The following is a 56,746-nucleotide window of genomic DNA, read 5'->3' on the forward strand; positions in this document are numbered from 1 at the left end:
AAGGCGTCCGTACCGGCGGGATCCCCTCGTACGGAATCCCCGCGTCCGGGACGTCCGGTCCGCGAAGCCCTCAGCCCTGCCGCAGTCCCAACTCCGGCGCCTGCTCCTGGCCGGCCGGGGTCCCGGGCAGCGGCCCGGCCGCGGCGGGGCGCTGTTCGCGGCGCAGCGCGCGCAGGCCGCGGACGCCGAGGATCCCGATCGCGGTGCCGAGGACGGTGGAGACCACCGCGAGGGTGAGGTGGATCCAGAAGTAGGCCGTCGGCGACGCGTGGTCGCCGTCGTGGAAGGCCAGACCGCTGGTGTCCTTCCACAAATTCTTGACAAAGGTGGTCCAGACGATCCAGGACCAGACCCCGAAGGCGGCGAGGAACCAGGAGACCGGGCGACTGAGCTTCATACGTCCCAGTATGTGCCGTCCGTCTCGGGCGGCTCCAGGCGGGGGAGGGGTGGCAGTCCGGGGGCGGGGAGGTGCGCGGGCACCTCGGCCCTGTACGTTCGGGCGGGTGCTGACGTCTCTCACCGGACCCGACCGCCCCGCGCCGCCGCGCCCCGCCCGGCGCCGCCGCACGCTGGGAGCCTTCGCGAGCCTCGCCGCCGCCGCACTGCTGGGCGGCACCGTCTGCGCGGGGACGGCGGGCGCCGAGCCCGCCCGCGCGCCCAGGGCCCCGCAGCCGCCGGCGCAGATGTCGACGGTCGGCGGGGACCGCCTGGGGGTGCCCGGCACCCAGGTCGACCTGGCGGGCGGCGCCCCGCCGCTGCCCGCCAAGCTCACCGCCCGCTCGTGGCTGGTCGCGGACGCGGAGACCGGCGACGTCCTCGCGGCCCACAACGCGCACTGGCAGCTGCCCCCGGCCAGCACCCTGAAGATGCTCTTCGCGGACACGGTGCTGCCGAGGTTCCCGAAGACGCAGACCCATGTCGTCGCCGCGAGCGACCTCAAGGGCATGGGCGAGGGCAGCAGCCTGGTCGGGATACAGGAGAACCACCCCTACACGGTCAAGGACCTGTGGCTCGGCGTCTTCCTGCGCTCCGGCAACGACGCCGTGCACGTCCTGGCGGCGATGAACGGCGGCGTGCCCAAGACCGTCGCCGACATGAACGCCATGGCCAAGGAGCTCCAGGCGGGCGACACCCACGTCGTCACGCCGGACGGCTACGACGAGCCGGGCCAGCACAGCAGCGCGTACGACCTGACGCTCTTCGCCCGCCAGGGCCTGCTCAACGCGGACTTCCGCGCGTACTGCTCGACGGTCGTCGCGCAGTTCCCCGGCGACTGGACGAAGGACAAGAAGACCGGCAAGAAGGTCCGCGGGTCCTTCCAGATCCAGAACACCGACCGCCTGCTGAGCGGTGACTACGACCTGAAGCGCTACCCCGGCATCGCCGGGGTGAAGAACGGCAACACCACGAACGCGGGCGCCACCTACACCGGCGTCGCCCAGCGGAACGGCCGGACGCTGCTGGTCACCGTCATGAATCCGGCGCCGGGCCACAACAACGTCTACCGCGAGGCCGGTTCGCTGCTGGACTGGGGCTTCAAGGCGGCCGCCACGGCGAAGCCGGTCGGCACGCTGGTGCCGCCGCTGAGCCAGGTCAGGGCGTCGCAGCAGGCCGCCTCGGCCAGCGCGGCCGCGAAGGCGCCGGGCCGGCACGTGGACGCCTCGGCGAGCGCGGCCTCGTCGTCCGGCGGCGTCTGGACGGCGGCGGGCATCGCGCTCGGCACCGTGGTGGTGCTGGGCGCCGTCGTGGCCGTCATCCGCCGCAGGCGCCCGTTGCCGGGGGCCGCGGGCGGGCCGTCCGGCTCCGGCGGCGGACGGCGCCGCGGCCACCGCAGACGCTGAGGCCGCGGGGCCGGGCCGGCGGTGCGGCCGTCAGCCCAGCTCGCGGGTCATGAACGTGCTGTACGGGTCGGGCCGGTAGTCGCCGAAGGGCGGGCACTCGGTGAAGCCGAACTTGGCGTAGAGCCTGCGCGCGGGCAGGAACGGCTCGTCGCTGCCCGTCTCCAGGCTGAGCCGGGTGAACCCCATGGCGGCGGCCTCGTCGAGGATGTGCGTGAGCAGCAGCGAGGCGACGCCGCCGCGCTGCCGTGCCGGACGGGTGCGCATCGACTTCAGCTCGGCGTGCCGGGCGTCGAGCGCCTTGAGGGCGCCGCAGCCGACGACGGGGCCGCCGCCGTTCTCGCCGTCCCGTACCGACCAGAAGGTCACGCCGGGCGCGCGCAGGGCGTCGAGGTCGAGGGCGTGGGTGCTCTCGGGCGGCGAGAGGGAGCGCATGTGCGCGAGGTGCTCGTGGAGGAATGCGGCGATCTCGGGGCCCGAGAGGTCGTCTGTGGCGATGTGCATGCGGTGCGGGTCCTTCGTGTGTCGCGTCGTACGGGCCGGCCCGGACGGCGGGCGGATGGACGAATTCTCCCTCGCGCACGTCACGCGCGGATTTCGGACCCCTCCCGCGGCCGCTACGCCTTCCAGCGGGTCGCCCCGCCGGCCTCCTCCGGGAGCGGCGTGTGCGGGCCAAGCGGCTCCGGCGCGTGGCGCGGGGTGACGGTCCAGGCGGCGCAGTACAGCAGCAGCTTGGCCATGAAGTTGAACCACAGCAGCAGCGCGATGGGGGTGCCGAAGGCCCCGTAGATGTTGCGCCCGGCGACGCGCTGGAGATAGCCGCTCAGGGCCACTTTGAGGAGTTCCAGACCGGCCGCGCCGATCGTCGCGGCCACGACCACCGCCTGGCGGGGCGGGTCGACGCCCGGGGTGAGGGTGAGCAGGTAGACCAGGATGAGGAAGTCGGCGACCACCGCCAGCAGGTAGCCGACGACGGCGAGCGCGACCCGTCCGGCACTGTGCTCGGACAGCCCGACGCGGTCGGCGGTCCAGTTGACCGCGGCCGTGGCGAAGCCGGAGGCGCCGAGCGAGACGAGCACCGCGACGCCCAGGCCCAGGAGGATCGCGGCGTCGGTGAGCTTGCCCTTGACCGGGTTCGGGCGCTCGTCGTCCTTGCGCCACACCGCGCGCAGGCAGTCCCGCAGCGAGCTGACCCAGCCGATGCCGGTGAAGAGCAGCGCGCCGGAGGCGATGAGGCCGACGGTGCCCGCGTTGGCGACCAGGCCGTGGATGTCGATCTGGTCGGCGATGCCGGGGATCTGGTTGACGAGCTTGTCCTCCAGCCGGTTGAGCTGATCCTGCGACAGCAGCGCGGCGCCCACCGCGGCCGCCACGGTGATCAGCGGGAAGAGCGCCAGGAAGCTGGTGAACGTCATCGCGGCGGCCAACCGCGTCCAGTGCACGTCCTGGAGGTGGTCGAAGGCGCGGTAGGCGTGGGTGCGCATCGCGCGCGTGACGAGCGGTTTGACGCGCCGCTCGTACCACGGTCCCAGCCGCGGTCCGAGCCACGGGATGCGGGTCAGCCAGTCCATGTCGGTCGGCTACCCTCGTCGGCCCGCCGCACGCCGCGACTGCGCCGGCCGGCGGTACGGAAGACCAGCGTGCGTGTGCCCCAGAAGCGCAGGGCGGTCGCCAGCACCATGCCGACCACCCCGCCGGACACGACGTCGGCCCGCGCGCCGGTGAGGCCCAGTGCGTAGTGCGACACGGCCAGGCAGAGCAGCTGCACGCCCGCGCCCGCCGCGTTGACGGCGAAGAAGACGCCGTAGCGGCGCACCCGCGGGGTGGCCAGGGCGCGGCGCCGGTACGTGCCCAGGGCGTTGCCGTTGTACGCCACGCCGCACCCGGCGAGGAAGGACAGCGCCTTGGCGGAGAGCGGGCCGAGCCCGGCGTGGCCGCGCAGCCAGATGAAGACGGCGAGGTCGGCGGCGTAGGCGGCGCCCCCGGCGAGGGCGAAGCCGGTGACCTCCGGGAGCATGGCGCGCAGCCCCGGCGGGAGGAGGCCGCGCGCCCGCCCGGCGGTGCGGCGGCGCGCGCCGCGCGGCAGCGTGCGCCGCAGTGCCCGCCGCGTGGCGATACGCGGCGGGCGGCGCAACGTACGCCGGGCCGGCGCGCCGCGTCCGCTCATCTGTTGACCGCGGCGAGCACGTACAGCGCGCCCCACGCCAGTCCGATCGTCACCAGGGCGCGGTCGCGCAGCAGCACGTCCTCGGGCGCACCGGCGGACCCGGCGTCGGCGAAGACCGCGTAGCGCAGCACGGAGAGGATGAACGGCACCATGGACAGCTGGCGCCACGGCAGCAGCCCCGAGGGCCGGGCCCCGGTCTCCATCGCCCACAGGCAGTAGGCCAGCATCCCGACGCCCGCCGCCAGCTGCCACACGAAGCGCAGGTAGCCCGAGGTGTACGCGCCGAGCAGCGCGCGCGAGGCGGCCACGTCGCCGTCCCGGCCCGACATCAGCACCAGCTCCGAATACCGCTTGGCGGCGACGACGAAGAGGGCGCAGAAGCCGGACGTGATCAGGAACCAGCGCGACAGCCCGATACCGAGGGCGACACCGCCCGCCATGGCGCGCATCAGGAAGCCGGTGGTGACGACCACCAGGTCCACCACCAGGACGTGCTTGAGCCGCAGGCAGTACGCCAGCTGCATCAGCACGTAGCCCGCGAGCAGCCCGGCGGTGTCGGCGTTGCAGGTGAGGGCGGCGGTCACCGGGGCGGCCACGGCGAGCGTGCCGCCCGCGGCGTAGGCCACGCCGGCCGGCACCTGCCCGCTGGCCACCGGGCGGCGCCGCTTGACGGGGTGGGCCCGGTCGGCCTCGGCGTCCCGGGCGTCGTTGATCAGGTAGACGGCGGACGCGCACGCGGTGAAGAGCACCAGGACGACGCCGAGCTGCACGCACTCGCGCGCCGACAGCAGCCGCCCGGCGGCGAAGGGCGCGGCCAGGACCAGCCCGTTCTTGACCCACTGCCGGGGCCGGGCGGTCCGCACCAGCCCGGCCGGCAGCCCGCCCGGCACGCGCCCCGCGCCGAGCGGCGCGATCCCCGCGCCCCCCGTCGTCTCCTCGACGAGCACGGCGGACGGCTCACCCACGCCGCCCACCCCCTCGCAGGCCGAGCCCGCCGAGCGCATCCGGCAGGGCCTCCGCGCCCCGGGCGACCCACGACCGGCCCGCCCGCGCGGCGACCGCGCCCAGCAGCGCGCCGGCCGCGACGTCGCTCGGGTGGTGCACCCCCGCGACGAGCCGCGAGACGCATATGGCGCCCGCGAGCACGGGCACGGTCGCCGCGCCCGGCAGCAGCGCCCCGAAGGCGGCGGCCGCGGCGGCCGCACTCGTGGCGTGCGAGCTGGGGAACGAGTGCCGCCCGGCGGTGCGCACCAGCGGCGCCTCCCCGTACAGCGGCCGGGGCCGCCGCACGGCCCGCTTGACGCCCATGCTCGCGAGGTGCGCCCCCGCGACCACGGCGGTGGCCCGCACCCACGCGGCACGCCGCTCCGGGTCGGCGGCCGCGCCCGCCGCGCCCGCGGCGAGCCAGACGGCGCCGTGCTCCCCGGCGAGCCCGAGGACGCGTACGGCGGCGGCGACCACCGGGGCACGCCCGGCGGCCCGCAGCGTCACCAGCGCCCGCCGGTCGGCCCGCCCGGCGCTCCGGAGCAGCCGCCGTACGGCGCCGGGCCGCGCGTCCCGCCCGGCGGACGGGACCAGTACCAGGTGCGGACGCGCGGCCGCGGTCCGCGCCGGAGCCGCACCGGGCCCCGACGGGGGGTGCGCCGCGGGCGGCTGCGTACGCGGCGCCGCCGGGGGCGGTGCGTCCGCCCGCGCGGGTGGACGCACTCCCGCACGGGGGACGGGCTGCGTCTCCCCGGCGCGGTCGTCCGCGTCCGGCCCGGGCGGGGATATCGAGGTGCTGCCGCGGGGCGCGGCGGAGCCGGATGGGCGCATTCGGCGGTCTCTCCCTCCGCAGGGGTGAGCCGGGCGCGTGCCTGCCGTCCCGGCCCGGTCCCGCAGGAGCTCCGCGGGGCCGTCCGCGCGCGGCGGGCCTGCGGGGCCCGGCGTGCGCGCCGTCCGCCCGCGGTGTGCGACCCGTCGCCGCGCGGTGCGTCCAGCCCCGAGTGATTACCGTGCGGGCCCGCCGCTCACGCCGGACCACTCGCCCTTTACGGTGAGAAGCCTGTGCATAACCCCCTTTTGGTATCTTCCGGGAGATACCGTCAGCGATATGCCCGTACCCTTCGCCGCCGAGGCCGTCCCCGTCACCGGCTGGGGCCGCACCGCACCGACCTCCGCACAGGTGCTGCGCCCCGGGTCGTACGAGGAGGCGGTGCGGGCCGTGCGCGAGTGCGGCGGGCGCGGCGCGATCGCCCGCGGGCTGGGGAGGGCGTACGGGGACGCTGCGCAGAACGCGGGCGGCACCGTCCTGGACATGACGGGCCTGGACCGCATCCACGAGATCGACGCGGTCGGCGGCCTCGTGACGTGCGACGCGGGCGTGTCACTGCACCGCCTGATGCAGGTGCTGCTGCCGCTCGGCTGGTTCGTGCCCGTCACCCCCGGGACGAGGTACGTGACGGTCGGCGGCGCGATCGGCGCGGACATCCACGGCAAGAACCACCACCTGTCCGGCTCCTTCACCCGCCATGTCCGGGCGTTCGAGCTGCTGACCGGCGACGGCGAGACACGGGTCGTCACCCCGGAGGGCGAACCCGACCTCTTCTGGGCGACGGCGGGCGGCATGGGGCTGACGGGCGTGGTCCTCGCCGCGACGATCGAGCTGCTGCCGGTCGGGACGGCGTTCATGACCGTGGACACCGAGCGCGCCACCGACCTCGACGACCTGATGGCCCGGCTGGCCGCCGACGACCACCGCTACCGCTACTCCGTCGCCTGGGTCGACCTGCTCGCGCGCGGCGCCAGGACCGGCCGCGCCGTCCTGACCCGCGGCGACCACGCCCCGCTCGACGCCCTCCCGCCCCGGCTGCGCGCCGATCCGCTCGCCTTCCGCCCCGCCACCCGGCTGCCCGCGGCACCCCGGTTCACCCCCGGCGGGCTGCTCGGCCGCCGCAGCGTCGGCCTCTTCAACGCGTTCTGGTACCGCAGGGCGCCCCGGGAGCAGCGCGGCCGGATCCAGAGGCTCTCCGCCTTCTTCCACCCGCTGGACGGCCTGCCCGAGTGGAACCGCGTCTACGGCCCCGGCGGCTTCGTGCAGTACCAGTTCGTCGTCGGCTACGGGGAGGAGGACGCGCTGCGCCGTGTCGTGCGGCGGATCGCCTCGCGCCGCTGCCCGTCCTTCCTGGCCGTCCTCAAGCGCTTCGGCGAGGCCGACCCCGGCTGGCTGTCCTTCCCCGTGCCCGGCTGGACGCTCGCCCTCGACATCCCGGCCGGTCTGCCGGGCCTGGCCGCCTTCCTCGACGAGCTGGACGACGAGGTCGCCGCGGCGGGCGGCCGGGTCTACCTCGCCAAGGACGCCCGGCTGCGCCCCGACGTCCTGGCGCGCATGTACCCGCGGCTCGACGACTTCCGCGAGCTGCGCGCCCGCGTCGACCCGCACCGTGCCATCACCTCCGACCTCGCACGCCGCCTGGGCGTCTGAGGTCCCGACGACCGCCGTGAGGGAGAAGTCATGAAGGACGCCTTCGGTGCCCCGCAGTCCCTGCTGGTGCTGGGCGGCACCTCGGAGATCGGCCTGGCGACCGCGCGCCGCCTGATCGCCCGCCGCACCCGCACGGTCTTCCTCGCCGGGCGCCCGTCCGGGCAGCTGGAGGCCGCGGCGCAGTCGCTGCGCGCCCTCGGCGCCGACGTCACGACGGTGGAGTTCGAGGCGCTCGACCCGGCCTCGCACGAGGTGGTGCTCGGCAAGGTCTTCGCCGAGGGCGACATCGACATGGTGCTGCTCGCCTTCGGCGTGCTCGGCGACCAGGCGCGCGACGAGCAGGAGCCGCTCGCCGCCGTCCACGTCGCGCAGGTCAACTACACCGGCGCGGTCTCCGCCGCCCTCGTGAGCGCGGCCGCCCTCCAGGCGCAGGGCCACGGCTCGCTCGTCGTGCTCTCCTCCGTCGCGGGCGAGCGCGCCCGCCGCGTCAACTTCATCTACGGCAGCAGCAAGGCGGGCCTGGACGCCTTCTGCCAGGGCCTGGCCGACGCCATGCACGGCTCGGGGGTGCACGTGATGGCCGTCCGCCCCGGCTACGTCCACACCCGGATGACCGCGGGCCTGCCCCCCGCCCCGCTGGCCACCACCCCGGACGCGGTGGCCGCCGCGATCGAGACCGGGCTGCGCCGCCGCAGCACGACGATCTGGGTGCCGGGCGCCCTGCGCGCGGTCATGACGGCCGTACGCCACCTCCCGCGGCCGCTCTTCCGCCGGCTGCCCGGCTGAGAACCTCCGCGGGAATTACCGGGGGCAATTGCTTTGTCGTTTGCCCGTATTCGGGTGACTCCTGACTTCGGGGGGCCTCTGCGCGACATTCTTGCACCGGCCGGAACCGGCCAGGGAACGGCTGAAATTCGCCGTGCAGTCAGGCCGTCCGCACCGCAAAGATAGGTGCTGTTTGTGTTCCGGCCATTCCGTGATTTCGGTGCGGGACAGCCTTGACGTATTCGCCGTTCCCGAACTCACCGGGGGTCGGCGGACGGGTGGTATCGTGCTCGCCGTCGTGCGCACCGAGTTGTGGATGGGATGCACGCGCGCAAAGGTTCACGTATCAGCGCTTACCAGGTTGGGCCACCACTGTGCAGTCGCGGTCATGATTCGGCGCCCGTTATTCCCGCGCCCGCCGGCCCGTTCTCCGTCCGGCCGGCCGCGCAATCCCCGGGCCCACCGCGGATTCGCCCACAACGGCGTGAACAGCTCCCATCGGCCTGATCGGTCCGCGCGGAATTCCCGCGCGACCGCGCCCTGCCCGTTCACCTGACCACGCCGTACAAGGACCCCCCATGATCGAGCCCCTGGTGACCACTGCCACGCTGCTGGGCGGCGGTTTCGCCGCCTCGGCGGCCGGCCTCGTCGCGCAGACGCGCGCAAAAAGGGCCGTCAGAGCCCGTGCGGGACAGCTGGAGGAGCGCCTGCGGGCGTCCGAGCAGGCCGTCACCGTGAAGACCGGCGAACTGGAGGAGCGCGCCCGCGCCGCCGAGCAGGCCGCGGGCAGGCGGGCCGGTGAGCTGGAGGAGCGCCTGCGGGAGGCCGAGCGGCACGCGGCCGCGCTGTCGGCGGAGATCGAGCACCTGGCCAAGGTCCGGCTGCCCGCGCTGGTCGACACCGAGGCCCGCGGGCACCGCGGCGTCACCGTTCCCGGCCTGCTCGACGCGTCCCTCGCGGGCATGCCCGTCGACGACCACCACCGCACCGTCCTCGCCCTGTGCTCCGAGGCGGTGGGGCTGACCCGCGAGTCCATAGGCCTGGCGGCCCGCTCCTCGGTGCGCGACCTCGTCGACGAGGCGCAGACGTACCTGGTGCGCTGCCAGATGGCGGTCATCGACGAGATGAACAAGGTCCCCGAGGCGACCGCCTTCCAGCAGGGGCTCATGAACATCGACCACCCGCTCACCCGCTCCGTGCACACCCTCCAGCGGCTGCGCATCCTCGCCGGCTCCTGGCCCGGACTCCAGCGCGCGGACTGCACGTTCGCCGAGATCGTGGAGTCCGCCCGCGGCCGCATCGACGCCTACCAGCGCGTCCACTACACCCACGAGCCGATCAGCGGCGGGGTGTGGGTGGAGGGCCGGGTCGTCGAGCCCGTCACCATCGCGCTCACCGAGCTGCTGTCCAACGCCACCTCCTACTCCGACGGCAAGGTGCTCGTCGAGGTGCAGCAGACCCAGACCGGCTGGGTCGTCGTCGTCGACGACAGCGGCCTGAACATGAGCCCGCAGCAGCGCGGCGAGGCCGAACGGCTGCTGTCGCAGCGCAGCGTGCTGGACGTCACGACCGTCCCCGACACCCTCAGCCTCGGCTTTCCCGTGATCGGCCGGCTCATGGCCGCGTACGGCTTCCGGGTGGACGTCAGCTCCACCTCGCCGTACGGCGGTGTCCGCGCCGTGCTGAACGTGCCCCGCGAACTCCTCGGCACCGGGCCCACGGAGGAGGAGCAGCAGGCCGAGCGCCGCGAGGCGCGGGCCGCGATGGGCGTGCCCGTACTCGACGAGACCCCGGCGACCGGGAGCCGCCCGGAGAGCGGGGCCGGCCTGCCGCAGCGGCGCCGGCGCCGGCCGCGGGCCGCGGCCCCCGCCGCCGACCGCTCCGGCGGGCCGGCCCCGCACCAGGACCCCGAGGCGTTCGGCGAGGGCTTCGCCGGCCTGGCGGCGGCCATCCGCGACGGCGGGGACCAGCACACCGAAGGAGAGCGCAGCGATGACTGAGCAGCAGCCCACCGCCGACACCCGCGACATGAGCTGGGCGCTGGAGCACCTGAAGAAGGAGAAGGGCGTCCTGCACGTGGTGCTGTTCTCCGCGGACGGCCTGGTCCTCGCGGCCACGTCGGGCATCGAGCGGGAGGTGGCCGAGCGCACCGCGGCCAACGCGTGCGCGGCCTTCGCCCTCGGCCGGAGCATCAGCGAGTTCGCCGAGCTGGAGGGCACCTCGCCGCACCGCATCATCATCGACCTGCCCGACCACTGCATCCTGGTCTTCAGCGCCGGCCACGGCACCGCCCTCGCGGTCGCCGTCGACGCCGAGATGACCAGCCCCGAGGTGGCCGTGGCCTCCGCCGCGACCATCAAGGCGATCAACGGGCTGCGCGACGCCCTCTCGGCACGCGAGCGCCGGCGCACGGCGGCCGCCGCCCACGGGGCGGTCACCTCATGACCCCGCGGGGCCGCCGCCGCACCGGGATGGTGCGGCCGTACACACCGGCGGACGGTCACGCGGCCCCCACCCGCCGGAGCCTGGACCTGGCGACGATCCTGATCGCCGACCGCGAGATGCCCCTGCACGGCCTGGGCCCCCACGCCTACCGCGTGATGCAGCACTGCCTGCCGGGCGCGCTGTCGGTGGCCGAGGTGAGCGCCGACCTGCAGTTACCCGGGGCCGTCACGAAGGTGATCGCCGCGCACCTGGTCGACAGCGGCCACCTCATCGCACGCAACCCGGCGCCCGCGGCCCAGAAGCACGACCGGGCACTGCTGGAGAGGATGCTCAATGCACTCCAAGAGCTCTGACGGCCACTACCTCGACGCCGGGGTGACGCCGGTCAAGCTGGTCGTCATGGGTCCCTTCGCGGTCGGCAAGACGACCTTCGTCGGCGCGGTTTCGGAGATCAGGCCGGCCTCGACGGAGGAGAGGCTCACCCGGGCCGGTGAGCTGGTCGACGACCTGCGCGGCCTGGAGGACAAGGACACCACCACCGTCGCCCACGACTTCGGCCGCCTCACCCTCACCGACGACATCGTGCTCTACATGTTCGGCACCCCCGGGCAGCCGCGGTTCGCCTCGATGATCGAGGACCTGATGTACGGGGCGCTCGGCGGCGTCGTCCTGGTCGACACCCGGCGGGTCGCCGAGTCCTGGGACGCCATGGAGCGCCTGGAGGAGGCCGGGCTCTCCTACGTCATCGCCGTCAACGAGTTCCCGAACGCGCCGCGCTACACCGAGGCCGAGCTGCGTACCGCACTCGACCTGGACCCCTGGACGCCGCTGGTGACGTGCGACGTCCGCGGGCGCGACTCCGCCAAGTCCGTGCTCGTCGCGCTCGTCTCCCACCTGCTGTCCCGTTCCAGTCTGGAGCCCGCCTCATGACCAGCGCCCCCGAACTGCCGCTGTCCGCGCGGGGATGCCCGGTGCTGCACGGCGAGTCGTTCGCCACCCGCTCGCCCGAGGTCTACGAGCAGCTGCGCGCGCAGGGCCCGGCCGGGTGGGCGGAGATCGCCCCCGGGGTGCACGCCCTCGTCGTCACCGCCCGCCGCGCGGCCGTCGACATGCTCAACGACCCGGCCGTCTACGCCAAGGACTCGCGGCTGTGGGCCGACCTGAACGCCGGGAAGATCCCGCAGGACAGCCCCGTCCTGCCGCTCATGGCCTGGCGGGCCTCCGTGCTGTACGCCGACGCCGAGGACCACACCCGGCTGCGCCGGGCGCTGGACGACTGCATCGCCCGCATCAGCCCGCACCGGCTGCGCGAGGTCACCCGGCGCAGCGCGCTGACCCTGATCGCGCGCGTCGCGGAGAAGGGCGAGGCCGACATGATGGCCGACTTCGCCGACACCCTGCCGCTGATGGTCTTCGCCGACCTGCTGGGCTGCACCTCCGAGATGGCCGCCCGCATGGTGCGCCTCGCCCAGAAGATGATCAGCGCGGGACCGGAGGCCGCGCAGGGCGCCGTCGACTACGCCGGCCTGCTCTACGAGCTGATCCTGCTGCGCCGCCGGCAGCCCGGTGACGACCTCACGTCCTGGCTGCTCGGCCACGACGCCGGACTCAGCGACGAGGAGACCCTCAACCAGCTCTACACGACCGTCGGCGCCGGCGTCATCCCCACCGCGGCGTGGATGGGCTGGGCGCTGCACCTGCTGCTGCGCGACGACACCTACGCCGGCACCCTCGCCGCCGGCACCGTGACGGTGCGCCGCGCGCTGGAGAAGGCGCTGTGGGTGCGCAGCCCGATGGCGAACTTCTCCGTCCACTTCGCCCGCAGGGACACCGTCCTGCACGGCGTCACGGTGCCCGGCGGCGTCCCCGTCCTCGTCAGCCACGCCGCCGCGAACACCGACCCCGAGCTGCCCGCGGACCTCGGCTACGAGAACCGGTCCCACCTGGCGTGGTCCGCCGGACCCCACCGCTGCCCGGCCATCAGCCAGGCCACCGTGATCGCCCAGACCGGCATCGAGACCGCGCTCGACCAGCTGTGGGACATGCACCTGACCGTGGCGGACGACGAGATCGCGCTGCGCCACGGCCCCTTCCACCAGTGCCCGGTCGCGATGCCCGTGACGTTCCGTCCGAAGTCCGCGGCGGCCGTCCGGGCAGCCGCACACGAGGGAGGTACAGCGTGACCACCAGCAGCACCGGTGCCGAAGTGACGCTCGAAGCGGCCGGCGGGAGCCGCCTCTACGCGCAGGCGGACGAGCTCCGCGCCGCCGGACCCGCCGTCCGCGTGGCGCTCCCCGACGGCGTGACGGCCTGGTCCGTCACCCGCGGCGACGTCATACGCAAGCTCCTCAGCGGCGACCGGGTCTCCAAGGACGCCCGCAGGAACTGGCCCGGCTACGTGCCCGGCGTCATCCCGTGGCTGTACTCCTGGGTCGACGTCAAGAGCATGTTCACCTCCGACGACCCCGACCACCAGCGGCTCAAGCAGCTCGTCAGCCGCGCCTTCACCCCGCGGCGCATCGAGGCGATGCGGCCGGTGCTCCAGGACATCGTCACCGACCTGCTGGACGGTCTGGAGGAGCGTGAGCGCAGTGCCCCCGGCACCGTCCACGACCTGCGCGCGGACTTCGCCTACCAGGTGCCGACCCGGCTCATCTGCGACCTGTTCGGCGTCCCCGCCGGCCAGCGCCCCGCCATGCTGGACGTCATCGACCGCGTCCTGACGATGAGCGGGGCCACCCAGGAGGAAGGCGCGGCCATCAACCGGGACATGGGCGCCGCCATGTACCGGCTGCTGGAGACCAAGCGGCGCGAGCCGGGCGACGACATGACGAGCCTGCTGCTGAGCGCCCACGAGGAGGACGGCGACCGGCTCGACGAGAACGAGCTGATCTCCACCCTCATCCTGATGATCGGCGCGGGCAGTGAGACCGCCGTCGCGATGATCAGCCACGCGGTACGGATGATGATCGCCCATCCCGACCAGCTCGCGGCCGTACGCCGCGACCCCGCCCGCTGGCCGGACGTCGTCGAGGAGACGCTGCGGCTGCACCCGCCGATCATGCACATGCCCCTGCGGTACGCGACCGCCGACATCGACCTCGGCGAGGGCGTCGTCATCCGCGCCGGCGAGGCGATCATCATCGGCTTCGGCGCCCACGGCCGCGACCCGGGCGTGCACGAGTCCCCGGAGACCTTCGACATCGACCGCGAGGACAAGAGCCACCTCACCTTCGGCTACGGCATGCACTACTGCATGGGTGCCCCGCTGGCCAAGCTGGAGGGCGAGGTCGCCCTCCCCGCCTTCTTCGAGCGCTTCCCGCAGGCGTCGATCGAGGCCGGCTCCTCCGAACTGGTGCCGCAGCCGTCGTTCATCGGCAACGACATGGCGCGCGTCCCGATCCGCCTGGGCGTCCCGGCCACCCCGGAGAGCTGACCCCGCGGATCCCGCACCGGGCCCTCCCGATTCCCGCGGACGGCCCGGTGTGACATTTCTTGATGTGACGTCAATCTCATTTCCCCGACAGGCCGGTGAGTTTTGCGGACGCAATTCTTCACGGAACCTTGACAACGGGTGCGGAAACCGGATGCATTCCGCCTGCGTGTATAGTGACGCGTCGTCGCTGACGACACGCACGAACGGATCGGGTACGAGCGCCTGTTGAGCGCCACCGATTCCCGAAATCGCATTTCCGTAACCGGGGGCACTGCCTTGAGTATCCGTATCACCACCACTCTCACCGTCGCCGCGGCGGTCATAGCCGGCAGCGCGCTGCTGACCGCGTGCAACGACGACTCGGGCGACTCGTCCGACACGTCCTCCAGCCCGTCCGCGACCGTCTCCGCCACGATCGACGCGCCCACCACGGAGGCCCCCTCCGCGACCGCCTCCGCCACCGGCGCGGGCGGCGACACCGCGGCCCAGGGCAAGCCCGTCGCCGTCAACAAGTCCTTCACGGACGACGTGATGGGCGAGAAGGCCACGGTCGTCAGCTACATCGCGGGCTTCCAGCCCTCGGCCGCGTCGAAGAGCAAGTTCTCCGCGCTCGCGGACGAGAACGTCGTCCTGGTCAACGTCAAGGTGACCGCCAGTTCGAAGTACTACGACACCTTCGGCGCCGACTCGTTCTACCTGACGAACCAGTCCAACGGCATCGACCAGGCGAGCACCACCATCCTCGACGACGACATCAAGGCCGCGGGTTACGCTCCGCTGGAGGACGCGGAAACCGGCAAGACGACCACCGGCTGGATCGTCTTCACCCCGAAGAAGACCGAGACGGCCCTCGTGCTGCGTTACAAGCGCCTCGCGGCGAAGGCGTCCGACGGCACGAAGATCACGGCGAAGAACTTCGACATCCCGCTGAAGTAAAAGCGGGAGTCGGCGCGGAGGAGCCCGTCCCCGGCGGCTACCCGCCCTCGGGCCCCGAGCGGAGGAAGACCGCGCCGAGGCCGCAGTAGTCGTCGGGATCCAGCTCGGTGCACAGCACGGGAACGCCCGCGGCGCGGAAGGGGGCCAGTTCGGTGGAGGCGTCCCAGACGTTCGCCGGGTCGGTGGAGACGTCCAGGGTGAAGGTGAAGCCGGTGCCGTGGGGGCCGGGGTCGTAGCTCCAGCGGCCGGCCGCGTCGACGGTGCCGTCCGGGCGCGGGACGCCGGTGGGGAAGACGTCGTACGGTACGTGCGTCGCCCGGAAGCGGCCGTCCGTGCCGAGGTGGAGGCGGCCGCCGGACGTGGTGTGCCAGTCGCCCGCCACGGACGCGGCGGTCGCGGCCCCGTCCTCGTACACCTGCGCGTCGCCCCACGCCCGGATGCCCCACCTGCCGCACGCGAGCAGGACGGCCACGCCCACCGGGACGGCGAGGAGCCGCAGCGCGCGGGGGAGCGACCGGCGGGTCACGGCGTAGAGGGCGAGCAGCGGGGCCTGCAGGGGCCACAGGAGGGCGAGCAGCAGGGCGGCGTCGGCCGCCGCCATGCGTCGCACCGTGGACCTGGCCGGGCGGGCGGAGGGGACGAACGCGAGCAGCAGGGTGGTGACGGCCGCGGCGAGGCCCCACCCCAGCGACACCACGAAGTACGCCGCCCAGCCGTCCTGACCGGGCAGGCCCGAGGAGGACGGGTGCTGCAGGCCTGCCGCGGAGAGCACCGCGCAGACCAGCCCGCCGAGCGCGCCGACGGCCACGAGGAGGGCACCGCCGTGTCCGGGGCGGTCCCGCGGGGGAGGAGGAGGGGGCATCGCCGGGCCTTCCGGGCTGGGGCGGCGGTGCCCGGCCGGAGGTCAGGTGCGCCGCGGGGGGGATTTCGGGGTGGGGCGGGTCACCGCGGTGCGGCCGATCGTGGGGAGGACGAAGTCCTGGATGAGGGACTTGGCGTCGCGGACCATCGGGCGGAAGACGCGGTAGCGGGACAGGGTGATCACGCGGGCCACGAAGGGGGTCGAGCGGCGGACGAACTCGCGGGTGCGCTCGGTGTCGGGGGTGCGGTCGAAGACCCAGTAGAGGACGACGACCATGAGGTGGAGCCACAGCAGGTCGGGGAGCAGGTCGGCGAGTTCCGGGTCGAGTTTGGGGGCCAGTTCGGAGCCGGTGAGGACGTCGCGGAAGAGGTCGACCGCGGTCGCCCGCGCGGGGTGGGACTCGTTCGAGAAGGGGCTCAGCGAGCTGTCCGGGTCCGCCGCCGTACGGAAGAACTGCGCGGCGAACTCGTGGTAGTCCGCGGCGCAGTCGAGCCAGGACTCCAGCGCGATCCGCAGCCGTACGTCGAACTCCCGCTCCCCGGCCATGCGCACGGCCGCGTCGGCCGCGTGCTCGTACGTCATCCGGTCGTAGAAGCCCTGGATCAGGAACTCCTTCGACTCGAAGTAGTAGTACGCGTTCCCGACCGATACGCCCGCCTCCTGGGCGATGGCCCGCATGGTGGTCTTCTCGTAGCCGCGTTCCCGGAAGAGCCGCATCGCGGTCTCCAGGATCAGCGCCCGCGTCTGCTCGCTCTTGCCGGTCTTGGGGCGCGCCCGGCCGCCGGGCAGCTCCCCCGCGGGCCGGGGGCCCGCTTCGGGGGCCGGGGCCGGGGGGCGTCCGTCGCGGCTGTGCTTGTGCTCCATCACGGTGAGCCTAGCCCGGCGGGGGGCACCCTTCCGCGCACCCGGGGGCGTCGCCGCGGACGGGTCCGGCGAACGGGCCCGGGCCGCGTGCCGTCCAGCCGCCGTGCCCGTCGTAGACCCACACCGTGCGGTCCCGGGCAGGGCCCCGTCCGGCGAGCGGGGCGCCGCGGGGCGGGGTGGCGGCCCGCGTCCGCGCGGGGGTCGCGTGGGACGCGGGGCCGGAGTGCCCGCCCCGGGCGCCCTCGCGGTACTTCGCCGCGCCCAGCACCGCCGCCCGCGCCAGCCTGCGGCCCGCGGGTGTGCTCATCCGGTGGGCGAGGGCGCGGTGCTCGGCCAGCGCCCACAGCACGACGACCCAGGCGGACTGGCCCACGTACACCTGGCCCGCGTCGCCGACGACGGTGATCTCGCGGCGGGTGGCCCCGTCGTGGTCCAGGGCCGGGAAGAGGCGGCGGGCCTCGGCGGAGCCGACGGGCACGAGCCGTACGGGGACGAGCCGGCGCTGGCGGGCGATCCAGCCGGCGACGAAGCGGCACAGGCCGCAGTCCGGGTCGGTCAGGACGGTCAGCGCGCGCAGCGGGGTCCGGTCGCGGCGCGGGGCCGTGCCTGCCGCGCCCCCCTCCGGCGCGGCAGGCACGGCGTCCGGTCCCGTCGTCGGGCGCATGTCACGCCCCCGCGGGCCTGGTCGCCGTGTAGCCGTCCGGGTCGACGGGCGGGTACTGCTCGCGCTCCATGAGCCCGCGGCGGCGGATCTTGTTGAGGACGTAGACGTTGCCGAGGTGCATCACGCCGAGCACCAGCAGGACGACGCCGAGCTTGACCGACAGCGCCTCGAAGATCTGCCGGGCGTCGTCGACGGTGTCGGCCGACTTGAGGTAGAGGGCGACGAAGCCCAGGTTGACGAGGTAGAAGCCGACCACCAGCAGGTGGTTGACGGCGTCGGCGAGCTGCTCGTTGCCGTGCAGGACGTCGGCGAGGAAGACGCGTCCGTTCGTGCTCAGTGTCCTGGCCACCCAGACGGTCAGCGCGACGCTGACCACCAGGTAGACCGCGTAGGCGACCACGGTCAGGTCCATGACGATCCCACCCCTCCATCATTCTTGAACGTGTTCAAAAGCTTGTGTCCCTGACGCTAGACCTGTTTTTGAACACGTTCAAGCTAGCGGGCGGGTCCGGCTCTGTGACCCGCGCCACGCAGCGAAAAGCCCGGCCCGGCTCCGAGGTGCGGAGCCGGGCCGGGCGGGGGAGGCGGGAAGGAGGCGTCAGTCCGTCGAGGACGCCAGCGCGAGGTCCGGCTCCTGGCCGGGCCGGGGCGCCTGGTCCATGACGGCCTCGTCCGCGGGCTCGACGGCCATGTGCGGCAGCCGCTTGTCCAGCCACGCGGGCAGCCACCAGTTGGCCGTCCCGAAGATGTGCATCAGCGACGGCACCAGCACCGACCGCAGGATGAACGCGTCCAGCGCGACCGCGCCCGCGAGCCCGACGCCGAACATGCCGAGCACGCGCACCCCGCTGAGGGCGAAGGCGCCGAAGACGCAGACCATGATGACGGCCGCGGAGGTGATCACCCGGCTGGTCTCCGCCAGCCCGACGCGGACGGCGCGGGCGCTGTCACGGGTGTGGACCCACTCCTCGTGCATGCGGCTGACCAGGAAGACCTGGTAGTCCATCGAGAGGCCGAAGAGCAGCGCCAGCATGATCACCGGCAGGAAGGCGTCGATCGGCCCCTGCCGGGTCGCACCCAGCAGGCTGCCGCCCCACGCCCACTGGAAGGTCGCGACCAGGACGCCGAAGGACGCGGCCGCCGCGACCATGTTCATCACCGCCGCGGTGAGCGGGACGACGATGCTGCGGAAGGCGAGCAGCAGCAGCACGAAGCCCAGGGCGATGATCACCCCGATGAAGATCGGCATCTTGCCGCCGAGGACGCTGGAGAAGTCCTTGAAGATCGCGGTCGGACCGCCGACGTACGCCCGCATCGTCGAGCCGCGCTCGGCGGCCGGCACGACGTCGTGGCGCAGGTGGTTGATGAGCGTGTCGGTCGCCTTGTCCTGCGGCGAGGTCGTCGGCACCGCCTGGACGAGGGCCACCTTGCTGTTCGGCTCCATCGGCAGGGCGGCCGCGTAGGCGATGCCCTTGGTGTGGCCGAGCGTCGTGACGAGGTTGTCCAGCGCCTGCTTGTCGTGCTGGCCGCCGGGCACCTCCGCGAGGATGGTGAGCGGGCCGTTGAAGCCGGGGCCGAAGCCGTCGGCCAGCATGTCGTACGCCTTGCGCGTCGTGGTCGACGTCGGGTTGTTGCCCTGGTCGGACGAGCCGAGCCGGAGCGCCAGCGTCGGGATCGCCAGCGTCGCCATGACGACGACCGCGGCCGCCGCCAGCGAGCGCGGGTGCCGCTGCACGAAGGACGACCAGCGGGCCGACGCGCCCACCGACTCGCCGGTGTTCGGGCCGTCGGCGGCGAAGCGCCGCCGCTGCCTGCGGCTGAGCACCTTCATCCCGAACAGGCCGAGCAGCGCGGGCAGCAGCGTGACCGCGCCGATCACCGAGACGACCACGGTCATCGCCGACGAGATCGCCACCGCGTAGAGGAAGCTCAGGCCCACGGTGAACATGCCCAGCAGGGCGATGCACACCGTGCCGCCCGCGAAGAGCACCGCGCGCCCGGAGGTGTTGATCGCCTTGACCGCGGCGTCCTCCGGTGTGAGGCCGCTCAGGATGCCTTTTCGGTGCCGGGTGACGATGAAGAGCGCGTAGTCGATGCCGACGCCGAGGCCCACCAGCATCGCCAGCTGGCCGGAGAAGTCCGGCACGTTCTCGACGTGTGTGAGCAGGGTGATGAGCGACGACGAGATGCCGATGGCGAACAGCGCCGTCACGATCGGTGTCAGCATGCCCAGCAGCGAGCCGAAGGCCAGGAAGAGCACGACCGCTGCGGCCGCGATGCCCACGAACTCGCTCACGCCCGCGGGCGGCTGCTCGATCAGGCCGATGATGTCGCCGCCCACCTCGACCCGCAGCCCGTCGGCCCGCGCGGAGTGCGCGGTGTCGACCAGGTCGTGGACCTGCGCCTCGTCCAGCGCGGAGCCCAGGACGTCGTACGTGACGCGGGCGTAGGCCGTCTTGCCGTCCTTGCTGATCTGCGTCGCCCCGGCCGGGTCGTACGGGCTGACGACCTGTCCGACGTCCTTCTGGTGCCGGATCTTCTCCAGCATCGGGACGATCCGGTCCTTGACCGCCGGATCCTTCACCGTGCCGGAGTCGGTGTGCCAGGCCACCGTGTCGCTCTCGCCCGACTGGCTGTGCACGGCCTGGTCGAGAAGTTCCAGCACCTTGTTGGACTCGGTGTGCGGGAGCGAGAAGACATTCGAGTACGCATTGCCCGCGATCCTGCCCGCGGTGCCGATACCGAGCAGCGCCGCCACCCACAGCAGGATCACCACCCACTTGTGCCGGAAGCACCATCGCGCCAGAGTGGCCACGATCCATCCCCCATCATCTTCGTCGTCGTCTTCGTCATCGTCGTCATGCGGTCGGCTCTGATCACTCGCCCCCCACCAGAGTCAGTGGTGCCGCGCGCACGTACCAAGCCGAAGCGGCTTCTCTCAAGGAACTCCAAGGTTCGCGCCCCCCGGAGGACACCCGGTGTGCGGATACTTGACGCATGGAGACAGCTGTCGGTACGGCTCCCACCGTGCTCGTCGTCGAGGACGAGCCGGGCATCGCGGACATCCTGCGCATCACGCTGACCTACAACGGCTTCACGGTGCACTGCGCGGCCACCCGCAGGGAGGCCCTCGCGGCCGTCCGCGCCCACCGCCCCGACCTCGTGCTGCTCGACGTCATGCTGCCCGACGGCAACGGCTGGGAGCTGTGCCGCGCCCTGCGCGCCGAGCACCCGGCCGGGCGGGACGGCGCGGGCGACGACCTCGCCGTCATCTTCGTCACCGCGCGGGACGCGCCGCGCGACGTCGTCGCCGGTCTCGCGCTGGGCGGCGACGACTACATCACCAAGCCCTTCGGCGTCGACGAGGTCGTGGCACGCGTGCACGCGGTGCTGCGCCGCACCCGCCGTACCGCGGGCGTCGCCGACCGGGTGCTGCGGCACGGCGACCTGGAGATGGACGAGGCGACGTACTCGGTGCGCCGCTCCGGGCGGCCCGTCGAGCTGACGCCCACCGAGTACAACCTGCTGCGCCACCTGCTGCGCAACTCCGGGCGGATCGTGTCCAAGGAGCAGCTGCTCCAGCACGTGTGGCAGTACGACACCGTGGTGCCGTCCACGGTCGTCGAGACGTACATCTCCTACCTGCGCCGCAAGCTCGACCGGCTCGGGCCGCCGCTGATCGAGACCCGGCGCGGTGTCGGCTACGGGCTGCGGGCGGTCGAGGGCACGTGACGGCGTGACGGGTACGGACGTGGCGGGTGCGGGCGTGACGGCGTGATGGGTACGGACGTGACGAGGGCGGGCGTGACGACATGAGCAAGCGGCTGCTGCCGTGGGCCTTCGCGTGGGCCGCGGCGGAGTCGACCCGCAAGTCGCGTGAGGCGACCGGGGCGAAACGCGGGGGACTGTGCGGCAGCGGACGGCTGCTGCCGGGGCCCAAGACGCTGCGTGCCCGCCTCACCCTCGCCAACGTCACCTTCGTCGCCCTCGGGCTGCTCGCGACCGCGGCCTTCAGCGTCATGGCCACGTCCATGGTGCTGGGCAGCGAGATCGACCACACCCTGAGCGAGTCGCAGCGCTCGCTGCGCAGCACCCCGGTCACCGCGAACGGGCTCCAGCAGCTGTGCACGCTGGCGACGATCCTCCAGACCGGCCACGACGGGGACGACGGCGGGGGCGGACTGCCCTTCGCCAAGGCCTTCAAGCAGGACCTCTTCGTCGTCCTCGACCCCGACGGCCGCAACTCGACGGTGTGCGAGAGCGGCATGGGCACCGACAACCGGGTCCGCGAGGACGTCACCGCCGCCCTGCCCGACCCCGCGGAGCTCGCCCGTACCGGAAGGGCCGTCAACGTGCGGGCGGCCGGGACGGACTACCGGGTCGTCGTGACCCGGCTCGGCGACGGCAGCATGGTCGTGCAGGGCATGCGCTACAGCGGTGTCGAGCGGGCCATCCACAAGCTGCTGGGCTGGGAGTTCGTCGCCGGGTTCGTGCTGCTCGCGCTGCTCGCCGTCGGCTCGCTCACCGCCGCCCGGCGGCGGCTGAGCCCGCTGGAGGCCATGGTCGAGACCGCCTCCGCGATAGCCGAGGGCGACCTGTCGCGGCGCGTCGCCACCGGGCGGTACGGCTCCAGCGAGGTGCAGCAGCTCAGCACCGCCCTCAACGCGATGCTCCAGCAGATCGAGACCGCCGTGACCGAGAGCGAGCGCGCCACCGCCCAGTTGCGGCACTTCCTCGCCGACGCCTCGCACGAGCTGCGCACCCCGCTCGCCTCCGTCCAGGGCTACCTGGAGCTGTACGAGAAGGGCATGCTCGACGCCGAGGACAAGGAGCGGGCGCTGCGCCGGGTCTCCGCCGAGGCCGCCCGGATGAGCCGCCTCGTCGACGAACTCCTCGCCCTGGCCCGGCTGGAGGAGCGCCCCGAGCTGGACTTCCAGCCCGTCGACCTGTGCGCCCTGGTCCGGGACGCCGCCGCCGACCTGGCCGCGCAGCAGCCCGGGCGGCCGGTGACCCTGCTGCTGCCGGAGGAGGGGGGCGCGGGCGCCGGGTGCTCGGTGTGGGCGCTCGGCGACGAGGCGGGGCTGCGGCAGGTCGTCGGCAACCTGCTGAGCAACGTACGGGTGCACACGCCGGCGGACGCGCCCGTCGTCATCGAGGTGCGCGGCAGTACGCGCGGGGTGCGGCTGCGGGTGAGCGACGCCGGGCCCGGCCTGGACCCGCGCGACGCCGAGCGGGCCTTCGACCGCTTCTTCCGCGTCGACCCCGAGCGCGCACCCGACACCGGCGGGGCGGGGCTGGGTATGGCGATCGTCCACGCCGTCGTCCAGGCCCACCACGGGACCGTGCGGCTCGACACGGCGCCGGGTGCGGGGCTGACGGTGCGGGTCAGCCTGCCGGGGGCGGCGCCGCCCCCCGGACTGACGGCACCCGTGACGGCGGATCCCCGGCCGGTGGCGCGCTGAGCGTGCCCCCGGACCGCCCGGGAGAGCGTCGCCGAGCAGGGGCGTGCGGGGTGCGTGGGGCGTGCGTGACCTGCGGGGCGTGACGGCCGGGGGACCGGGCCGCCGCGGGACGGGTACCGGTGTGTGACGGCGGTTCAGGGGCAGGTGGCCGTCATGGGCATCATCGGATGGATCGTACTGGGGCTGCTCGCGGGCGCCATCGCCAAGATCATCCTGCCGGGCCGCGACCCGGGCGGACTCGTCGGGACCACCCTCATCGGGGTCGTCGGCGCCTTCCTGGGCGGCTGGCTGTCGGCGAAGCTGTGGGACAAGCCGGTGCCGCACCACTTCTTCGACGGCAGGACATGGGTGGCCGCGATCGGCGGCTCGCTCGTCCTGCTCATCGCCTACCGCATCATCTTCGGCGACTCCCGCGCCCGCCGCTGAGGCCCGTGCGCGCGGGGCGGAGCGGTGCGCACCACCTCCGCGATCGGCCTCGGCCTGCTCCCCAACCCGCTCCGGACGACCGGCACGACCGCCCCGGACGGCACCCTCCACCGGGGCACCGAGACCGGCGTGCTGCGCCCCCCGCCGCCGACCGCCGCCGCCCCCCGCCGCCCGCCCCGGCGAGCGGCGGAAGGGGCGGGCCCGTCACGCGGGCCCCGGCCCCGGCGCTCGCGGGACGGCGAGGCACAGCACGCCGAGGAGAGCGAAGACGAGGGCGCCCGCGGCGAACAGCCCGGCGCAGTGCGGGAGGAAGCCGTCGGCGCCCGCGGGTCCGGCCACGGCGGCGAAGATCGCGACGCCGAGCGCGCCACCGGTCTGCCTGCTGGTGTTGCCGGCCCCGGACGCCACCCCGGGCGCGCCGGGCACGGCGAGGAGCGCGGCCGAGACGATCGAGGGGGTGAGGATCCCCAGGCCCGTGCCCCACAGGGCGAGGAAGAGGAGAAGGACGGCGTAGCCGCTCCCGCCGACGGTGGCCGCGATGCCGGCGAACCCGCCCGCGGCGACGAGCAGGCCGAGGGCGGCGGCGCGCCAGACACCGATCCGGGCGCTCAGCCGGCCGGCCGGGGCGCCGAGGAACGGCAGCGGCACCATCGCCGGTGTGGTCGCCAGTCCCGCCGACAGGGGGCTGAGTCCGCGCACGTCCTGGAAGAACTGGGTGAGCAGGAACAGGCCGCCGAGCACGCACAGGTTCATCAGCCCGGCCACGACGCACGCGCCCGCCAGCGTGCCCCGCGCACCGCGCGGGACGGTGAGCAGCGGGTGCTCGGTACGGCGTTCCACCGTGACGAACCAGACGGCCGTGCCCGCGGCGGCCGCGCCGAGGAACGCGCCGAGCCCCGGCGAGCCGGGTCCCTGGATGATCGCGGTCACCAGACAGCCCAGCCCGGCCACCAGCAGGGCGGCTCCCGCCCGGTCCACCGTCCCGGCCCGGGCCCTTCCCGCCTCCTCACGGGACAGCCGGAGGACCGGGATCACGGCGAGGGCCGTCACCGGCACACCGAGCCAGAACACGGCACGCCAGCCGGCGGACTGGACCAGCAGCCCGCCGATCACCGGACCGGCGGGCAGCGCCGTCCCGCCGATCGCTGCCCATACGCCCACGAGCCGGCTCCTGGCGCCCTCGTCGGCGGTCTCCTCCACCAGCAGGGCGAGGGTGCCGGGCAGCATCAGCGCCGCCCCGGAGCCTTGCAGGGCGCGTGCCGTGACCAGGATCCCGACGCTCGGAGCCAGCGCGCAGAGCACCGATGCCGCCCCGAACCCGGCAAGGCCCAGCAGCACGACCCGGCGGTGGCCGAGGCGGTCCCCGATCGCGCCCGAGGCCAGCAGCAGCGCCGCCAGCGGCACCGCGTAGGCGTCCACCACCCACGCCAGCCGCGCACCGTCCGCGTCCAGGCCGGAGCCGATCTGCGGCAGCGCGACGTTCACCACCGTCACGTCCAGGAGCACGAGGAAGTAGCCGCCGCACAGCGCGAGCGTCAACGGCCACCGGGCACGGTCACGGTCCATCCCCCAAGCCTGGACCGGAAACACTTCACGCCGGGTCGAAGTATTTCGCACCTAGCATCGGGACATGCCCTCCGAACGCCCCGGCCCGCAGGGCGAACCGGACATCGCCCGGCTCGCCTCAGCCTTCGCCGACCCGCGCCGCGTGCGCGTGCTCATGGCCCTGGCCGACGGACGCGCCCTGCCGGCCGGCCGGCTCGCCGAAGAAGCCGGCACCGCCGCCTCGACGATCAGCAACCACCTGGCCGTGCTGCTCGGCCACGACCTCGTCACCGCCGAGCAGCACGGGCGCAACCGCTACTACCGGCTGGCCAGGGACGGGGTCGAGGGCGTGCTGGAAGCCCTCGCCGTCCTCGCCCCGCGCACCCCGATCACCTCCCTGCGCGAGCACACCCGCGCGGCCGCGCTGCGCTCCGCGCGCACCTGTTACCGCCATCTCGCCGGACGCGCCGGGGTCGCCCTCTTCCGCCGGCTGCTCGACGCGCAGTGGGTCACCGGCGGCGACGGGCTCCACCACCCCGGCGCCACCGCGGACCGGCTCTCGGCGCCGGGGAGGAGCACCGACTACAGGCTCACCGCGACCGGCGCCGCAGAACTCGCCGACTGGGGGATCCCGTCCCGGCTGCTCTCCACCGGGCGGCCGCTGCGCTACTGCGTGGACTGGACCGAGCAGGCCCACCACCTCGCGGGCCCCCTCGGCACCGCGATGACCGACCGGCTCTTCGCGCTCGGCTGGATCACCCGCGGCAGCATCCCCCGCACCGTCGGCATCACACCCCGTGGACAGGAGGGCCTGCGCACGCTGACCACCTCCCGCCCGCGCCGCACGACCTGACCGCGCCCGCCCGCGCCCGCCCGCGCCCGCCCGCGCCCGCCCGCGCCCGCCCGCGCCCGCCCGCGCCCGCCCGCGCCCGCGGGCCTCAACGGCCTGCGGCAGCCGGGCACCCGCCCCCGGCGGCCGGCGCTCGCCCTACGCCACCCCGAACCACCGCCCCGCCGCCGCCCGCAGCTCCGCCAGCTCCTCCGGGGCGGGCTCCGCGGCCGAACTCGCCCATGCCACGTAGGAATCCGGCCGGATCAGCGCCGCCGTGAAGGGTGCCGCACCCGGCGGCCGGACCGCAGCCCGCACCACGTCCACCGCCGCGGCCCACTCCTCGGCCACTGCCGCCGCCGCTGCACCCTGCGTCAGGTCGAGCAGCAACGGGCGTCCCGTCCGGGCCAGTTCGGCCAGCCGCACCGGCTTCTCCGCCAACTCCAGCGGCGCATCGGGTGCGAAGCCGCCCAGCAGCGGATGCCCGCCCGCCGTGTCTCCCGCCCGTCCTCCCGCCGGACCGCCCATGTCGTAGCGCAGGTCGGAACCGGCTATCAGCGCGGCCACCCGCGCCACGGCCGGCTCGTCCCGCAGCAGCTCGCCGACGACCTGGCGCAGCGCGTCCACGTCGCTGCCGGGCATGTGCAGGGCGTGCTGCGCCTGAGCGGAGACCAGGGTGCGGCGGGCCGCGGCGCCGCGTTCGGTGTCGTAGCTCTGCAGCAGGCCTCCGGGCGCGGTGCCCGCGAGGGCCGCCGCCAGCTTCCACCCGAGGTTGACCGCGTCCTGGAGCCCGGCGTTGAGGCCCGGGCCGCCACCGGAGGCGTAGACGTGGGCCGCGTCCCCGGCCAGGAAGAGCCGCCCCTCGCGCAGTCTTTCCGCGACCCGCGTGTTGCCGCCCTTGAGCCGCCGCAGCACGTGCGGGCCCGCACCCTCGGGCGCCGCCCACGGCACCTCGGCCCCGAGGACCCGGGCCGCGCTCGCCCGCATCTCCTCCAGGCTCATCGGCCCGTCGTCCTCCGCCGGCTCCCACTCGGTGGTGGCCACCAGCGGCGGCCGGCCGGGCAGTGGCGCCCAGGTGAAGGCGCCCCGCGCGGTGCGCAGCGGCAGGAACGGTGGCACCGTCCCGACGCCCGGCACCCGCAGCCCCGCCGCGTCCGCCCAGCCCGCGGGCACCGACACATGCGCATGGCGCGCCACCGAGCGGTCGTACGTCACCCCGGAGAAGCCGATCCCGGCGAGCTTGCGGATCGGGCTGTGCGCGCCGTCGGCCCCCACGGCGTACCGTGCCCGCAGCCCGTACGTCCCCTCCGGTCCCGACACCTCCAGCTCGACCCCGTCCTCCCGCAGGACCAGGCCCACCACCTCGTGGCCGGTGCGTATCCGGGCGCCCAGCGCGCGCGCCCGTTCCTCCAGCACCTGCGCGATCCGCTGCTGCGGCACTGCCACCGTGTAGACGGGGCTCTGCTCCAGCAGGCTCAGATCCAGCGGTATCCCGGAGAACATGAAGCCCGTCGTGTTGGGCAGCGGTGCCCCCGGCAGGCCCGTCAGCGGCTCCGCCAGCCCGCGCCGGTCCATCACCTGGACGACCTGGCCCACCAGGCCGTTCGCCTTCGGCTCGCGCCCGGGCTCCCCGAGCTTCTCCAGCACCAGCGGCCGCACACCCAGCAGCGCCAGTTCAGCGGCCAGCATGAGCCCTGTCGGCCCGCCGCCCACGATCACGACATCCTCGGCCGTCGTGCCCTTTTCGGTCTCTTCGCCCGTAGTGTTCCCGGTCATCTGGACGCACTCCTCCCAGCTCCTGGCGCATGGTTGTCCGCCGACGTGCCGGACGGGGCTCGCGCGCTCGCGCACGACACGTCGAACGAGGTGATGTGGTGTCTTGCCGCGGCCCTTCAGGCCGCGGGTGTCAGCTCCCTGCCGGGGCGGCGCCCGGTCCGGGAGCGGACGGGCCCAGCCCCCTCCGCAGGTGCTCCAGTGCCTCGTCCATCAACGGGGCCAGCGGGACCGGGGGATCGGCCCGCAGCCAGTGGGACAGCGTCGTGCCCATCGCGGCGCCGACAGCGGAGGCGACGAGCTTCGGGTAGAGGTCGGTCACCGCGTCCGTACCCGTCCGCGCCGCTATCGCCTCGGCCAGCACGCCCTGCGCCTCCTGGTCGGCGCGCATCACCTCGGCCTGTACCGCGGGCTCCGTCAGCACCTCCCATATGGCCTCCCGGTGCTGCCGCCGGGGGGTCCGCCGCTGGTGCGCCGCGCTGTCCTCGGGGGCGAACTCGAACCGCAGCGCCGTCCCTATCGCCTCGAACAACGGCTCGGCCGCCGGTCGTTCGCCGACCGCCCGTGCGACGCGTGCCATCCGGTCCAGATGCGTGGCGGCGACCGCTTCCGCCTTGCCCGAGAAGTAGTTGCGGAACGTGCGCTCCGAGACGTTCACCGCCGCGGCGACGTCCTCGATCCGCACGTTCGTCCATCCCCGCTCGACCGCCAGCGCGATCGTCGCCTCGCTGAGCGCCCGCCGTGTCTGCTGCTTCTTGCGCTCGCGCAACCCCGCCGCCTGCTCGGCCGCGCTTCCCCGCCCGGGCGTGCCCGCGCGTCCTTCCGCCTGCTCGTCCACCGGTCCGCCCCCCTGCTTCGCGCTCTCCGTCCTCCCTGGGACCCCAAGCTAGCATTCTTTCCGAACCGGAAAACCTGCCCTGTGGAAAACTTTTCCCCTCCGGCAAGATTTTCCGGTGATCGGTGCACGCCGCGGGTGATCCCCGCCCTCCCGGCCGCTGTCAGTGCCCGCCCCTACGCTCCCGGTCATGGGAACGGTGACCGTCGTCGACGAGACGACATCAGGGGAGACCCGCGGGTCCTGGGGGCTGGAGTTCGCGGAGGAGCGCGTCAGCGCACGTGAGGTGATCAGGCGCCGGGTCTTCGAGGAGGTGGCGGAGTACAACGCGAGGCAGCCCGGCCTCTTCCGGGGCCTGGTCCAGCCGACCGACGCCGAGCACACGCTCAACGGCTACCGGCTGCGCACCCCGCGCCGCCTTGACGCCGAGCGGCAGTTCGCACGGGCCGTCGAGGCCTTCGGGCGCAACGGCTTCCTGCTGCTCGCCGGCGGGCGCCAGATAGAGGACCTGGACGAGGAGGTCGACCTCTCGTCCGGGGCCGCCGAGGTGGTCTTCCTCAAGCTCGTGCCGCTGGTGGGTGGCTGATGGCCGTCGCGGGGGACCACGTGGTGGCGGTCCGCGGGCTGGTCGCCGAGGGCGACATGGTCCGGCTGGCCGACCGGCTGGTGCCCGCCTTCGCCGGCAAGGCCGTCCTGGAGAACGGCGCCGGTGACAAGATGCTCGCCGATGTCGCGGGCCTGCCGCCCGCCCGGCGGCTCGAACTGGTGACGCTGCTGTGCGAGCGCTACGAGAACCTGGAACAGACCGGTCTGCGCGCGGGTCCGGGACCCGGCGAACGCGCGGGGGGCCGGGCGCGGGACGGCGGGAGCCGGACCCCGACCGCCGAGGAGGCCGGGGAGACGCTGCTGCTGGCGATCGTGGCCTGCGCCCGCGGGCTCGGCGTCGACCCGCTGCCCCGTGCGCGGGCCGAGCGGCTGGCCGAACTGGCCGGGCACAGCACCATCACCTGGTTCGGCGACCGCCCCGAATGGCTTGTCGAGGCCGAGGTCGCCGCCGGGCGCGCGGTGCCCGCGCAGACCGTCGCCGCCCTGCGCAGGACCTCGACCGTTCCCTACGCCCGGTCCGGGCTGGCCCAGGTGGCGAGGAAGCTCCTCGACCCCCCGGTCAACCCCGGCGAGGCCTGGTCCGACGACGCGCTCGCGACCGCCGCGCTGCTCGGCGAGCCCTGGACGCTGCTGCTGCGGCACGCCGCCACCGCCACCGCGGCGCGCCCCACCGCCCGCTGGGAGAAGGAGGCCCGCGCCCTCGTCGGGCGACTCGGCGCGGACGCGGTGCGCGACAGGGCGGTCGCCTGGCTCGGCCTCGCCGGGCGTCCCCGTACGGTGCCGTACGCCGACGAGGTCGGCCACGGCCCCGACCCCAACGCCCTCGTCGACCCCTACAACGCCAACGCCCTGCGCGGCCTCGCCTGGACGCTCGCGCTCCTCCCGCCGCATCCCGCGGTCCCGCGCGCCCTCGGCTCCCTCGTCGACGTGTGCCTGCGCAAGATCCCCGGCCACGGCCCGCGCAACCCGAAGCTCGCCAACGCCGGGGTGACGGCACTGGCGAGCTGCGAGGGTGAGGCGGCGCTCGGCGAGCTGGCCCGGCTCGCCGCCCGCGTGACCTTCCGCGGCACGCTCAAGCAGATCGACCGCGCCCTGGAGGAGCGCGCCGGAGCGCTGGGCCTCGGCCGGGAGGAGGTCGAGGAGCTGGCGGTGCCGGCCTACGGGCTCACGGAGGCCGGGCTGCTCCGGCACGCCCACGGCGAGCTGGCCGTACGCGCCGGGAAAGCCGTCCTGACGTGGCGCAACGCGGCAGGCAAGCAGGTCAGGGGAGTTCCGGCGGCGGTCCGGCGCGAGCACCCGGAGGAGGTCGCCGAGCTCAAGGCCGCGGCCAGGGACGTCGAGCGCATGCTCGGCGCCCAGTCCGAGCGGCTGGACCGGCAGTTCCTGGCCCGTCGCCGGTGGGCGTACGCGGCCTGGCGCGAACGCGTCCTCGACCATCCGCTGGTGGGAACGCTCGCGCGCCGCCTGCTGTGGACGGTCGACGGCCTGGCCTGCGGATTCGCCGACGGCGAGCTGCGCACCCTCGCCGACGCGCCCCTGCCGCAGGGGGGCGGCACCGTCGAGCTGTGGCACCCGGTGGGCCGCGAGGTCGCCGAGGTCATGGCCTGGCGGGAGTGGCTGGAGCGGCACGGGATCACCCAGCCGTTCAAGCAGGCCCACCGCGAGGTGTATCTGCTCACCGACGCCGAGCGCCGCACGGCCACGTACTCCAATCGCTTCGCCGGGCACGTCCTGCGACAGCACCAGTTCCAGTCGCTCGCCGCCACCCGCGGGTGGAGCAGCAAGCTGCGGCTGGCGGTGGACGACGAGTACCCGCCCGCCGAGCGCGAGCTGCCCGCATGGGGGCTGCGCGCGGAGTTCTGGATCGAGGGGGCGGATCTCCACGGCGTCACCGGCCCCGGCAGCTACCTCCACCTGACCACCGACCAGGTCCGCTTCCACCGCATCGGCGCCCCCCGCAACCGGGCGCACGCCGGAGGTGGCGGCTACGCCCCCGACCGCCGCCGCGACGTCGCGCCCGAGGACCGGGCCCTGCCGCTGGAGGAGGTTCCGCCGCTCGTGCTCAGCGAGGTCCTGCGGGACGTCGACCTCTTCGTCGGTGTCGCCAGCGTCGGCAACGACCCGGCCTGGCAGGACGGCGGGCCGGAAGGCCGCTACCGCGACTACTGGCACGACTACGGCTTCGGCGAGCTGTCCCGGACGGCGCAGAGCCGCCGCGAGGTCCTGGAGCGGGTCGTCCCGCGGCTGGCGATAGCCGGCCGGTGCGCGATCGAGGGGCGCTTCCTGCACGTGCGCGGCGACCGGCACACGTACCGGATCCACCTCGGTTCCGGCAACGTCCTCATCGCCCCGCAGGACCGCTACCTGTGCATCGTGCCCGGTGCGGGCAGCGCCGCGGACGCCGGCTACCTGCCCTTCGACGGCGACCGCACGCTCAGCCTCATCCTCAGCAAGGCCTTCCTGCTGGCCCGCGACACCGAGATCACCGACCCCACGATCCTGAGCCAGCTGTGAGGCCGGGGCGGGTGGAGGGGACCGGCGCCGGAGGGCACGGCGAAAGGGTGCGGCCCCCGGGGGAACCGGGGGCCGCACCCTGGGCAGCGCGCGGTGCCGGCGGCGCGGACAGGCGCGCGGCCGGCGAGCGGGGGTCAGTACCGCCGGGTGATCAGCGCCCGCTTGACCTCGGCGATCGCCTTCGTCACCTCGATGCCGCGCGGGCACGCGTCGGTGCAGTTGAAGGTCGTGCGGCAGCGCCAGACGCCGTCCTTGTCGTTCAGGATCTCCAGCCGCTGCTCCCCGCCCTCGTCACGCGAGTCGAAGATGAAGCGGTGCGCGTTGACGATGGCGGCCGGGCCGAAGTACTGGCCGTCGTTCCAGAAGACCGGGCAGGACGACGTGCACGCCGCGCACAGGATGCACTTGGTGGTGTCGTCGAAGCGGGCGCGGTCCTCGGCGGACTGCAGCCGCTCCCGGGTGGGCTCGTTGCCCTTGGTCACCAGGAAGGGCATGACGTCCCGGTAGGCCTGGAAGAACGGGTCCATGTCGACCACGAGGTCCTTCAGCACGGTCATGCCCTTGATGGGCTCGATCGTGATGGGCTTCTCGGGGTTGATGTCCTTGATCAGGGTCTTGCAGGCGAGCCGGTTGCGCCCGTTGATCCGCATCGCGTCGGAGCCGCACACGCCGTGCGCGCACGAGCGGCGGAAGGTCAGGGTGCCGTCGATCTCCCACTTGACCTTGTGCAGCGCGTCGAGGACGCGCTCCTTGGGGTCGATCGGGATCTGGTAGTCGACCCACTCGGCGTCCGCCGACACCTCGGGGTTGAAGCGGCGCACCCGCAGGGTGATCGTGACCAGGTGGGACGCGCCGGCCTCGGCGGCGTCCAGGGCCGCGGAGTGCCCGCCGTCGAGCGTCGGGGTGCTCGGGGTGCTCATCAGTACTTACGCTCCATCGGCTGGTAGCGGGTCTGCACGACCGGCTTGTAGTCCAGGCGGATCGTCTCGGCGCCGGTGGCGGAGTCGAATTCGCGGTAGGCCATCGTGTGCCGCATGAAGTTGACGTCGTCGCGGTTGGGGAAGTCCTCGCGGTAGTGGCCGCCGCGGGATTCCTTGCGGGCCAGCGCGGAGACCGCCATGACCTCGGCGAGGTCCAGCAGGTTGCCCAGCTCGACGGCTTCCAGCAGGTCGGTGTTGAAGCGACGGCCCTTGTCCTGGACGGAGACGTTGCGGTAGCGCTCGCGCAGCTCGCCGATCTTCTCGACCGCGGTCTTGATGGTCTGCTCGGTGCGGAAGACCATCACGTTGGCGTCCATGCACTCCTGCAGCTCGCGCCGCAGGTCGGAGACCCGCTCGCTGCCGGTGGAGGCGCGCAGCCGCTCGATGAGCTCCACGACCTGCTCGGCCGGGTTGTCCGGCAGCGGCACGTAGTCGTTGGCGTGCGCGTACTCCGCGGCGGCGATGCCGGAGCGGCGGCCGAAGACGTTGATGTCCAGCAGCGAGTTGGTGCCCAGCCGGTTCGCCCCGTGCACGGACACGCACGCCACCTCGCCGGCCGCGTACAGGCCCGGCACCACCGTGGTGTTGTCGGCCAGCACCTCGCCCTGCACGTTGGTGGGGATGCCGCCCATGGCGTAGTGCGCGGTGGGCTGGATCGGGATCGGGTCGGTGTACGGCTCGATGCCCAGGTACGTGCGCGCGAATTCGGTGATGTCCGGCAGCTTGGCGTCCAGCTGCTCCGGCGGCAGGTGCGTGAGGTCGAGGTAGACGTGGTCGCCCTCGGGGCCGCAGCCGCGGCCCTCGCGGATCTCGGTGTAGATCGCACGGGAGACGACGTCGCGCGAGGCGAGGTCCTTCATGACGGGCGCGTACTTCTCCATGAAGCGCTCGCCGTCCTTGTTGCGCAGGATGCCGCCCTCGCCGCGGGCGCCCTCCGTGAGCAGGATGCCCATGCGCCAGATGCCCGTGGGGTGGAACTGGAAGAACTCCATGTCCTCCAGCGGCAGACCGCGCCGGAAGACGGCGGCCTGGCCGTCACCGGTGAGGGTGTGCGCGTTGGAGGTCACCTTGAAGAACTTGCCGGTGCCGCCGGAGGCGTAGATGACGGCCTTCGCCTGGAAGACGTGGATCTCGCCGGTCGCCAGCTCGTAGGCCACCACGCCGGCGGACCGCTTGACGCCGTCGACCTCGGTGAGGAGCTGGTCGAGGACGTAGAACTCGTTGAAGAACTCCACGCCCTCCTTGACGCAGTTCTGGTACAGCGTCTGGAGGATCATGTGACCGGTGCGGTCGGCGGCGTAGCACGCCCGGCGGACCGCGGCCTCGCCGTGGTTGCGGGTGTGGCCGCCGAAACGCCGCTGGTCGATCCGGCCCTCGGGCGTCCGGTTGAACGGGAGGCCCATCTTCTCCAGGTCGAGGACCGCGTCGATGGCCTCCTTCGCCAGGATCTCGGCGGCGTCCTGGTCGACCAGGTAGTCACCGCCCTTGATCGTGTCGAAGGTGTGCCACTCCCAGTTGTCCTCCTCGACGTTCGCGAGGGCCGCGGCCATGCCGCCCTGGGCGGCGCCGGTGTGGGAGCGCGTGGGGTAGAGCTTGGTCAGGACGGCGGTGCGCGAGCGCTTGGTGGCCTCGATCGCGGCGCGCATGCCGGCGCCGCCCGCTCCGACGATGACGGTGTCGTACTTGTGGATCTGCATTGGGGTCGCTTTCCCTGTCCCAGCCCTGGCTCAGCGGATGTTCGGGTCGAAGGTGAAGATCACCAGCGAGCCGAGCGCGATGGTGAAGACCACCGCGGTGTACAGCAGCGTCTTGAGCCAGACGCGGGTGTTGGCCTGCTCGGCGTAGTCGTTGATGACGGTCCGCAGACCGTTGCCGCCGTGCAGCATGGCCAGCCACAGCATGGCGAGGTCCCAGAACTGCCAGAACGGCGAGGACCAGCGGCCGGCGACGAAAGCGAAGCCGACCTTCTGCACGCCGCCGTCCAGGACGAGCTGGATCAGCAGGTGGCCGATCACCAGCACGACGAGCACCACGCCGGACAGCCGCATGAAGAGCCAGCCGTACAGCTCGAAGTTGGTGCGGGTGGCGCGCGGGGTGCGCTTGGTGCGCGCCCGCGGCGGCTCGATGACCGGCGCGGGGTTGGCGGGGCTGTACGGGGCGACGCTGGAGCCGGTCAGTTCGACGGCGTCGGAGATGTCAGCGGACATGGCTCAGTTCCCCCACAGGACTCGTGCGGCGTGACCGAGGACGGGGTAGATCGCGCCGAGCATCAGCAGGATCCACACGCCGACCACCGTCCACAGCATCTGCTTCTGGTACCGCGGGCCCTGGGTCCAGTAGTCGACCGCGATGATCCGCAGACCGTTCAGCGCGTGGAAGAGGATCGCGGCCACCAGGCCGTACTCCAGCAGGCTGACGATCGGGGTCTTGTAGGTCGAGACGACCTTGTCGTAGTCCTCGGGCGATACGCGGACGAGCGCGGTGTCGAGGACGTGGACGAACAGGAAGAAGAAAATGAGGACACCGGTGACTCGGTGAGCCACCCAGGACCACATTCCTTCCCGGCCGCGGTACAGCGTTCCTGCCGGCACGGAAAAAACCCTCCAGGAGCGGGGCGAGGGGGTGCCGGCCAGTGTGTCGGTCACGCCCGGCCGGGTACGGTCCACCGGCCCCGGCCATCGTAGCGACGTGATCCGGCCTCGGTACGGCGGGGTGGGCCAGGTGTGAGCGATCCCGCACGGTCGGGTGAACGCGCGGGTTCGAACGCGCGCAGCAGCCGCGCCCGGCAGAGACCGCGCAGCTGCTCCGCGGTGACCACGGACTCCTCGTCCGCGTCGTGCCCGAGACGGACCCGCAGGCTCGCGAGTGTCTGGTCGAGCGCGGCGGCCGGGTCGGCGGCGGCGCTCTCGTCGAGGGCGAGGATGAAGGCGTGGCCGAATTTCGCCTCGTAGTGGGCGTGCGCGGCGCGCAGCGCGGTGTGCACGCTCAGGCCCCCGCGGTCGGCGAGCGGGGCGGGCCGCTCGGCGGCCAGGGCCTCGGCGAGATCGCCCGGGGTCAGGTCGTACGCCGCTTCCTCCGCGGCCGCCAGCAGGGCTTCGACGGTCGGGTACGGGCGGTGGGCGGCGAGCCGGCGCGCCCACCGGTGGCTGCCGCAGCACGCCAGCAGGGCGGCCTCCGCGGCGGCGACCGGAGCCCCGTTGAAACGGGACAGCGGCGTCGGCGTCGGCGCCGCGGTGTGCGCGGCGTGCGGGGCGGGCACGGCGTGCGTGACGGCCTGGGAGACGGGGTCGCTGGACGGCAGCGGGGCTCCAGAAGAGTGAACGGGACGGGCCCTACGGCAGGAGACCACTTTAGGCAGGGCCTCTTCGAACACGGCAGGCAGCTATCCGAACTTCACCCGTACGGGCCCCTCCTGTCATCTGTGGTTGACGCGTACGCCGCACGGGGGGCCCGGGGGCGCCCCGCGTCAGTCCCACCAGAACGACCACAGCCGCTCGCCCCGCAGCGCCTCCGCGTACTCGGCGAAGGGGAAGGCGCCGTCGTTGAGATTGGTCGCCCCCGTCAGGACGTGCTCCAGCGCGACGTGCGCGGCGTGCCGGGACGCGAGCGGCGGCGAGGCCACCGACACGAAGAGCGAGGCGCCCTCGAAACCGATGACGCGCGCGCCGAAGCGTTCCTCCCACGTGCGCAGCAGCGCGGACAGCTCCAGCGCGGGCGCGTCGGCCTCCCAGCCCACCGCGGCGGGGATGTCGGCGCTGCGCTCCACCCGGACGAGCGCGACGTACGCCACGAAGCGTGTCGTGAAGTAGTGCAGCATCTGCCCGACCGCGACCCGCGCCACCGCGTCCGGCGACGGCCCCGGGTGGGGCCCGGACGCCGCCGCGAGCCCCGGCCACGCCCCGAACGGCACCCGCAGCCCGGTGCCCGGCTCCGCGCTCGCCCGCGGTCCGGCCGGCGGCCTGCCGCGCGCGGGCCCCGGCACGGGACGCGCCGCCCGGCTCAGCTCGTAGGAGTGCCAGGAGTCGCGCAGCGACTCGGCGACGTCGACGGTGCCGACCTCCTCCGGCCCGTGGCCGTTGCCGTGCCCGCACGGCCACGCCATGAGCACCGGGTACCAGCCTGTACGGCGGTGCTGGCGGTGGCATGATGCCCATAAGCGGGCGGGTGCGACGACGGGTTCGTGACTCATCCACAGCCCGGGAGTGGACCCGGCCACCAGCCGCCCCGGGGGGAGGCCGTCGGGGAGGCGGTCCACATGCATGGCGGCGGGCTCCTCAGTGGCGCGCGCCCGGTGCGCACCGCACACCCGGGCGGGTGGTACGAGTGACGGCGGCCGGGGGCCGCCTCCCCCCACAGGAGCGTCCCCGGCCGCCGACTTGTACGGCGTATCCCAGACCAAAAGTGTCACAGGCCCTTATGAGGCAGGATTGGCCGTGTGTTCGAGGGGGTGGGGCCGGACGTGGAACTGCCGGAGTCTCTGGAAGCCGCGGTCAGTGCGGCGCAGCAGGGCGACGAAGGGGCGTTCCGTACCGTCTACCGCGCTGTGCAGCCGCAGTTGCTCAACTACGTGCGCAGCCTGGTCGGTCCGGGCGACGCCGAGGACGTCGCGTCCGAGGCGTGGCTCCAGATAGCCCGCGACCTGCCCAACTACCGGGGCGGCAGCGGATCGATCCGCGGCTGGGCGGCGCGGATCGCGCGCAACCGCGCGCTGGACCACATCCGCGCGCGCAGCCGCCGGCCGGTCGCGGGCGGCGGTGTGGACGACCTGGTGCAGATGCCGGACGGGTCGGACACGGCCGGCGAGGCGCTGGACGCGGTCGCGACCGACCGGGCGCTCGCGGCCATAGCGGCGCTGCCGCGCGAGCAGGCGGAAGCCGTGCTGCTGCGGGTGGTGATGGGACTCGATTCAACCAGTGCGGCAAGAGTGCTCGGGAAACGCGCCGGATCGGTGAGAATGGCGACTCACCGCGGGCTGCGGCGGCTCGCCGAGATCCTGGAGTACACCGACGGGAAGGGCGGAGAGGGCTACCGGGACGGCGAGGGGGGCGAGGACGACGGGAGCGACGGCGAGGACGGCCGGCGCGGCGCCCCCGGGCGGCGGCCGGCGGACCGGCAGGACGCGGATGTGACGTTTTCCGCGTCCAAGGCGCTGTGAGGGAGTGGGATGAGCGACAACGCGCGACGACGTGACACCGCATCCACGGACCTGCCCCACCCGGCCCGTCACCCTTACCGGGCCCGGTACGAGCACCGCGCGGCGCTCTATCCCGTCCCGCGCCCCGAACGACGCCCGCCGGCCGCCCGCGGACAGACCTGGCCCGACGCCCGCACCGCCGAGAGACTGCTCGACGGCGGCACCGCGACCGCGCCGCCCACCGTCCCCGCCGACCGCCTGGTGCGGCTGCTGAGCGCCGCGCGCGAGGTCGGCCCCGCGCTGGACCCGGCCCGGGAGGCCGCCGCGCTCGCCGCCTTCCGCAGCGCCGTCGCCGGGCGGGCCGCCACCGAGGCCCCGCGCGCCGGGCGGCTGGCCGCGCTGCGGGCCGCGTTCGCGGTGCGGCGGCCCCGCGTGATGGCGGCCGCGGTCGTCTCGGCGCTCGCGCTCGGCGGGGTCGTCGTCGGCATGGCCGCCGCGGCCCGCTCGCTCACCCCCGGCGGCGCGGGCACCAGCCCGCTGGAGACCCGTCCGCCCGCGGCCGTGTCGCCCGACGGCGGCAGGCAGGGCTCCTGGCCCGCGGCTCCGGCCACCCGCTCCCCGGCCCCGCGTGCGACCGGCACCCCGCAGCGCGGCCACCCCGGCGCCGACCGCACCGTCCGCCGCTGCCGCGGCGCCGCCGACCAGTGCCGCACCGGCTCCCGCACGGGCCGGGACACGCGTTCGCGCGGCAGCGGCCAGGGCGGCAGCGGCAGCGGCAACGGCGGCAGCAGCAACGGCGGCAACGGCGGCGACCAAGGGCAGGACCAGGGCGGCAGGGACGGTGCGGCGGGCGGGGACGGCTGGAACTCCTGGGGCGAGCGCACCGGTTCACCCGGTTTGTACAGTACGTACGGTTTGTACGGCGCTCCGGACTACGGCCCGGACACCGCGGCGGGCTACGCCGCCGGGGAGCCGTACGCCGTCGAGCGTCCCGACCAGGGGGACCGCGCCGGACGCCCGCCCGGCAGCGCGGGCTCCCGCACCACCCGTCCCGGGCACCGCTCCCCGTCCCGCCCGCCGGGCAGGTGACACTTCTGACGGCCCGTGCGCTGTAGGGAGTAAGGCCGACTGGTCATCGGCCCCGATGACCCCGGTTCTCCCCGTACCGGGGTCTGACACGGAGCGCGGCTGGGCGCATTCCCCCTGCCCGGCCGCGCTCCTCAGCGCCCGCGCCCCGCGTCACCAGTAGACGACGACCTTGTCGCCGATTTCGACCTCGTCGAAGAGCTTGGCGATCGCGGCCTTGTCCCGGACGTTCACGCAGCCGTGGGAGGCACCCGCGTAGCCGCGCGCCGCGAAGTCCGAGGAGTAGTGCACGGCCTGGCCGCCGCTGAAGAACATCGCGTACGGCATCGACGTGTGGTAGATCGTCGAGACGTGGTCGCGGCTCTTGGAGTTCACGTGGAAGAGGCCCTCGCGGGTCGGCGTGTACTGCGACCCGAAGCGCACGTCCATGGTGGCCTGCACCTTGCCGTCGACGACCCACGACAGCGTGCGCGTGGTCTTGCTGACGCACAGCGCGCGGCCGGTCATGCAGCGGGCGTCCAGCTTCTGCGCGGGCTTGGCGGGGGCCGGCGGGTACAGCTCCTTGTGCGTCGGGGTGTGCGTCAGCGAGGTGAGCTTCGACCACGTCGCCGTGGTGACGCTGCTGCCGCTGCCGGACAGGCCGTGCCGCTCCTGGAAGTCGCTGACCGCGTGCTCGGTCACGGTGCCGTAGTAGCCCGTGGGGTTGCGGGAGAAGAAGTGCAGCTGGCCCAGCCGGGCCTGGAGCTCGCGGACCTTCGCGCTGGTCTGGCCCGACGCCATCAGGGCGGCCGGCGTCGCGGGGGCCTTCGTGGCGGGCGTGTCGGACGGCTTCGGGGCGGTGGTCGTGGGTGCGGCCGTGGTGGCCGGTGTCGCGGGCTCGGTGGTGGCGGGCGCCGCCGTGGTGGTCGCCGGGTCCGCCTGCGACGTTGTGGCCGTCGCCGAGGGCTTCCCGTCCGCGTCGCTGCCGTCCGGGCCGCACGCGCCGAGCAGCAGGGCGGCGATTGCCGCCCCGGCCGCCGCCACCGGCACCGTCACACGCCGTCTTCTGCCGCCTCTGCCTCTGTCTGTACCTGTCGACATCGCTGCTTATCCCCTTGATCAGCCGTTGTGCCCGCATAGACACGTTTCCCGGGCGCACGGTTCCACCGCCGCGGGCCGCGGACTCCGTACTGTGAGGAAGGTCCCAGCTCGCGGCGCTGCGCCCTGTGCGGAGCCGCCACTACAGTCCGTGTCGGTAACTTCGCCGGTTCGCCCCGGCCCCTGAACCCCCACCCCACCCCCGTCCGTCCACCCCCTGGTTATCCGGCCACTGAGCAAGCGGAGGCGTGCAGCATGACGCGCGAGTCGGAGAGCGGCCTGCCGATCGAACCCGTCTACGGCCCGGAGGCGCTGGCCGGCTGGGACCCGGCCGAGCGGCTGGGCGAGCCGGGCGGCTACCCGTACACCCGCGGGGTCTACCCCTCGATGTACACCGGGCGCCCCTGGACGATGCGGCAGTACGCCGGCTTCGGCACCGCGTCGGAGTCCAACGCGCGCTACAAGCAGCTCATCGCCAACGGCACCATGGGCCTGTCCGTGGCCTTCGACCTCCCCACCCAGATGGGCCACGACTCCGACGCGCCGCTCGCGCACGGCGAGGTCGGCAAGGTCGGCGTCGCGATCGACTCCCTCGACGACATGCGGGTGCTCTTCGACGGCATCCCGCTGGACAAGGTGTCCACGTCGATGACCATCAACGCCCCCGCCGCGCTCCTGCTGCTGCTCTACCAGCTCGTCGGCGAGGAGCAGGGGGTCCCGGCCGACAAGCTGACCGGCACCATCCAGAACGACGTGCTCAAGGAGTACATCGCGCGCGGGACGTACATCTTCCCGCCCAAGCCGTCGCTGCGGCTCATCGCCGACATCTTCGCGTACTGCAAGGCCGAGATCCCGAAGTGGAACACCATCTCGATCTCCGGCTACCACATGGCCGAGGCCGGCGCCTCGCCCGCGCAGGAGATCGCCTTCACGCTCGCCGACGGCATCGAGTACGTGCGCACCGCCATCGCCGCCGGGATGGACGTCGACGACTTCGCGCCGCGGCTGTCCTTCTTCTTCGTCTCGCGCACCACGATCCTGGAGGAGGTCGCGAAATTCCGCGCCGCCCGGCGGATCTGGGCCCGTGTGATGCGCGAGGAGTTCGGGGCGAAGAACCCCAAGTCGCTGATGCTGCGCTTCCACACGCAGACCGCGGGTGTCCAGCTCACCGCGCAGCAGCCCGAGGTCAATCTCGTACGGGTCGCCGTCCAGGGCCTCGCCGCGGTGCTCGGCGGCACGCAGTCGCTGCACACCAACTCCTTCGACGAGGCCATCGCGCTGCCCACCGACAAGTCCGCGCGCCTGGCGCTGCGCACGCAGCAGGTGCTCGCGTACGAGACGGACGTCACCGCGACCGTCGACCCCTTCGCCGGGTCCTACGTCGTCGAGAAGCTCACCGACGACGTCGAGGCCGCTGCCCTCGACCTCATGGCCCGCGTCGAGGACCTCGGCGGCGCGGTCGCCGCGATCGAGCACGGCTTCCAGAAGTCCGAGATCGAGCGCAACGCCTACCGCATCGCCCTGGAGACGGACGCGGGCGAACGCGTCGTCGTCGGCGTCAACCGCTTCAAGCTGGACGAGGAGGAGCCGTACGAGCCGCTGCGCGTCGACCCGGCGATCGAGGCGCAGCAGGCCGCGCGGCTCGCCGCACTGCGCGCGGAGCGCGACCAGGGGGCCGTCGACGCGGCGCTGGCCGCGCTCCGGAAGGCGGCGGGCGGGACGGAGAACGTCCTCTATCCCATGCGGGACGCGCTGCGCGCCCGAGCGACGGTGGGCGAGGTGTGCGACGCGCTCCGCGCGGTGTGGGGGACGTACGTGCCGTCCGACGCGTTCTGAGCCCGCCGCCGCGCGGGGCGGTGGGCGTTTTCGGGGGCGTGGCGAGCCGCGCCCCCGGAGTACCCGGCGGGGCGGGCGCGGCCGTCAGGAACGCGCCTTCCCGCGCAGGGCGCGGGCCCGGCGGGCGACGCGGCGGACGACGCGGTTGCGGGGCACGAACGAGAGCTTGGCCGGGACGCCCCCCGGCAGGCCCAGCGAGGTCAGGCGGCGGCGTTTGAAGTAGGGCCACGTCCGCTTCGTGAGGTGCGCGGCGAGCCAGGCGGTGGCCTCCTCCCGCAGGTGCGGGTACGCGGCGGCCTGCATGCAGAAGCCGACCGTGCGCAGCAGCGGGGTGAGGCCGGCGGCGACGTCCTCCGGGGTGGGCGGGGTCCAGGACCGGACCGCCGCCGGGTCGGCGAGGTCCGGCAGGAGCGCGTGGACGATCGTGACGGGCACGCGGTTGCTGTTCTGGTACGGCGAGAGCCGTTCGAGCAGCAGTTCCGTGCCGGTGCGTGCGACGGGGATGCCGTAGAGCGCGGACGCGGTGAGCAGCGCGGTGGAGAAGCAGCCGGCGACGAGCGCGGGGCGGGCCCGCTGGTAGACGACCTCGGCGAGGACGGGCGTGTTGAGCACCGTCAGCCGGCAGCCGAGGCGTTCGGCCTCGGCGGCCAGCGGCCCGGTCCAGTGCGCGGGCGCGGTGGGGTGCGGCTTGAAGACGATGTCCCGGTGGCCGAGCGCGGCGGCGCCGCGCACCATCGCCAGGTGCAGCTCCTCCTCCTCGGCGGCGCTGAGGATGCCGAGGGCGGACAGGTACTGGCCGAGCAGCAGCGCGGCGTCCTGCGGGAGGTCCGCGAGGCGGTCGGCGCCGGCGCAGGCCCCGGCGACCTCCTGGAGGACCTTGGTGAATTCCGCGCTCGGCACGATCTGCGGCTCGACGCCGAACTCGTTGAGCAGCAGCGGCCGCAGGCCGGGCACGAGGTCGAGGTGCAGCAGCCGGTCGATACGGGTGTCGACGAGCAGGCCGAGCTTGTTGCGCGTCGGGCCGTACGACATGAGGCCGTCGGCGTAGACGGTGATGGGCGCACCGGTGAAGACCTGCGCCAGGGCGAGTGACGGCGGCACCTGGATGGACTCGACGACCAGCTCGACGTCGTCGTCGCCGAGGTCCCACAGCATGCGCACGTGCCGCTCCCACATCGGGACCTCGTTGACGCGCGGGCTCCAGCCGCCCGGGTGCAGCGGGCTGATGAGGGCGTTCCAGGAGACCAGCCGGTCGAAGCGGGAGCGCAGCGCTTCGAAGCCGGGCGCCTCGTCGAGGCCGGGGTGGGTCTCGGGCACGGAGGCGTTGTTGCTGACCACGAGGATGCGGCGGTCGGCGGGCGGGAGGACGCCGGAGTCGAGGGCGGCGGCGAGCGTCGCGGCCCCGTAGAGGGTGGACGCCATGAGCAGCTGGGTGGTGGCCATCACGCCGCCGCCGTTCCGTTGCCGGTGCCGGACCCGCCGCCGGAACGCCAGCGCAGCCGGCGGATCTTCGTGCTGCGTTCGATGTCCATGGCGTCCAGCACGGAGTTCAGGGTGTCGGCCGGGAGGCGGCCGAGAGCGGCGGCGCTGACCGACTTGAGGCGGCGGGCAACGGCCGGCTCGAAGCGGTCCATCTGGTCCAGGTGGAATATGACGAGGGCACAGAACTGCCGGATTGCTTTCGGCAGGAAGCGCTCGCCTTCCGGGTCCTTCGCGAGCATGTCGAAGACGAGTTCGCAGGAGCGTACGAAATCGAGTTGGCGTTCGTCGCCGATACGCGTGAGGGAAGTGCTCACGTCACGGCGGTAATGCATCCCGAGCAGGCTCGCGACGCCCACGGACCCGGCGTTCAGGTGCATCCGCCACGCCCACAGGCGGTCCTCGGCGGTGCGCAGTTCCTCGGGCATGCGCAGCAGCCCGCGGTCCACGGTGCGCCGGTGGTAGGCGCCGAAGGGCAGGTTGGGGTAGTCGACGAGCGAGGGCCGCTCGGCCGGCAGGATGCAGTCGCGCGGCGCGAGCACCGCGCCGCGGCGGCCGTGCGGGGCCCGCACGATCTCCCGGTTGGCGCCCGTGCACTTGACGTGGTCGGTGCGCAGGAAGTCGACGTCCAGCTCCTCCATCGCGCGCACCAGCTGGTCCAGGTAGCCCGGGGCCATCCAGTCGTCGCCGTCCATGAAGGTCAGGTACGTGCCGCGGGACGCGTCGATCCCGGCGTTGCGCAGGGCGGACACCCCGCCGTGGTCGCGCCGGACGACACGCGCGCCGGGCAGGGTCCGCACTCCTTCTTCGAGCAGCTGCGGTGTCCGGTCCGAGGACCCGTCGTCCATCAGCAGGAACTCGTATTCCGGACGGTTGTTCGCGCGCAGGCACCGCAGGGCGTCGGGCACGAATTGCTGCACGTTGTAGAACGTCACGATGACGGAGAGCTTGACCACCCGAGGAATCCTATGGTTCTGCCGCGCGGGAAACTTGGCGCCCGGAGGACGTTTGGGTAAACGGAGAATGTCCAGGCGGTGATGCCGCTGTTCGGAACCCCCGCGTGCAAAGTAGCGGCATTCTGTTTACCTCCCGTTGTCTTTCGATTCGTCAATTCCACCCGCCCGCTTCCTACTGTCGGCGCCGTGCCCACACGTACGTCAGGCCCGCTGCGGGTCACGGTGATCGCCGACTCGGACACCCGGTGGAAATGGGGCGCGCTCGTCGCGCGCCGCATCGACCCCGGGGCCCGGCTCGACGCGCGGCTGCTGCGCGGCCGCGCCACCCCGACGCCCCGGCAGCTGGCCGAACTCGGCATCCCCGCCGACACGACGGTCGAGCGCACCGCCGCCGAGATCCTCGCCGAGACCGGCGCGGACACCTGCGACGTCGTCGTCGTCTCCTGCGTCGGGGGCACCTGCCAGGCACTGCTGCACGGCTTCAACCACGCCTGGGCGGGCCGCACCCGCCGCCCCGTCGTCGTGACCGGGTACGTCGGCGTCGTCTACGAGAAGCTCGCGGACGGCCTGCTGCTGCGGGCCGGCGCCGACGTCGTCCTGGCCAACAGCGCCGACGACGCCCGCCGCTTCCGCGACGTGTACGAGGGCGTCGGCCACCCCACCGGCAGCATCGTCGAGACCGCGCTGCCCTTCCTCGGCGGCGACCCCTACCGGCCGGACCCGGCGCGGCCCTTCACCGTCACCTTCGCCGTGCAGCCCTCGGTGCCCGACACCCGCAGGGACCGTCTGCACCTGCTGCGCCGGGCCGTCGCACACGCCCGGCTGCACCCGGGCCGCGAGGTGCTCGTCAAGCTGCGCAGCAAGCCCGGCGAGCACACCACCCACATCGAGGAGCAGCCCTACCAGAAGCTGGTGGCGGACCTGCGGCCGCCGGACAACCTGCGCCTGGTCTACGGCAACATGGCCGACGTCCTCGACCGCACCGACCTGCTGGTGACGGTCAGTTCGACCGCCGCGCTCGAATCCCTGCACCGCGGCATACCCACGGCGGTGCTCACCGACCTGGGCATCCGCGAGTCGCTCGGCAACCACCACTTCCTCGGCTCCGGCTGCTACGCCTCGTGGGACGAGCTCGACGACGGGCACCTGCCGCGGGCCCGCGCGGAATGGACCGCCACGCACGGCGTCGACGGCGCCGCCCCCTACGCCGCGCTGCGCGCCCGCGTCGCCGCCCTCCTGGAGGAGGGGCCGCTGCCCCCCCTGGAGCCCTACTACACCCTGCGCACCGCGCCGGGTTACCTCCCCGGTGTCCTCGCCCGGCACGGCCTGGACCCCTCCGGCGAGCCCGTCGCGGGCTTCGCCCCGCGCGAGGCCGGGCCCGTCCGCGCCGCGGTACGCGACTTCGTCCGCAACTCCGCGCGGACCGCCTACCGGCAGGGCGTCCAGCGGGTCGCCCCCGCCATCCGCCGCTGGGGGCAGCTGTGACGCCCGCCCGCCGTGGGGTCCGCGCCCGGCAGCCGCACACCCTCACGACAGGAGTCACCCCATGAGCAGCAGCGAGCGCCCGCCGGCGCAGGCGCAGGACGGACACGGCGGCGGCAGCGTGCTGGCCGTCATCCCCGCGCGCGGGGGGTCGAAGGGGGTGCCGGGGAAGAACCTGGCCCCGGTCGGGGGCGTCCCCCTCGTCGCGCGGGCGGTGGAGGCCTGCCGCCGGGCGCGCCGGGTGACCGGCGTGGTCGTGTCGACCGACGACCCCTCGATCGCCCAGGCCGCCCGCACGGCCGGCGCCGACGTCGTGCTGCGGCCGGCCGCGATCGCCGGGGACACCGCGACGAGCGAGGCCGCGGTGCTGCACGCGATGGACGCGTACGAGGCGATGACCGGCGCGGAGCCGGGCAGCACCGTGGTGGTGCTGCTCGTGCAGTGCACCAGCCCGTTCGTCACCGCCGAGGAGATCGACGGCGTGGTCGCCGCGGTCACCGAGGGCGGCGCCGACACCGCGCACACCGTCGCGCCCTTCCACGGCTTCATATGGCGCGAGGGCGCCGCGGAGCCGGGCGCCGGGGCCTGCGCGTACGGCGTCAACCACGACAAGGCCACCCGGCCCCGCCGCCAGGACCGCCCGCAGGACCTGCTGGAGACGGGCACGGCGTACGCGATGCGCGCGGCCGGATTCCGGGCCGCGGGCCACCGCTTCTTCGGGCGGACCGCGCTCGTGCGCACCGACCCGGCGAAGGTGCTGGAGATCGACGAGCCCGCCGACCTCGCGCGCGCCCGCGCCCTGGCCCCGCTGCTCGACCCGACGGCGGCCACCCCGACCCGCGACGACGTCGACGCGGTCGTCCTGGACTTCGACGGCACCCAGACCGACGACCGGGTGCTGATCGACGCGGACGGGCGGGAGGCCGTCACCGTGCACCGCGGCGACGGGCTCGGGATCGCGGCCCTGCGCCGCGCGGGACTCCCCGTGCTCATCCTGTCCACCGAGACCAACCCGGTCGTCGCCGCCCGGGCCCGCAAGCTCGACGTCCCCGTCCTGCACGGCATCGACCGCAAGGACCTCGCGCTCAAGCAGTGGTGCGAGGAGAACGGCATCGCGCCCGAGCGGGTGCTCTACGCCGGCAACGACGTCAACGACCTGCCGTGCTTCGGCCTCGTCGGCTGGCCCGTGGCCGTCGCCGGGGCCCATGACGTCGTACGGGCCGCCGCCCGTGCGATCACCACGGCCGAGGGCGGCCGCGGCGCGATCCGCGAGATCGCCGCCTGGCTCCTCGGCCCCGCTCTGGCCCGCTGACCCGGCCGCCACACCCCTGAACCCCTCCCGAAACCCCCTAAGGAACCACCCGTGAACTCTCCTCTCGCTTCCCTCCCGGCCAACCTCCGCAAGGTCGGCTCGCGCCACATCGGCAACGGCCAGCCCGTGTACATCACCGGCGAGATCGGCATCAACCACAACGGCGACCTGGAGAACGCGTTCGCGCTGATCGACGCGGCCGTCGCCGCGGGCTGCGACGCCGTCAAGTTCCAGAAGCGCACGCCGGAGATCTGCACCCCGCGCGACCAGTGGGACATCGAGCGCGACACCCCCTGGGGCCGGATGACGTACATCGACTACCGCCACCGCGTCGAGTTCGACGAGGCCGGCTACCGGGCGATCGACGAGTACTGCCGCAAGCGCGGCATCGACTGGTTCGCGTCCCCGTGGGACGTCGAATCCGTCGCCTTCCTGGAGCAGTACGACGTGCCCGCGCACAAGGTCGCCTCCGCGTGCCTGACCGACGACGACCTGCTGCGCGCCCTGCGCGCCACCGGCCGGACCGTCATCCTCTCCACCGGCATGTCGACGCCGAAGCAGATCCGGCACGCGGTGGAGGTGCTCGGCAGCGACAACATCGTGCTCTGCCACGCCACCTCGACCTACCCGGCCAAGCACGAAGAGCTGAACCTGCGGATGATCAACACCCTGCAGAACGAGTACCCGAACGTGCCCGTCGGCTACAGCGGCCACGAGGTCGGCCTCCAGACCACGCTGGCCGCCGTCGCGCTCGGCGCCGTCTTCGTCGAGCGGCACATCACCCTCGACCGTGCCATGTGGGGCTCCGACCAGGCCGCTTCGGTCGAGTCCCAGGGCCTGGAGCGGCTCGTCCGCGACATCCGCATCATCGAGACCTCGCTCGGCGACGGCGTCAAGAAGGTCTACGAGGGCGAGCTGGGCCCGATGAAGAAGCTGCGGCGCGTCGCCGGGGTCGTCGCGGAGTCGGAGTCGGCTGCCGCCGGGGCCGAGGCCGGCGCGTCCGCCGGCGTCTGACGCGAGGCCGACCCGCGCGGCGCCGCGGCCGAGCGCCCACGACAGAGCACGAGCGAGCACCGAGGATCCCGAGGACCCCGAGGACATGGACGAGTCAGCGCTGACCGCCGCTCCCGCCCCCGCCCCTGCCTCCGCCTCCCGCGACGGCGCCCGTGCGCCCCACCCGGCCCACGGGACCGTCGCGCTGGTCGAGTCACCCGTGCAGCTGCTCAACGTCCTGGAGTGGGCGCACATACAGCCGGGTATCCCGGCCGCCCGTACGCCCGCCTCTCCCGGCACCCCGGAGGACCGTGCGGCCCGCCCCCCGGACGGCGCCGCGCCCCCGCCGGGTGCGGCGGGTTCGGCGGGCGGGGGTGCTTCCCGGGCGCCGGGTGCCGCGGGTGCCGCGGGTGCGCCGGGTGCGGCGGACGGGGGTGCTTCCGCGGGTGGGGCGGGCGGTGGCGCGAACGGGCGGGGGCGCGTGCCCGTCACCGTCGTGGTGCTCTCTCCCGCTGATCCGATCAGCCGCGGGCAGCTGCGGCGGATGGCCGAGCTCGCGCGGGGCGAGGGGATCGCCGTGCGCTGGTTCGAGGCCCGCGGCAACCGCGGCGGACTCCTGCGGACCGCCCTCGCGCTCGCGCCCACGCTGCTGCGGGTACGGCGGCTCGTCATCGGCGACCCCTTCTCGCGGCTCGTGCAGGTGCTCCTGCCCCTGTGCCGCGCGAAGGAGCTGACCGTCGTCGACGACGGCACCGCCACGATGGAGTTCACCGCCATCCTCGAACGCGGCGGGCGGCTCGTCCGCTGGCACCGCAGCGGGCGGCGCCGCTCGCCCGTCGAGGCGGCCTTCGGCGTCTTCGCGTCCGCCGCCCGGCGCCGCCTCACGCCCGGCGGGCGGCGGCGCGTCGAACTCTTCAGCGCCATGCCCGCCACGCCGCCCGCCGGGATGGCCCTCACCGTCAACACCTTCTCCTGGACCCGCGGCCGCTTCGGGCCGCCCCGCGTGCTCGCCGGGACGGACCTCATCGGGACCTCGCTCGTCGAGACCGGCGTCGTCGACGCCGAGCGGTACTTCGCGGTCGTCGCGGATCTCGCGGCGCGGCACGGGGCCAAGCGCTATTTCGCGCATCGCAAGGAGGCGCAGGAGAAACTCCACCGGCTTGCGGTGGAGACCGGGCTGGAGATCGTACGGCCGGATCTCCCGCTGGAGCTCGTCGCCCGGCGGGGGCCCGCCGGGCGGGTGGTCCTGTCCTTCCCCTCCACGGTCGTGCACACGCTGCCGCTCGTGCTCGCGGGCACGGGCGTCGACCTCCGGGTCGTCGAGGTCGACCCCGCGTGGCTCACCCCCGGGGCGGGGCCCCGGGCCCATACGTTCCTCGCGGCGATCAGCTCCGCGAAGTCGCCCGCGGGGTAGGGGGACGCACGCGTCTGCGGCACGCGGCTCGCCGTTCCGCCGGTGTGGCCTGCCCCCGCCGTTCCCCGCGCCCCTGGGGGGTGCGGCTTGCGGTGGCGGTTCGCTGTTCCGCCGGTGGGGGCTGGTCGCGCGGTTCCTCGCGCCCCTGGAAGGTGCCGCTTGCGGTGGCGGTTCGCCGTTCCGCCCGGTGGGGGCTGAGCGCGCAGTTCCTCGCGCCCCTGGAAGGTGCCACTTTCGGTGGGGGTGCGCCGTTCCGCCCGGTGGTGGGTTGCTCGCGCAGTTCCTCGCGCCCCTGGGGTCATCCGGCGGGGCATCGCGCACTTTGTGCGGGGGTGGGGTCGGGTGCCACTCCGGGGGTACCTCCTCGGAATGCGCGTCTGACCTCTTCCGGTAGGTGGCGGGGAGTGGGTGCGCATTCCTGCGGGGGCACCCCCGGATCGTCCCCCTCCGGCCAGAGTGGCGGCTGCCTGCCGGTGGGGGTGAATGTGGTTCGGGGAGTGCGGTTCGCCCCCGACGGCGAATGCGCCCCACAGGTGGACCGTCAGCCGACATCCATCCCGCACGGGTGGTGGGGGTGGGAGCACCCCGCGCCGCCAGGCGCGGGAAACCCCCACGGCGGGTCAGCCGCCCGCATCGGCAAGCGGGCACCGCCCGAGCGCGGCGCCGCCAGGCGCGGGCACCCCGCGGCGGGACAACCGCGAGCCCACCCCGGACGGGCACCGCCCGAGGTGTCCCCCGCGGCGGGGCACCCGCCCACGAACCGGCAACCGGGCACCGCCCGGGCGCGGCGCCGTCGGGCGCGGGCACTCCCGGCGGCGCGGCAGGCGCCAACGCACCGCCCGAAGCTGCGCCGCCCGGCGCGGGAGGCGGCCGCGGCGGGGTAGCCGGGAGGGGGAGCGGGGGTGTTCGCCCTGGCGTAAGGGGGACGTAACCTCGTGATCAACTCCGTAGGACAAGGTGCGGGAATGGCGGGATCTTTACGCGGCGCCGAGACGCCGCACCCGGCGGCGGAGCCGCAGGCGCAGGCCCGGCGCGGTGTTCGGCTGGCGGTGGTGACCAGCGGCGGGGTGGACGGGGATTCGCGGGCGCTGCGGGTGGCGGCGGCGGCGCGCGGGGCGGGGTACGAGGTGACGCTCGTGGGGCAGGCGCCGGCGACGGTGCGGTTGCCCGGAATCGACGTGCGGCAGGTGTCGGTGCGGGGCGTGCTCGGCAATCACCGGGTGCGGCGGCCGCGGCCCGGGTTGCGGTGGCCGCTGGCGTACCGGAGTGCGGGGGCGTACGACCACCGGACGGTGCGGCTGGCCGCGGCGCGGCAGTTGCTGGCCACGCGGGCGGCGGAGCTGGTGGTGGTGCACCGGCCGCTGCCGCTGCTGGCGCTTGCGCGGTGCGGCCATGCGGTGGCGTGGGTGCGGTACGGGGTGCGCGCGGGCTGGACGCGGGTGCGGGCGGCTCAGTATGTGGCGGCGGTGCGGCGGCGGCGCAGTCCGGACGCGCGGCTGGACAACCTGATGACGGATGTGGCGCGGCTGGTGCTGGGGCGCCGGGCGTGGCGGCGGCTGGATCCGGGGCTGCTGGACGAGGAGGTGGCGTACGGGCCGGTGCTGGATCAGGTGCGGCCGCATCTGATCCATGCGCTGGGGCACCGGGCGCTGGGTGTGGCGATCCGGGCGGCGTTGCGGGCGGAGGGTTCGGGGCACCGGATCGAGGTGGTGTGGGACGCCCCGTCGCGTACGCCGGCGGCGACGCGGCGGGCGAATGTCGCGGCGGACGCGCACGAGCGGACGTTCGCGCGGGAGGCGGACGGTGTGGTGACGGTGGGCCAGGGGCTGGCCCGCGAGTTGCGGGCGCGGCACCGGCTGGCGGGGACGCCCGCGGTGGTCCGCAACGCCCCGCCGCTGGCGGAGGGTGTACCGAAGCATCCGAGGGGGGTGCGGGCGCGCTGCCGGCTGGCGGCGGAGGTGCCGTTGCTGGTGCACACGGGGCCGGTCGCGCCGGATCGCGGGCACGCGCTGGTGGTGGAGGCGCTGCCGAAGCTGTACGACCTGCACGCGGCTTTCGTCGTGCCGGATCCGGCGCACCCGGAGCTGGGTCCTCTGCTGGACCGGGCGGCGCAGCTGGGTGTGCACGGGCGGCTGCACGTCCTGCCGTACGTGCCGGTGGACGAGATCCCGGCGTTCCTGGCGTCCGCGGACATCGGGGTGCTGCCCGTGCACAAGCTTCCGCACCACCAGCCGGTGCTGGCCACGCGCTACTTCGAGTACGCGCACGCGCGGCTGCCGGTGGTCGTGAGCGACGTGCGGGCGATGGCGGCGGCCACGCTGGAGCTGGGGAACGGCGAGGTCTTCCGCTCGGGGGACACCGCCGATTTCGTGCGGGCGGTCGGCGCGGTGCTGACGAATCCGCGCCGCTACCGCAAGGCGTACGACCGCGAGGACGTGCTGCGCGAGTGGTCGTGGCAGACCGAGTCCGCGCCGCTGGTCGACCTGTGGGCGCGCCTGCTGGGACCGTCCGCGGCGGGAGGAGCCGGGGCGTAACTCAAAAGAGTGGACATACCCCTGCCATCAGCCGGGCATGCGCCGATCGGGCGACTTTTTCTCGGCCGGGAGCCCCGGATTTTGCCCGATCGGACCGGCTGCGGGGCTTGGGGGGCCTACCCTGACTGGGGTGAACGAATCACCCTCAGCGCCGTCCGGTGCGCTGTCCGAAGAAATGCGCGACGAGCTCATCGCCTTCCGCCGGGATCTGCACCGGCATCCGGAGCTGAGCCGGCAGGAGTTCGAGACCACCGCGAAGGTCCGGGCCAGGCTGGAGGCGGCGGGGCTGCGGCCGCGGGTGCTGCCCGGCGGTACGGGGCTGGTGTGCGACATCGGGCCCGACCAGCCCGGCGGGCGGCTGGCGCTGCGGGCCGATCTGGACGCGCTGCCGGTCACCGACCTCAAGAGCGTGCCCTACCGCTCGTCCGTCGAGGGGCGGGCGCACGCGTGCGGGCACGACGTGCACACCACCGTCCTGCTCGGCAGCGGGCTGGTGCTCGCGGAGCTGGAGCGGCAGGGCAGGCTGCCGCGGCCGGTGCGGCTGGTCTTCCAGTCGGCCGAGGAGGTCATGCCCGGCGGGGCGATCGACGCGGTGAAGGCCGGGGTGCTCGACGGCGTCGAGCGGATCTTCGCGCTGCACTGCGACCCGAAGGTGGAGGCCGGGAAGATCGGCCTGCGGCAGGGCCCCATCACGTCGGCCGCCGACAAGCTGCTGCTGACGCTGGACGGCCCCGGCGGGCACAGCGCCCGGCCGCACCTGACGACCGACCTGGTGATGGCCACCGCGAAGCTCGCCACCGAGCTGCCGATGGTGCTGACCCGGCGGGTGGATCCGCGCGCGGGCCTGAGCATCGTGTGGGGCCGCATCGAGGCCGGGCACGCGGCGAACGTCATCCCGCAGCACGCCGAGCTGGAGGGCACCGTGCGCTGCCTGGACCTGGCGGCGTGGCACGACGCCCCGGACCTGGTGCACGAGGTGATCGACCAGGTCGCGTCGATGTACCGGGCCAAGTGCGAGATCACCTACCAGCGCGGGGTGCCGCCGACCGTCAACGAGCCGGCCTCGACCGAGATGCTGCGGGACGCCATGACCGCGCGGTACGGTCTGCACGCGGTGGAGGACACCGAGCAGAGCCTCGGCGGGGAGGACTTCGCGTGGTATCTGGAGCAGGTCCCGGGAGCGCTCGCCCGGCTCGGGGTGCGGTCGCCCGGCGACACCGCCAGGCGCGATCTGCACCAGGGCGACTTCGACGTGGACGAGGGCGCGATCGACGTCGGTGTGAACCTCTTCACAGGGGTTGTCCTGCTGGCCTGACCCGGTGTGAAGCCCCGGCTACCGGGGCTTCACCCAGCGGAAATGCGTCGATCCGATAACGGGCCTTCATTCGGTCTTTACCTGACATCTACGCGCGTTAAGCTCCCGCGTAGCCAGCGCCGGACGGGGCGCGACACAACCGAAGGGGACCCTCTTGCGCCGGGTATCCAAGATCGCTGCCGCGGGTGTGGCCACCGCGGCCCTCGCGCTGTCCGTGGCCGCGTGCGGAAGCAGCACGACGGACGACAACAGCTCGTCGAGCAGCAGCAGCTCCAGCGGCGGCAGCAGCAGCTCCGGCGGTGCCAAGTCCAAGGGCGTCGGCATCGCGTACGACGTCGGCGGCCGTGGTGACCACTCCTTCAACGACTCGGCGGCGCGCGGCCTGGACAAGGCCGACAAGGAGCTGGGCCTGGAGTCGAAGGAGCTGACGGCCGCCAACGGCGAGACCGACTCCGACCGCGAGCAGCGCCTCGACTCGATGGCGGCCGCGGGCTACAACCCGGTCATAGCGGTCGGCTACACCTACGGCCCGGCGCTGACGAAGATCGCGAAGAAGTACCCCAACACGACCTTCGGCATCGTCGACTCGGTGGTGGACCTGCCCAACGTCGACAGCATGGTCTTCGCGACCGAGCAGTCCTCGTACCTGGCGGGCGTGGCTGCCGCGCTGAAGACGAAGAGCGGCAAGGTCGGCTTCATCGGCGGCGTGCAGAACGCGCTGATCGGCACCTTCGACGCGGGCTTCGCGCAGGGTGTCAAGGACACCAAGCCGAACGTCCAGGTCACCCGCGAGTACCTGTACAAGAACGACCCGCGCGGCTTCAACGACGCCGCGTCCGCGGCCGGCAAGGCCCAGGGCATGCTCGACAAGGGCATCGACGTCATCTACACGGCGGCCGGCCTGTCCGGCGACGGCTCGATCCAGAAGGTCGCCGGCAAGTCCGGCGCCTGGGCGATCGGCGTCGACTCCGACCAGTACCAGGACCCGGCGCTGGCCAAGTACCAGAAGTCCATCCTCACCTCGGCGATCAAGAACGTCGACGTGGCGGTCTACGACCTGATCAACTCGGTCGACAAGGACAAGAAGCCGAAGGTCGGCACCAACACGTACAACCTCGCGAACAACGGTGTGTCGCTGGCCACCTCGGGCAACTTCATCAGCGACATCCAGTCGCAGCTCGACACGGCGAAGCAGAAGATCGTCTCCGGCCAGGTGAAGGTCAGCTCGACCCCGTGACCTGCGGCCCGACCGGCGATCCGGTGAGCCGGTAAGGCCAGTGAGGCCCGGCGGGAACTGCTCCGGCAGCCCCTCCGGGCCTCGGCTGCGAGAGAGTTGCACCACTGCCCCGAGCCTTTCCCCCGAGGAGAGTGCGCCATCAACGCGTCCACGAGTCCCCCCGCCGTCGAACTGCGCGGCATCACCAAGCGGTTCCCCGGTGTCGTGGCCAACCACGACATCGACATCACCGTCCGCAGCGGTACCGTGCACGCCCTCGTGGGCGAGAACGGCGCCGGAAAGTCCACCCTGATGAAGATCCTCTACGGCATGCAGAAGCCGGACGAGGGCACCATCGCCATCAACGGCGAGGCCGTGGACTTCCACGACCCGGGCGACGCCATCGCCCGCGGCATCGGCATGGTCCACCAGCACTTCATGCTCGCCGACAACCTCACGGTGCTGGAGAACGTCGTCCTCGGCAGCGAGAAGGCGTACGGCATCGGCGGGCGGGCCCGCGCGCGCATCAGGGAGATATCCGACGCGTACGGGCTCGGTGTGCGGCCGGACGCCCTCGTGGAGGACCTGGGCGTGGCCGACCGGCAGCGCGTGGAGATCCTCAAGGTCCTCTACCGCGGGGCCCGCATCCTCATCCTCGACGAGCCCACCGCGGTGCTCGTGCCGCAGGAGGTCGACGCGCTCTTCGAGAACCTGCGGGAGCTGAAGTCCGAGGGCCTGACCGTCATCTTCATCTCGCACAAGCTCAACGAGGTGCTGTCGGTCGCGGACGCGATCACCGTCATCCGCCGCGGCACCACGGTCGGCGACGCGGACCCGGGGACCACCACGGCCCGGCAGCTCGCCGAGCTGATGGTCGGCAGCGAGCTGCCGTCGCCGGAGACCCGCGAGTCGACGGTGACCGACGAGCCGATGCTCACGGTGGAGGGTCTGCGGCTCGCCGAGACCGACTCCGACGGTGTCGAGCGCATCGTCCTGGACGGCGTCGGCTTCACCATCCACAAGGGCGAGATCCTCGGGATCGCCGGCGTCGAGGGCAACGGCCAGGCCGAGCTCGTCGAGACGGTCATGGGCATGCGGGCCGCGGACGCCGGCACGCTCGTCCTCGACGGCCGCGACATCACCCGCGTGCCCACCCGGGCCCGGCGTGAGGACGGCATCGGCTACATCCCCGAGGACCGGCACCGGCACGGCCTGCTGCTGGAAGCCCCGCTGTGGGAGAACCGCATCCTCGGCCACGTCACCGAGCGCCCCAACTCCCGCGGTCTGCTCATCGACCCGGGCGCCGCGCGCCGCGACACCGAGCGCATCGTCCGCGAGTTCGACGTGCGCACCCCCGGTATCGAGGTCACGGCCGCGTCGCTGTCCGGCGGCAACCAGCAGAAGCTGATCGTCGGCCGCGAGATGAGCCACCTGCCCAAGCTGCTGATCGCCGCGCACCCCACCCGGGGCGTGGACGTCGGCGCGCAGGCGCAGATCTGGGACCAGATCCGCGCCGCCCGCCGCGAGGGCCTCGCGGTGCTGCTGATCTCCGCGGATCTCGACGAGCTGATCGGCCTGTCCGACACGCTGCGGGTCATCTACCGCGGCCGGCTCGTCGCGGACGCCGACCCGGCGACGATCACCCCGGAGGAGCTGGGCTCGGCGATGACCGGCGCCGCTGCCGGCCACCTGGAGCACGATTCCGCGGCGCGGCCGGACGTACCCGGCCAGGCCGCACCGGAGAAGACCCTCACGGCGAAGACCCTGCCTGAGCAGGCCGCGCCCGCCGGGGCCGAGCCCGCCGTCGAGGAAGCCGGGGGAGAGGACCGATGAAGAAGTTCGACAAGGACCGGGTGCTGCTGGGCCTGGCCGCCCCCGTGCTCGCCGTGGCCGGTGGTCTGGTGGTCACCGCGCTGGTGCTGCTGGCCAGCGGCAAGGAGCCCTTCCACGCCTTCCACCTGATGCTGACCTACGGCGGCAAGTCCGACAGCCAGGTCTACATCCTCAACAAGGCGACCCCGTACTACCTGTCGGGTCTCGCGGTGGCCATCGGCTTCCGGATGAACCTGTTCAACATCGGCGTCGACGGCCAGTACCGCCTCGCGGCCTTCTTCGCCGCCGCCGTCGGCGGGGCGATGTCGATCCCGGGCGCCATCCAGATCCCCGTCATCGTGCTGACGGCCATGGCCGTCGGCGCGGCGTGGGCGGCCATCGCGGGCGTGCTGAAGGTGACCCGCGGGGTCAGCGAGGTCATCTCGACGATCATGCTCAACTCGATCGCGGGCATCGTCATCGGCTACTTCCTCCAGGACGGCCGGCTCGGCGTGACCAACAAGGACTCGCTGAGCACGAGCACGAAGCCGCTGCCGGCCGGAAGCCACCTGTTCAACTTCACCACCCAGACCGACCCGGTGTACGGCTTCATCGTCTTCGCGGGGCTCGCGGGCGTCGTGTACTGGTTCGTGCTGTCGCGCACCCGCTTCGGCTTCGACCTGCGCGCGG

The 56,746-nt window shown here is 73.7% G+C and carries 51 protein-coding genes (1 of these 51 cut by a window edge); 28 read left to right on the forward strand and 23 right to left on the reverse strand.

What is annotated here, in order from left to right:
• Positions 1 to 70: 70 nt before the first annotated feature.
• A complete protein-coding gene (locus tag ACH4SE_RS20585; protein WP_398544828.1) occupies positions 71 to 397 on the reverse strand; it encodes an SCO4848 family membrane protein in 327 nt (108 codons plus the stop codon).
• 106 nt (positions 398 to 503) lie between these two features.
• Between ACH4SE_RS20585 and ACH4SE_RS20590 the strand changes: the two genes are divergently transcribed.
• Positions 504 to 1,841 carry a D-alanyl-D-alanine carboxypeptidase family protein gene (locus tag ACH4SE_RS20590; protein ID WP_398544829.1) on the forward strand — a complete coding sequence of 446 codons (1,338 nt, stop codon included), beginning with the start codon at positions 504 to 506 and terminating at the stop codon, positions 1,839 to 1,841.
• 30 nt (positions 1,842 to 1,871) lie between these two features.
• Here the strand turns inward: ACH4SE_RS20590 and ACH4SE_RS20595 are convergent, their stop codons facing one another.
• The 5 genes from ACH4SE_RS20595 to ACH4SE_RS20615 form a co-directional block, all read right to left on the reverse strand.
• Positions 1,872 to 2,342 (reverse strand): GNAT family N-acetyltransferase, encoded by a 471-nt coding sequence (locus ACH4SE_RS20595; protein WP_398544830.1) that lies wholly within the window; start codon positions 2,340 to 2,342, stop codon positions 1,872 to 1,874.
• Positions 2,343 to 2,455: 113 nt separating this feature from the next.
• Complete coding sequence (locus tag ACH4SE_RS20600) at positions 2,456 to 3,409, reverse strand: YihY/virulence factor BrkB family protein (protein ID WP_398544831.1); 954 nt, start codon at positions 3,407 to 3,409, stop codon at positions 2,456 to 2,458.
• Complete coding sequence (locus tag ACH4SE_RS20605; RefSeq protein ID WP_398544933.1) at positions 3,397 to 3,855, reverse strand: GtrA family protein; 459 nt, start codon at positions 3,853 to 3,855, stop codon at positions 3,397 to 3,399. The genes ACH4SE_RS20600 and ACH4SE_RS20605 overlap by 13 nt, the downstream gene beginning before the upstream one ends.
• A gap of 146 nt (positions 3,856 to 4,001) precedes the next feature.
• The gene (locus tag ACH4SE_RS20610; protein WP_398544832.1) at positions 4,002 to 4,970 is read right to left on the reverse strand and encodes a decaprenyl-phosphate phosphoribosyltransferase; all 969 of its coding nucleotides are present in this window, start codon (positions 4,968 to 4,970) and stop codon (positions 4,002 to 4,004) included.
• Entirely contained in the window at positions 4,963 to 5,535 is a 573-nt protein-coding gene (locus ACH4SE_RS20615; RefSeq protein ID WP_398544934.1) for a phosphatase PAP2 family protein, read from the reverse strand. Before ACH4SE_RS20615 ends, ACH4SE_RS20610 begins: the two co-directional genes overlap by 8 nt.
• Before the next feature lie 562 nt (positions 5,536 to 6,097).
• Between ACH4SE_RS20615 and ACH4SE_RS20620 the strand changes: the two genes are divergently transcribed.
• The 9 genes from ACH4SE_RS20620 to ACH4SE_RS20660 all read left to right on the forward strand — a co-directional run bounded on the left by ACH4SE_RS20620 (position 6,098) and on the right by ACH4SE_RS20660 (position 15,050).
• Positions 6,098 to 7,468 carry an FAD-binding protein gene (locus ACH4SE_RS20620; protein WP_398544833.1) on the forward strand — a complete coding sequence of 457 codons (1,371 nt, stop codon included), beginning with the start codon at positions 6,098 to 6,100 and terminating at the stop codon, positions 7,466 to 7,468.
• A gap of 30 nt (positions 7,469 to 7,498) precedes the next feature.
• A complete protein-coding gene (locus tag ACH4SE_RS20625) occupies positions 7,499 to 8,254 on the forward strand; it encodes a decaprenylphospho-beta-D-erythro-pentofuranosid-2-ulose 2-reductase (protein ID WP_398544834.1) in 756 nt (251 codons plus the stop codon).
• A gap of 557 nt (positions 8,255 to 8,811) precedes the next feature.
• Positions 8,812 to 10,233, forward strand: coding sequence for a histidine kinase (locus tag ACH4SE_RS20630; protein ID WP_398544835.1), 1,422 nt, complete (start codon positions 8,812 to 8,814; stop codon positions 10,231 to 10,233).
• Entirely contained in the window at positions 10,226 to 10,678 is a 453-nt protein-coding gene (locus ACH4SE_RS20635; RefSeq protein ID WP_398544836.1) for a roadblock/LC7 domain-containing protein, read from the forward strand. The genes ACH4SE_RS20630 and ACH4SE_RS20635 overlap by 8 nt, the downstream gene beginning before the upstream one ends.
• A complete protein-coding gene (locus ACH4SE_RS20640; protein WP_398544837.1) occupies positions 10,675 to 11,031 on the forward strand; it encodes a DUF742 domain-containing protein in 357 nt (118 codons plus the stop codon). Before ACH4SE_RS20635 ends, ACH4SE_RS20640 begins: the two co-directional genes overlap by 4 nt.
• Entirely contained in the window at positions 11,012 to 11,608 is a 597-nt protein-coding gene (locus ACH4SE_RS20645) for a GTP-binding protein (RefSeq protein ID WP_398544838.1), read from the forward strand. Before ACH4SE_RS20640 ends, ACH4SE_RS20645 begins: the two co-directional genes overlap by 20 nt.
• Positions 11,605 to 12,861, forward strand: coding sequence for a cytochrome P450 (locus tag ACH4SE_RS20650; protein WP_398544839.1), 1,257 nt, complete (start codon positions 11,605 to 11,607; stop codon positions 12,859 to 12,861). Before ACH4SE_RS20645 ends, ACH4SE_RS20650 begins: the two co-directional genes overlap by 4 nt.
• Positions 12,858 to 14,114 carry a cytochrome P450 gene (locus ACH4SE_RS20655; protein ID WP_398544840.1) on the forward strand — a complete coding sequence of 419 codons (1,257 nt, stop codon included), beginning with the start codon at positions 12,858 to 12,860 and terminating at the stop codon, positions 14,112 to 14,114. Before ACH4SE_RS20650 ends, ACH4SE_RS20655 begins: the two co-directional genes overlap by 4 nt.
• 276 nt (positions 14,115 to 14,390) lie before the next feature.
• Positions 14,391 to 15,050: a hypothetical protein gene (locus ACH4SE_RS20660; protein ID WP_398544841.1), complete on the forward strand. Its 660-nt coding sequence runs from the start codon at positions 14,391 to 14,393 to the stop codon at positions 15,048 to 15,050.
• Positions 15,051 to 15,087: 37 nt separating this feature from the next.
• Here the strand turns inward: ACH4SE_RS20660 and ACH4SE_RS20665 are convergent, their stop codons facing one another.
• From ACH4SE_RS20665 to ACH4SE_RS20685, 5 genes are all read right to left on the reverse strand, one after another.
• Positions 15,088 to 15,858 carry a hypothetical protein gene (locus ACH4SE_RS20665; protein WP_398544842.1) on the reverse strand — a complete coding sequence of 257 codons (771 nt, stop codon included), beginning with the start codon at positions 15,856 to 15,858 and terminating at the stop codon, positions 15,088 to 15,090.
• A gap of 96 nt (positions 15,859 to 15,954) precedes the next feature.
• Positions 15,955 to 16,776 carry a TetR family transcriptional regulator gene (locus ACH4SE_RS20670; protein ID WP_398544843.1) on the reverse strand — a complete coding sequence of 274 codons (822 nt, stop codon included), beginning with the start codon at positions 16,774 to 16,776 and terminating at the stop codon, positions 15,955 to 15,957.
• 10 nt (positions 16,777 to 16,786) lie between these two features.
• On the reverse strand, positions 16,787 to 17,440 hold the full coding sequence (locus ACH4SE_RS20675; RefSeq protein ID WP_398544844.1) for a thiol-disulfide oxidoreductase DCC family protein: 654 nt from the start codon (positions 17,438 to 17,440) through the stop codon (positions 16,787 to 16,789).
• A gap of 1 nt (position 17,441) precedes the next feature.
• Positions 17,442 to 17,852, reverse strand: a complete 411-nt coding sequence (locus tag ACH4SE_RS20680) for a hypothetical protein (RefSeq protein WP_398544845.1) — start codon at positions 17,850 to 17,852, stop codon at positions 17,442 to 17,444.
• A 186-nt stretch (positions 17,853 to 18,038) separates the two neighbouring features.
• Entirely contained in the window at positions 18,039 to 20,255 is a 2,217-nt protein-coding gene (locus ACH4SE_RS20685) for an MMPL family transporter (RefSeq protein WP_398544846.1), read from the reverse strand.
• A gap of 182 nt (positions 20,256 to 20,437) precedes the next feature.
• On the opposite strand from ACH4SE_RS20685, the gene ACH4SE_RS20690 reads away from it, so the two are divergent.
• From ACH4SE_RS20690 to ACH4SE_RS20700, 3 genes are all read left to right on the forward strand, one after another.
• The gene (locus ACH4SE_RS20690) at positions 20,438 to 21,172 is read left to right on the forward strand and encodes a response regulator transcription factor (protein WP_398544847.1); all 735 of its coding nucleotides are present in this window, start codon (positions 20,438 to 20,440) and stop codon (positions 21,170 to 21,172) included.
• An 80-nt stretch (positions 21,173 to 21,252) separates the two neighbouring features.
• Positions 21,253 to 22,902, forward strand: a complete 1,650-nt coding sequence (locus ACH4SE_RS20695; RefSeq protein WP_398544848.1) for a sensor histidine kinase — start codon at positions 21,253 to 21,255, stop codon at positions 22,900 to 22,902.
• A 153-nt stretch (positions 22,903 to 23,055) separates the two neighbouring features.
• Entirely contained in the window at positions 23,056 to 23,328 is a 273-nt protein-coding gene (locus tag ACH4SE_RS20700) for a GlsB/YeaQ/YmgE family stress response membrane protein (RefSeq protein ID WP_398544849.1), read from the forward strand.
• A 204-nt stretch (positions 23,329 to 23,532) separates the two neighbouring features.
• On the opposite strand, the gene ACH4SE_RS20705 is transcribed toward ACH4SE_RS20700, so the two are convergent.
• Entirely contained in the window at positions 23,533 to 24,894 is a 1,362-nt protein-coding gene (locus ACH4SE_RS20705; RefSeq protein ID WP_398544850.1) for an MFS transporter, read from the reverse strand.
• A gap of 64 nt (positions 24,895 to 24,958) precedes the next feature.
• Between ACH4SE_RS20705 and ACH4SE_RS20710 the strand changes: the two genes are divergently transcribed.
• Positions 24,959 to 25,726, forward strand: coding sequence for an ArsR/SmtB family transcription factor (locus tag ACH4SE_RS20710; RefSeq protein WP_398544851.1), 768 nt, complete (start codon positions 24,959 to 24,961; stop codon positions 25,724 to 25,726).
• A 135-nt stretch (positions 25,727 to 25,861) separates the two neighbouring features.
• Here the strand turns inward: ACH4SE_RS20710 and ACH4SE_RS20715 are convergent, their stop codons facing one another.
• On the reverse strand, positions 25,862 to 27,478 hold the full coding sequence (locus ACH4SE_RS20715) for an FAD-dependent monooxygenase (protein ID WP_398544852.1): 1,617 nt from the start codon (positions 27,476 to 27,478) through the stop codon (positions 25,862 to 25,864).
• A gap of 130 nt (positions 27,479 to 27,608) precedes the next feature.
• Positions 27,609 to 28,313, reverse strand: coding sequence for a TetR family transcriptional regulator (locus tag ACH4SE_RS20720; RefSeq protein ID WP_398544853.1), 705 nt, complete (start codon positions 28,311 to 28,313; stop codon positions 27,609 to 27,611).
• A 187-nt stretch (positions 28,314 to 28,500) separates the two neighbouring features.
• Between ACH4SE_RS20720 and ACH4SE_RS20725 the strand changes: the two genes are divergently transcribed.
• Positions 28,501 to 28,896 carry a hypothetical protein gene (locus ACH4SE_RS20725; RefSeq protein ID WP_398544854.1) on the forward strand — a complete coding sequence of 132 codons (396 nt, stop codon included), beginning with the start codon at positions 28,501 to 28,503 and terminating at the stop codon, positions 28,894 to 28,896.
• Entirely contained in the window at positions 28,896 to 31,430 is a 2,535-nt protein-coding gene (locus tag ACH4SE_RS20730; RefSeq protein WP_398544855.1) for a DUF4132 domain-containing protein, read from the forward strand. Before ACH4SE_RS20725 ends, ACH4SE_RS20730 begins: the two co-directional genes overlap by 1 nt.
• A gap of 134 nt (positions 31,431 to 31,564) precedes the next feature.
• On the opposite strand, the gene ACH4SE_RS20735 is transcribed toward ACH4SE_RS20730, so the two are convergent.
• The 6 genes from ACH4SE_RS20735 to ACH4SE_RS20760 form a co-directional block, all read right to left on the reverse strand.
• On the reverse strand, positions 31,565 to 32,350 hold the full coding sequence (locus ACH4SE_RS20735) for a succinate dehydrogenase iron-sulfur subunit (protein WP_398544856.1): 786 nt from the start codon (positions 32,348 to 32,350) through the stop codon (positions 31,565 to 31,567).
• Positions 32,350 to 34,107 (reverse strand): succinate dehydrogenase flavoprotein subunit, encoded by a 1,758-nt coding sequence (sdhA, locus tag ACH4SE_RS20740; protein ID WP_398544857.1) that lies wholly within the window; start codon positions 34,105 to 34,107, stop codon positions 32,350 to 32,352. The genes ACH4SE_RS20735 and sdhA overlap by 1 nt, the downstream gene beginning before the upstream one ends.
• A gap of 30 nt (positions 34,108 to 34,137) precedes the next feature.
• Positions 34,138 to 34,617, reverse strand: a complete 480-nt coding sequence (locus ACH4SE_RS20745; RefSeq protein ID WP_398544858.1) for a succinate dehydrogenase hydrophobic membrane anchor subunit — start codon at positions 34,615 to 34,617, stop codon at positions 34,138 to 34,140.
• A gap of 3 nt (positions 34,618 to 34,620) precedes the next feature.
• Entirely contained in the window at positions 34,621 to 35,001 is a 381-nt protein-coding gene (sdhC, locus tag ACH4SE_RS20750) for a succinate dehydrogenase, cytochrome b556 subunit (protein WP_398184952.1), read from the reverse strand.
• Between the two features lie 50 nt (positions 35,002 to 35,051).
• The gene (locus ACH4SE_RS20755; RefSeq protein WP_398544859.1) at positions 35,052 to 35,669 is read right to left on the reverse strand and encodes a 2-oxo-4-hydroxy-4-carboxy-5-ureidoimidazoline decarboxylase; all 618 of its coding nucleotides are present in this window, start codon (positions 35,667 to 35,669) and stop codon (positions 35,052 to 35,054) included.
• A 207-nt stretch (positions 35,670 to 35,876) separates the two neighbouring features.
• A complete protein-coding gene (locus ACH4SE_RS20760) occupies positions 35,877 to 36,512 on the reverse strand; it encodes a DUF4253 domain-containing protein (RefSeq protein WP_398544860.1) in 636 nt (211 codons plus the stop codon).
• A gap of 333 nt (positions 36,513 to 36,845) precedes the next feature.
• On the opposite strand from ACH4SE_RS20760, the gene ACH4SE_RS20765 reads away from it, so the two are divergent.
• Both ACH4SE_RS20765 and ACH4SE_RS20770 read left to right on the forward strand, forming a co-directional pair.
• Positions 36,846 to 37,565 carry a sigma-70 family RNA polymerase sigma factor gene (locus ACH4SE_RS20765; RefSeq protein WP_398544861.1) on the forward strand — a complete coding sequence of 240 codons (720 nt, stop codon included), beginning with the start codon at positions 36,846 to 36,848 and terminating at the stop codon, positions 37,563 to 37,565.
• 9 nt (positions 37,566 to 37,574) lie between these two features.
• Positions 37,575 to 38,633 (forward strand): hypothetical protein, encoded by a 1,059-nt coding sequence (locus ACH4SE_RS20770; protein ID WP_398544862.1) that lies wholly within the window; start codon positions 37,575 to 37,577, stop codon positions 38,631 to 38,633.
• A 150-nt stretch (positions 38,634 to 38,783) separates the two neighbouring features.
• Here the strand turns inward: ACH4SE_RS20770 and ACH4SE_RS20775 are convergent, their stop codons facing one another.
• Entirely contained in the window at positions 38,784 to 39,710 is a 927-nt protein-coding gene (locus ACH4SE_RS20775) for a L,D-transpeptidase family protein (RefSeq protein ID WP_398544863.1), read from the reverse strand.
• 252 nt (positions 39,711 to 39,962) lie between these two features.
• Between ACH4SE_RS20775 and ACH4SE_RS20780 the strand changes: the two genes are divergently transcribed.
• Positions 39,963 to 41,543, forward strand: a complete 1,581-nt coding sequence (locus tag ACH4SE_RS20780; protein ID WP_398544864.1) for a methylmalonyl-CoA mutase — start codon at positions 39,963 to 39,965, stop codon at positions 41,541 to 41,543.
• Positions 41,544 to 41,627: 84 nt separating this feature from the next.
• Here the strand turns inward: ACH4SE_RS20780 and ACH4SE_RS20785 are convergent, their stop codons facing one another.
• Entirely contained in the window at positions 41,628 to 42,986 is a 1,359-nt protein-coding gene (locus ACH4SE_RS20785; protein ID WP_398544865.1) for a polysialyltransferase family glycosyltransferase, read from the reverse strand.
• Positions 42,986 to 43,978 (reverse strand): glycosyltransferase family 2 protein, encoded by a 993-nt coding sequence (locus ACH4SE_RS20790; RefSeq protein WP_398544866.1) that lies wholly within the window; start codon positions 43,976 to 43,978, stop codon positions 42,986 to 42,988. Before ACH4SE_RS20790 ends, ACH4SE_RS20785 begins: the two co-directional genes overlap by 1 nt.
• A 222-nt stretch (positions 43,979 to 44,200) precedes the next feature.
• Between ACH4SE_RS20790 and ACH4SE_RS20795 the strand changes: the two genes are divergently transcribed.
• The 9 genes from ACH4SE_RS20795 to ACH4SE_RS20835 form a co-directional block, all read left to right on the forward strand.
• Positions 44,201 to 45,463, forward strand: a complete 1,263-nt coding sequence (locus ACH4SE_RS20795; protein ID WP_398544935.1) for a DUF6716 putative glycosyltransferase — start codon at positions 44,201 to 44,203, stop codon at positions 45,461 to 45,463.
• 61 nt (positions 45,464 to 45,524) lie between these two features.
• The gene (locus ACH4SE_RS20800; protein WP_398544867.1) at positions 45,525 to 46,772 is read left to right on the forward strand and encodes a cytidylyltransferase domain-containing protein; all 1,248 of its coding nucleotides are present in this window, start codon (positions 45,525 to 45,527) and stop codon (positions 46,770 to 46,772) included.
• Between the two features lie 51 nt (positions 46,773 to 46,823).
• Positions 46,824 to 47,786, forward strand: coding sequence for an N-acetylneuraminate synthase family protein (locus ACH4SE_RS20805; RefSeq protein WP_398544868.1), 963 nt, complete (start codon positions 46,824 to 46,826; stop codon positions 47,784 to 47,786).
• Between the two features lie 85 nt (positions 47,787 to 47,871).
• Positions 47,872 to 49,179: a hypothetical protein gene (locus ACH4SE_RS20810; protein WP_398544869.1), complete on the forward strand. Its 1,308-nt coding sequence runs from the start codon at positions 47,872 to 47,874 to the stop codon at positions 49,177 to 49,179.
• Positions 49,180 to 50,144: 965 nt separating this feature from the next.
• Entirely contained in the window at positions 50,145 to 51,713 is a 1,569-nt protein-coding gene (locus ACH4SE_RS20815; RefSeq protein WP_398544870.1) for a glycosyltransferase, read from the forward strand.
• A gap of 175 nt (positions 51,714 to 51,888) precedes the next feature.
• Positions 51,889 to 53,028: a M20 family metallopeptidase gene (locus ACH4SE_RS20820; protein ID WP_398544936.1), complete on the forward strand. Its 1,140-nt coding sequence runs from the start codon at positions 51,889 to 51,891 to the stop codon at positions 53,026 to 53,028.
• A 154-nt stretch (positions 53,029 to 53,182) separates the two neighbouring features.
• The gene (locus tag ACH4SE_RS20825; RefSeq protein WP_398544871.1) at positions 53,183 to 54,265 is read left to right on the forward strand and encodes a BMP family protein; all 1,083 of its coding nucleotides are present in this window, start codon (positions 53,183 to 53,185) and stop codon (positions 54,263 to 54,265) included.
• A 171-nt stretch (positions 54,266 to 54,436) separates the two neighbouring features.
• Positions 54,437 to 56,077 carry an ABC transporter ATP-binding protein gene (locus ACH4SE_RS20830; RefSeq protein ID WP_398544937.1) on the forward strand — a complete coding sequence of 547 codons (1,641 nt, stop codon included), beginning with the start codon at positions 54,437 to 54,439 and terminating at the stop codon, positions 56,075 to 56,077.
• Positions 56,074 to 56,746, forward strand: partial view of an ABC transporter permease gene (locus ACH4SE_RS20835; protein ID WP_398544872.1) — the 5' portion only. It continues 440 nt past the right edge of the window; the window shows 673 of its 1,113 coding nt (coding positions 1-673); its start codon is at positions 56,074 to 56,076; its stop codon lies beyond the right edge, outside the window. Before ACH4SE_RS20830 ends, ACH4SE_RS20835 begins: the two co-directional genes overlap by 4 nt.

It is taken from the genome of Streptomyces sp. NPDC020983, assembly GCF_044333485.1.
GTDB lineage: Bacteria > Actinomycetota > Actinomycetes > Streptomycetales > Streptomycetaceae > Actinacidiphila.

Bases quoted from the DNA above. Each gene is read 5' to 3' on its own strand.
- ACH4SE_RS20650 (WP_398544839.1), top strand. From the start codon at position 11,605: ATGACCAGCGCCCCCGAACTGCCGCTGTCCGCGCGGGGATGCCCGGTG.
- sdhA (WP_398544857.1), bottom strand. From the start codon at position 34,107: ATGCAGATCCACAAGTACGACACCGTCATCGTCGGAGCGGGCGGCGCC.
- ACH4SE_RS20815 (WP_398544870.1), top strand. From the start codon at position 50,145: ATGGCGGGATCTTTACGCGGCGCCGAGACGCCGCACCCGGCGGCGGAG.
- ACH4SE_RS20585 (WP_398544828.1), bottom strand. From the start codon at position 397: ATGAAGCTCAGTCGCCCGGTCTCCTGGTTCCTCGCCGCCTTCGGGGTC.
- ACH4SE_RS20745 (WP_398544858.1), bottom strand. From the start codon at position 34,617: ATGTCCGCTGACATCTCCGACGCCGTCGAACTGACCGGCTCCAGCGTC.
- ACH4SE_RS20735 (WP_398544856.1), bottom strand. From the start codon at position 32,350: ATGAGCACCCCGAGCACCCCGACGCTCGACGGCGGGCACTCCGCGGCC.
- ACH4SE_RS20710 (WP_398544851.1), top strand. From the start codon at position 24,959: ATGCCCTCCGAACGCCCCGGCCCGCAGGGCGAACCGGACATCGCCCGG.
- ACH4SE_RS20635 (WP_398544836.1), top strand. From the start codon at position 10,226: ATGACTGAGCAGCAGCCCACCGCCGACACCCGCGACATGAGCTGGGCG.
- ACH4SE_RS20645 (WP_398544838.1), top strand. From the start codon at position 11,012: ATGCACTCCAAGAGCTCTGACGGCCACTACCTCGACGCCGGGGTGACG.
- ACH4SE_RS20785 (WP_398544865.1), bottom strand. From the start codon at position 42,986: ATGGCCACCACCCAGCTGCTCATGGCGTCCACCCTCTACGGGGCCGCG.
- ACH4SE_RS20730 (WP_398544855.1), top strand. From the start codon at position 28,896: ATGGCCGTCGCGGGGGACCACGTGGTGGCGGTCCGCGGGCTGGTCGCC.
- ACH4SE_RS20695 (WP_398544848.1), top strand. From the start codon at position 21,253: ATGAGCAAGCGGCTGCTGCCGTGGGCCTTCGCGTGGGCCGCGGCGGAG.
- ACH4SE_RS20600 (WP_398544831.1), bottom strand. From the start codon at position 3,409: ATGGACTGGCTGACCCGCATCCCGTGGCTCGGACCGCGGCTGGGACCG.
- ACH4SE_RS20675 (WP_398544844.1), bottom strand. From the start codon at position 17,440: ATGCGCCCGACGACGGGACCGGACGCCGTGCCTGCCGCGCCGGAGGGG.
- ACH4SE_RS20725 (WP_398544854.1), top strand. From the start codon at position 28,501: ATGGGAACGGTGACCGTCGTCGACGAGACGACATCAGGGGAGACCCGC.
- ACH4SE_RS20630 (WP_398544835.1), top strand. From the start codon at position 8,812: ATGATCGAGCCCCTGGTGACCACTGCCACGCTGCTGGGCGGCGGTTTC.
- ACH4SE_RS20670 (WP_398544843.1), bottom strand. From the start codon at position 16,776: ATGGAGCACAAGCACAGCCGCGACGGACGCCCCCCGGCCCCGGCCCCC.
- ACH4SE_RS20800 (WP_398544867.1), top strand. From the start codon at position 45,525: ATGAGCAGCAGCGAGCGCCCGCCGGCGCAGGCGCAGGACGGACACGGC.
- ACH4SE_RS20620 (WP_398544833.1), top strand. From the start codon at position 6,098: ATGCCCGTACCCTTCGCCGCCGAGGCCGTCCCCGTCACCGGCTGGGGC.
- ACH4SE_RS20680 (WP_398544845.1), bottom strand. From the start codon at position 17,852: ATGGACCTGACCGTGGTCGCCTACGCGGTCTACCTGGTGGTCAGCGTC.
- ACH4SE_RS20820 (WP_398544936.1), top strand. From the start codon at position 51,889: ATGCGCGACGAGCTCATCGCCTTCCGCCGGGATCTGCACCGGCATCCG.
- ACH4SE_RS20780 (WP_398544864.1), top strand. From the start codon at position 39,963: ATGACGCGCGAGTCGGAGAGCGGCCTGCCGATCGAACCCGTCTACGGC.
- ACH4SE_RS20690 (WP_398544847.1), top strand. From the start codon at position 20,438: ATGGAGACAGCTGTCGGTACGGCTCCCACCGTGCTCGTCGTCGAGGAC.
- ACH4SE_RS20715 (WP_398544852.1), bottom strand. From the start codon at position 27,478: ATGACCGGGAACACTACGGGCGAAGAGACCGAAAAGGGCACGACGGCC.
- ACH4SE_RS20770 (WP_398544862.1), top strand. From the start codon at position 37,575: ATGAGCGACAACGCGCGACGACGTGACACCGCATCCACGGACCTGCCC.
- ACH4SE_RS20700 (WP_398544849.1), top strand. From the start codon at position 23,056: ATGGGCATCATCGGATGGATCGTACTGGGGCTGCTCGCGGGCGCCATC.
- ACH4SE_RS20705 (WP_398544850.1), bottom strand. From the start codon at position 24,894: ATGGACCGTGACCGTGCCCGGTGGCCGTTGACGCTCGCGCTGTGCGGC.
- ACH4SE_RS20775 (WP_398544863.1), bottom strand. From the start codon at position 39,710: ATGTCGACAGGTACAGACAGAGGCAGAGGCGGCAGAAGACGGCGTGTG.
- ACH4SE_RS20760 (WP_398544860.1), bottom strand. From the start codon at position 36,512: ATGGCGTGGCCGTGCGGGCACGGCAACGGCCACGGGCCGGAGGAGGTC.
- ACH4SE_RS20640 (WP_398544837.1), top strand. From the start codon at position 10,675: ATGACCCCGCGGGGCCGCCGCCGCACCGGGATGGTGCGGCCGTACACA.
- ACH4SE_RS20625 (WP_398544834.1), top strand. From the start codon at position 7,499: ATGAAGGACGCCTTCGGTGCCCCGCAGTCCCTGCTGGTGCTGGGCGGC.
- ACH4SE_RS20595 (WP_398544830.1), bottom strand. From the start codon at position 2,342: ATGCACATCGCCACAGACGACCTCTCGGGCCCCGAGATCGCCGCATTC.
- ACH4SE_RS20810 (WP_398544869.1), top strand. From the start codon at position 47,872: ATGGACGAGTCAGCGCTGACCGCCGCTCCCGCCCCCGCCCCTGCCTCC.
- ACH4SE_RS20605 (WP_398544933.1), bottom strand. From the start codon at position 3,855: ATGCTCCCGGAGGTCACCGGCTTCGCCCTCGCCGGGGGCGCCGCCTAC.